35 protein-coding genes are annotated in these 45,012 nt (G+C 61.2%); 18 read left to right on the top strand and 17 right to left on the bottom strand.

Features of this window, described 5'->3' with window-relative positions; genetic code table 11:
- A partial coding sequence (locus IVB32_RS12660) for an autotransporter outer membrane beta-barrel domain-containing protein (protein WP_247410462.1) occupies positions 1 to 678 on the top strand: 678 nt, incomplete at its 5' end.
- Between the two features lie 36 nt (positions 679 to 714).
- Here IVB32_RS12660 and IVB32_RS12655 read toward each other — a convergent pair.
- The 4 genes from IVB32_RS12655 to pgm form a co-directional block, all read right to left on the bottom strand.
- Positions 715 to 1,695 (bottom strand): PDR/VanB family oxidoreductase, encoded by a 981-nt coding sequence (locus tag IVB32_RS12655; RefSeq protein ID WP_247371206.1) that lies wholly within the window; start codon positions 1,693 to 1,695, stop codon positions 715 to 717.
- A 10-nt stretch (positions 1,696 to 1,705) separates the two neighbouring features.
- Entirely contained in the window at positions 1,706 to 2,458 is a 753-nt protein-coding gene (locus IVB32_RS12650) for a GntR family transcriptional regulator (RefSeq protein ID WP_204513794.1), read from the bottom strand.
- Positions 2,459 to 2,464: 6 nt separating this feature from the next.
- Positions 2,465 to 3,514: an aromatic ring-hydroxylating dioxygenase subunit alpha gene (locus IVB32_RS12645; RefSeq protein WP_198957655.1), complete on the bottom strand. Its 1,050-nt coding sequence runs from the start codon at positions 3,512 to 3,514 to the stop codon at positions 2,465 to 2,467.
- Between the two features lie 294 nt (positions 3,515 to 3,808).
- Positions 3,809 to 5,455 (bottom strand): phosphoglucomutase (alpha-D-glucose-1,6-bisphosphate-dependent), encoded by a 1,647-nt coding sequence (gene pgm, locus IVB32_RS12640; protein WP_247371208.1) that lies wholly within the window; start codon positions 5,453 to 5,455, stop codon positions 3,809 to 3,811.
- Between the two features lie 141 nt (positions 5,456 to 5,596).
- On the opposite strand from pgm, the gene IVB32_RS12635 reads away from it, so the two are divergent.
- Both IVB32_RS12635 and IVB32_RS12630 read left to right on the top strand, forming a co-directional pair.
- The gene (locus tag IVB32_RS12635) at positions 5,597 to 6,739 is read left to right on the top strand and encodes an alpha/beta hydrolase (protein WP_247410460.1); all 1,143 of its coding nucleotides are present in this window, start codon (positions 5,597 to 5,599) and stop codon (positions 6,737 to 6,739) included.
- Between the two features lie 85 nt (positions 6,740 to 6,824).
- Entirely contained in the window at positions 6,825 to 7,643 is an 819-nt protein-coding gene (locus IVB32_RS12630; protein ID WP_247338864.1) for a transglycosylase SLT domain-containing protein, read from the top strand.
- 233 nt (positions 7,644 to 7,876) lie between these two features.
- On the opposite strand, the gene IVB32_RS12625 is transcribed toward IVB32_RS12630, so the two are convergent.
- On the bottom strand, positions 7,877 to 8,689 hold the full coding sequence (locus IVB32_RS12625; protein ID WP_018455028.1) for a response regulator transcription factor: 813 nt from the start codon (positions 8,687 to 8,689) through the stop codon (positions 7,877 to 7,879).
- Positions 8,690 to 8,935: 246 nt separating this feature from the next.
- Here IVB32_RS12625 and IVB32_RS12620 point away from each other — a divergent pair, with 246 nt between their 5' ends.
- Positions 8,936 to 9,784 carry an MBL fold metallo-hydrolase gene (locus IVB32_RS12620; RefSeq protein WP_247371210.1) on the top strand — a complete coding sequence of 283 codons (849 nt, stop codon included), beginning with the start codon at positions 8,936 to 8,938 and terminating at the stop codon, positions 9,782 to 9,784.
- A 30-nt stretch (positions 9,785 to 9,814) separates the two neighbouring features.
- Here the strand turns inward: IVB32_RS12620 and IVB32_RS12615 are convergent, their stop codons facing one another.
- The 3 genes from IVB32_RS12615 to IVB32_RS12605 all read right to left on the bottom strand — a co-directional run bounded on the left by IVB32_RS12615 (position 9,815) and on the right by IVB32_RS12605 (position 13,224).
- Positions 9,815 to 10,705, bottom strand: coding sequence for an aldose 1-epimerase family protein (locus IVB32_RS12615; protein WP_247371212.1), 891 nt, complete (start codon positions 10,703 to 10,705; stop codon positions 9,815 to 9,817).
- A 74-nt stretch (positions 10,706 to 10,779) separates the two neighbouring features.
- Positions 10,780 to 12,192 carry a mannose-1-phosphate guanylyltransferase/mannose-6-phosphate isomerase gene (locus IVB32_RS12610; RefSeq protein ID WP_247390430.1) on the bottom strand — a complete coding sequence of 471 codons (1,413 nt, stop codon included), beginning with the start codon at positions 12,190 to 12,192 and terminating at the stop codon, positions 10,780 to 10,782.
- A 24-nt stretch (positions 12,193 to 12,216) separates the two neighbouring features.
- Positions 12,217 to 13,224 carry an NAD-dependent epimerase gene (locus IVB32_RS12605; protein WP_247371293.1) on the bottom strand — a complete coding sequence of 336 codons (1,008 nt, stop codon included), beginning with the start codon at positions 13,222 to 13,224 and terminating at the stop codon, positions 12,217 to 12,219.
- Positions 13,225 to 13,607: 383 nt separating this feature from the next.
- On the opposite strand from IVB32_RS12605, the gene IVB32_RS12600 reads away from it, so the two are divergent.
- The 7 genes from IVB32_RS12600 to IVB32_RS12570 all read left to right on the top strand — a co-directional run bounded on the left by IVB32_RS12600 (position 13,608) and on the right by IVB32_RS12570 (position 25,874).
- On the top strand, positions 13,608 to 14,693 hold the full coding sequence (locus IVB32_RS12600; RefSeq protein ID WP_247371296.1) for a glycosyltransferase family 1 protein: 1,086 nt from the start codon (positions 13,608 to 13,610) through the stop codon (positions 14,691 to 14,693).
- A 162-nt stretch (positions 14,694 to 14,855) separates the two neighbouring features.
- Positions 14,856 to 16,037 carry a glycosyltransferase gene (locus IVB32_RS12595; protein ID WP_210350951.1) on the top strand — a complete coding sequence of 394 codons (1,182 nt, stop codon included), beginning with the start codon at positions 14,856 to 14,858 and terminating at the stop codon, positions 16,035 to 16,037.
- Between the two features lie 34 nt (positions 16,038 to 16,071).
- The gene (locus IVB32_RS12590; protein WP_231188823.1) at positions 16,072 to 17,418 is read left to right on the top strand and encodes a glycoside hydrolase family 5 protein; all 1,347 of its coding nucleotides are present in this window, start codon (positions 16,072 to 16,074) and stop codon (positions 17,416 to 17,418) included.
- A gap of 27 nt (positions 17,419 to 17,445) precedes the next feature.
- On the top strand, positions 17,446 to 18,720 hold the full coding sequence (locus IVB32_RS12585; RefSeq protein ID WP_247371299.1) for a glycosyltransferase family 4 protein: 1,275 nt from the start codon (positions 17,446 to 17,448) through the stop codon (positions 18,718 to 18,720).
- Positions 18,717 to 20,108 carry a hypothetical protein gene (locus tag IVB32_RS12580; RefSeq protein ID WP_247371302.1) on the top strand — a complete coding sequence of 464 codons (1,392 nt, stop codon included), beginning with the start codon at positions 18,717 to 18,719 and terminating at the stop codon, positions 20,106 to 20,108. The genes IVB32_RS12585 and IVB32_RS12580 overlap by 4 nt, the downstream gene beginning before the upstream one ends.
- Before the next feature lie 481 nt (positions 20,109 to 20,589).
- Positions 20,590 to 24,501, top strand: a complete 3,912-nt coding sequence (locus tag IVB32_RS12575) for an RHS repeat protein (protein WP_247371305.1) — start codon at positions 20,590 to 20,592, stop codon at positions 24,499 to 24,501.
- A 215-nt stretch (positions 24,502 to 24,716) separates the two neighbouring features.
- Entirely contained in the window at positions 24,717 to 25,874 is a 1,158-nt protein-coding gene (locus IVB32_RS12570) for an acyltransferase (RefSeq protein WP_247299642.1), read from the top strand.
- 16 nt (positions 25,875 to 25,890) lie between these two features.
- Here IVB32_RS12570 and IVB32_RS12565 read toward each other — a convergent pair whose 3' ends face one another.
- Positions 25,891 to 27,252: a polysaccharide pyruvyl transferase family protein gene (locus tag IVB32_RS12565; RefSeq protein ID WP_247371311.1), complete on the bottom strand. Its 1,362-nt coding sequence runs from the start codon at positions 27,250 to 27,252 to the stop codon at positions 25,891 to 25,893.
- Between the two features lie 19 nt (positions 27,253 to 27,271).
- Entirely contained in the window at positions 27,272 to 28,729 is a 1,458-nt protein-coding gene (locus IVB32_RS12560; RefSeq protein ID WP_018458851.1) for a lipopolysaccharide biosynthesis protein, read from the bottom strand.
- A gap of 247 nt (positions 28,730 to 28,976) precedes the next feature.
- On the opposite strand from IVB32_RS12560, the gene IVB32_RS12555 reads away from it, so the two are divergent.
- Positions 28,977 to 30,122 carry a glycosyltransferase family 4 protein gene (locus tag IVB32_RS12555; RefSeq protein WP_247371314.1) on the top strand — a complete coding sequence of 382 codons (1,146 nt, stop codon included), beginning with the start codon at positions 28,977 to 28,979 and terminating at the stop codon, positions 30,120 to 30,122.
- Positions 30,123 to 30,144: 22 nt separating this feature from the next.
- Here IVB32_RS12555 and IVB32_RS12550 read toward each other — a convergent pair whose 3' ends face one another.
- Genes IVB32_RS12550 through IVB32_RS12535 form a run of 4 tightly spaced genes read right to left on the bottom strand, consistent with a single transcriptional unit; the run spans position 30,145 to position 34,913 of the window.
- Complete coding sequence (locus tag IVB32_RS12550) at positions 30,145 to 31,239, bottom strand: acyltransferase (RefSeq protein ID WP_247371316.1); 1,095 nt, start codon at positions 31,237 to 31,239, stop codon at positions 30,145 to 30,147.
- Complete coding sequence (locus IVB32_RS12545) at positions 31,236 to 32,342, bottom strand: acyltransferase (RefSeq protein WP_018458855.1); 1,107 nt, start codon at positions 32,340 to 32,342, stop codon at positions 31,236 to 31,238. The genes IVB32_RS12550 and IVB32_RS12545 overlap by 4 nt, the downstream gene beginning before the upstream one ends.
- Before the next feature lie 8 nt (positions 32,343 to 32,350).
- A complete protein-coding gene (locus tag IVB32_RS12540; RefSeq protein WP_204513785.1) occupies positions 32,351 to 33,694 on the bottom strand; it encodes a hypothetical protein in 1,344 nt (447 codons plus the stop codon).
- A gap of 7 nt (positions 33,695 to 33,701) precedes the next feature.
- Positions 33,702 to 34,913 (bottom strand): acyltransferase, encoded by a 1,212-nt coding sequence (locus tag IVB32_RS12535; RefSeq protein ID WP_247371318.1) that lies wholly within the window; start codon positions 34,911 to 34,913, stop codon positions 33,702 to 33,704.
- A gap of 324 nt (positions 34,914 to 35,237) precedes the next feature.
- On the opposite strand from IVB32_RS12535, the gene IVB32_RS12530 reads away from it, so the two are divergent.
- The 4 genes from IVB32_RS12530 (at position 35,238) to IVB32_RS12515 (ending at position 39,140) form a co-directional block, all read left to right on the top strand.
- Complete coding sequence (locus IVB32_RS12530; protein ID WP_247371321.1) at positions 35,238 to 35,435, top strand: hypothetical protein; 198 nt, start codon at positions 35,238 to 35,240, stop codon at positions 35,433 to 35,435.
- A 58-nt stretch (positions 35,436 to 35,493) separates the two neighbouring features.
- The gene (locus tag IVB32_RS12525) at positions 35,494 to 36,054 is read left to right on the top strand and encodes a hypothetical protein (protein WP_247371325.1); all 561 of its coding nucleotides are present in this window, start codon (positions 35,494 to 35,496) and stop codon (positions 36,052 to 36,054) included.
- A 28-nt stretch (positions 36,055 to 36,082) separates the two neighbouring features.
- Positions 36,083 to 38,314, top strand: a complete 2,232-nt coding sequence (locus IVB32_RS12520; protein ID WP_018458860.1) for an AAA family ATPase — start codon at positions 36,083 to 36,085, stop codon at positions 38,312 to 38,314.
- Positions 38,315 to 38,846: 532 nt separating this feature from the next.
- Entirely contained in the window at positions 38,847 to 39,140 is a 294-nt protein-coding gene (locus tag IVB32_RS12515; RefSeq protein ID WP_018458861.1) for a hypothetical protein, read from the top strand.
- 37 nt (positions 39,141 to 39,177) lie between these two features.
- Here the strand turns inward: IVB32_RS12515 and IVB32_RS12510 are convergent, their stop codons facing one another.
- Entirely contained in the window at positions 39,178 to 40,608 is a 1,431-nt protein-coding gene (locus tag IVB32_RS12510) for an undecaprenyl-phosphate glucose phosphotransferase (protein WP_018458862.1), read from the bottom strand.
- A gap of 592 nt (positions 40,609 to 41,200) precedes the next feature.
- Here IVB32_RS12510 and IVB32_RS12505 point away from each other — a divergent pair.
- Positions 41,201 to 41,938 (top strand): metallophosphoesterase family protein, encoded by a 738-nt coding sequence (locus tag IVB32_RS12505; protein WP_026233678.1) that lies wholly within the window; start codon positions 41,201 to 41,203, stop codon positions 41,936 to 41,938.
- A gap of 102 nt (positions 41,939 to 42,040) precedes the next feature.
- Here IVB32_RS12505 and IVB32_RS12500 read toward each other — a convergent pair whose 3' ends face one another.
- The gene (locus tag IVB32_RS12500) at positions 42,041 to 42,304 is read right to left on the bottom strand and encodes a hypothetical protein (RefSeq protein WP_018458864.1); all 264 of its coding nucleotides are present in this window, start codon (positions 42,302 to 42,304) and stop codon (positions 42,041 to 42,043) included.
- Between the two features lie 941 nt (positions 42,305 to 43,245).
- Here IVB32_RS12500 and IVB32_RS12495 point away from each other — a divergent pair.
- A complete protein-coding gene (locus IVB32_RS12495; protein ID WP_143274130.1) occupies positions 43,246 to 43,629 on the top strand; it encodes a hypothetical protein in 384 nt (127 codons plus the stop codon).
- Positions 43,630 to 43,808: 179 nt separating this feature from the next.
- Here the strand turns inward: IVB32_RS12495 and IVB32_RS12490 are convergent, their stop codons facing one another.
- Positions 43,809 to 44,024 (bottom strand): hypothetical protein, encoded by a 216-nt coding sequence (locus tag IVB32_RS12490; RefSeq protein WP_018458866.1) that lies wholly within the window; start codon positions 44,022 to 44,024, stop codon positions 43,809 to 43,811.
- Positions 44,025 to 45,012: the final 988 nt, after the last annotated feature.

The raw sequence follows: 45,012 nt of genomic DNA, 5'->3' as shown, positions 1-45,012 counted from the left end.
AATTTCAGCGTCGTCAACGGCGGCGGCGGACGCTCCGACCTGTTCCAGGCCGGCGCCTTCGTGCGTCACACTATCGGCGCCGCTCATGTCTCCGGCGCGCTCGCCTATGGCTGGCAGGACATCACCACCGACCGCACCGTGACGATTGCAGGCGCCGATCGCCTGCGCGCGCAGTTCAACGCCAACGCGTTCTCCGGTCGCGCCGAGGGCGGCTACCGGTTTCTGACGGCGTGGGCCGGTGGCCTCGGCCTTACGCCCTATGCCGCCGCCCAATTCACCACGTTCGACCTGCCTGCCTATGCGGAAACTGTCGTTTCCGGCGCCAACACCTTTGCATTGGCTTACAGCTCCAAGAGCGTCACCGCGACCCGCAGCGAGCTCGGCGTCCGCGCCGACAAATCCTGGGCAATCCCGAACGCGATCCTCACGCTGCGCGGCCGTGCAGCCTGGGCGCACGACTTCAACCCGGACCGCGCCATCAACTCCACCTTCCAGACGCTGCCTGGCGCCAGCTTCACCGTTAACGGCGCGCGGCAGGCCAGCGAGGCCGCGCTGACGACGGCGTCCGTCGAAATGAAATGGATGAACGGCTGGTCTGCGGCGGGCACCTTCGAGGGCGAGTTCTCAGACGTCACGCGCTCTTATGCCGGTAAAGGTGTGGTGCGGTACGCTTGGTAGGCCGCTGATCGCAAGAGCGCACCTGCTGAACCCCTGTCAGACCGGATCCGCCCGCAGCAGCGTGTCCACGGTGATGGTGCCGCGGGCGCGCGAAACGCAGGCGCAGATCTTCTGGTTGCTTTGCTTCTGATGGTCGCTGAAGAAGACGTCGCGATGGTCGATCTCGCCGTCGATGGCGACCACGTCGATGGCGCACAGGCCGCATTCGCCGCGCTTGCAGTCGTACATCACGTCGTGGCCGCTGGCGTTGAGGACATCAAGCATCGAGCGCTCGCGCGGGATCTCCAGCTCGACATCGGAGCCCTTCAGGCGCACGCGAAATGTCTCGGTCGGCAGCGTGCCGCTCGAACCGAACGTCTCGTAGCGGAGATCGGGAAGCGGATGGCCGGCGCCGATCCAGGCGTGGCGCGCGGCATCCAGCATCCGCATCGGGCCGCAGAACAGCGCCAGCGTGTCTTTGGGCACCGAGGCGAACAGGGCGTCGGGATCGAGCCGCTTGCCCTCATCGCTGGCGTGAACGACCAGGCGATCGCCCAGCGTTGCGGCGAGATCGTCAAGATAGGCGGCCTCGCTGCGCGAGCGCACCGCGTAATGCAGCGTGACATCGGTGCCGCGCCGGGCCAGCGCCTGCGCGGCACCGAGGATCGGGGTGATGCCGATGCCGCCGGCGATCAGGCAGTAGTTTTGGCGTGCCCAATCGACGGCGAGCAGCGAGGCGGGCGTCGTGATGTCGAGCCGCGCGCCCGGCCGTAACGACCACATATAGCGCGAGCCGCCACGCGAGTCCTGGGCGCGGCGCACGGCGATCCTTAGACCCTGGGACGAGGCTTCCCCGACCAGCGAATAGGACCGCGTCTCGGGCTGCCCGTCGATGGCAACGCTGATATTGATGTGGCTGCCGACCGGATAGGCCGTGCCGTCGAACTGGTCGGGCCGGATCAGGAATTCGCGGATGCCGGGTGCGAGATCGCGCATCGAGACGAGCGTCGCCGGAATCCAGGTTTCGATGAAGCGCATGGCACTCCCCTCAATCGGTTGCGGACCTGATCAGCGCGAGCGCCGGCAAGAGGTCGAGATGGGTCCGGTTGCGCAGTGCGAGCCGCAAATTGCGCACCGCGAGCCGCGCATGCTCGCGCATGACCGCTTCGGCGCGGGCGCCTTCGCGGTTCTCGATGGCGTCGATCACGACGCGGTGGTGCTCCTGCCCGATGATCAGGATTTGCTGTGCCTCGGGCAGCGCCGACTGCGCCATCACGAAACCGCTCGGGGACGCAAACGGCAGCGACGAGGCGCGGTCGATCTGCCGGATCAGCGGCGGGCTTCGCGACAATTCGGTGAGCAGGGCGTGGAAGCGCGCGTTCAAAGTGACATAGGACGAGAACGCATCCACCGAGATCGGGACCTGGCGCAACAACTCGTCGATCGCGGCGAGGCACTCCTTCAGCGGCTCGAGCTCGCGCGCGGAGACGCCGCGCTCGGCGGCAAAGCGCGCGGCGAGCCCTTCGAGCGTTCCGCGCAGCTCGATGGAGTCGGAGATGTCGCGCTCGGAGAACGCCTTCACCATGAAGCCGCCGGAGGGAATCGCCTCCAAGAGGCCCTCCTCCTCCAGCCGCACCAGCGCCATGCGCACCGGGGTGCGCGAGGCGCCGGTGGTCTCCACCGCCTGGAGCTCGGAGATGCGCTCGCCCGGGCGCAACGAGCCCGACAGGAGCTGGTCGCGCAGCGCGAGCTGCGCCTTCACGGTCTGCGAGACGGAGCGGTCGACCTCACGCTCGGCCATGTCGGCTTACTCCGCGGCCTGGAGGTGCTGCGGCGGGTTTTCCTTCGCCACCATCTTGTCGATCAGCTTGCGCGTCCACATCGCGCCGGCGTCGATGTTGAGATTGTAGAAGATGCGATCCGGGTTCTCGTCCATCGCGCGCTGCTGCGCCTCGAGGATCAGCTCGTCCTCGTGGAAAATGCCGGAGACGCCCTCGCGGATCTCGGTGGTGATGCGCTGCTCACCGAGCTGATAATTGCGCACGAAGGCCCAGAAATAGTGGCAGGTCTTCTCGGTCTCCGGCGTGATGGTGTTGAGCACGAAGCCGTTGACGCCTTGCGAGCGGTCGCCTTCGGGCGCGCCGGTGCCGGTCGGCGCCACGCCGACGTCGATGGCAATGGTGCACGGCGCCTCGAAGCGGATGATCTGCCAGCGATCGACGAGCCCGGACTTGCCGAGCTGCTTGGCCCAGAACGGCGGCGCCTCGATGCCGCGCATCCAGCGCGTCACCGTCACCGTCTTCTCGCCATGGGTGACGTCGAACGGCGCCTCCGCAACCGCCTCGTTGCCGATGGACGAGCCGTGCACGAACGTCTCGTGGGTGAGGTCCATGAGGTTGTCGAGCACGAGGCGATAGTCGCAATTGACGTGGATGGTCTTGCCGTCGCCGGCCCAGGCGGGGTCGTGATTCCAGTGCAGGTCGGGCACCAGCGCAGGATCCGCCAGCGCGGGATCGCCCATCCAGAGCCAGATGTAGCGGTGACGCTCGACCACGGGATAGGCGCGCACGCAGGCAGACGGGTTGATGGTCTCCTGCGACGGCATGAAGGTGCAGCGCCCTTGCGCATTGTACTTCAGGCCGTGATAGCCGCAGACGACGGTGTCGCCTTCGAGCCTACCCTTGGACAGCGGCACCAGGCGGTGCCAGCAGGCATCCTCGAGCGCGGCCACCGAGCCATCGGCCTTGCGGTACATCACGACGTGCTTGCCGCAGATCGTCCGCGGCAGCAGTGCCGGCTTCACGTCGGCGTCCCAGGCGGCGGCATACCAGGCGTTCATCGGGAAGGGTTTTGTCACCGGTTCACTCCCAAGGCTTGTGGATACGTTATGTATACAATAGCGGAGGAATGGAATCGTTCAAGGGCGGATGGGAGCGTATTATAATACCTTTATCTCGCATCGTGTATACAAATCTGTTCCGCTGTCATTCCCCGCGAAAGCGGGGAATCCAGTACTCCGCGGCGGGTTGTTGGTTTACTCAACTGGCGCCACGGCGTACTGGATCACCCGCTTTCGCGGGTGATGACACCTGTTGATGCGGCGAGTCTCCCCCCCCGGGGGAGCAGTGGCAGCGGCGCTTTGGCTCGACGACTACGCCCCGAACACCTTCGCCAACCCTGTCTGAGCCTCCTGCTGAATCGCCTTCAGGTGCTCGGGGCTGCGAAAACTCTCCGCGTAGATCTTGTAGACGTCCTCGGTGCCTGACGGCCTTGCGGCGAACCAGCCGAAATCGGTCTCGACCTTGATGCCGCCGAACGGCTGGCCGTTGCCGGACGCCTTGCTCAGGGTGGCGCGGACGGGATCGCCGGCGAGATCCTTCAGGCCGAGCTGCTCGGGCGTGACGGACTTCAGGATGTTTTTCTGCGGCGTGGTGGCGGCGACGTCGATGCGCGCGTAATGGGGCACGCCGAACTCGGCAGTGAGGTCGTTGAAGAGCTGGCTCGGATCGCGGCCGGTCTTGGCCATGATCTCGGCCGCGAGCAGGCCGAGGATGATGCCGTCCTTGTCGGTCGTCCACACCGTGCCGTCGCGGCGCAGGAACGAGGCGCCTGCACTCTCCTCGCCGCCAAAGCCGAAGCCGCCCGTGAGCAGGCCATCGACGAACCATTTGAAGCCGACCGGCGTCTCAACGAGCTTGCGGCCGAGTTTTTTCGCGACGCGGTCGATGATCGAGCTCGACACCACCGTCTTGCCGATCGCGGCGCCCTTGCCCCAGTTCGGGCGGTGCGCGAACAGATAGAAGATCGCGGTCGCGAGATAATGGTTCGGATTCATCAGGCCGCCGGTGCGCGTCACGATGCCGTGGCGGTCGGCGTCGGTGTCGTTGGCGAAGGCGACGTCGAAGCGGTCGCGCATCGCGATCAGGCTCGCCATCGCGTAAGGCGAGGAACAGTCCATGCGGATCTTGCCGTCCCAGTCCACCGTCATAAAACGGAACGTCGGGTCGATCGCCTCGTTCACCACGGTCGCTTTCAGGCCGTAGCGCTCGATGATCGGATGCCAGTAATGCACGGCGGCGCCGCCGAGCGGATCGATGCCGATATTCACGCCGGCGGATTTGACCAGGTCGAGATCGACCACGTTGCCGAGATCGGCGACATAGGGTGTGACGAAGTCATAAACGTGGACGTTCGCGGCTTTGCGTGCCCTGGCGTAGTCGATGCGGTTCACGCCTTTGAGGCCGTCGGCGAGATAGGCATTGGCGCGCTTCTCGATCACGGAGGTCGCGTCGGTGTCGGCCGGTCCACCATGCGGCGGATTGTATTTGTAGCCGCCGTCCTCGGGCGGATTGTGCGAAGGCGTGACGACGACGCCGTCGGCAAGGCCGGAGGTGCGGCCCTTGTTGTAGGTCAGGATCGCATGCGAGATCACCGGCGTCGGCGTGTAGCCGCCGTCCTTGTCGATCATGATGTCGACGCCGTTGGCCGCGAACACCTCGACGGCGCTGACCAGCGCCGGCTCGGCCAGCGCATGGGTGTCGATGCCGATAAAGAGCGGACCGGTCAGCCCCTTTTCACGTCGGTAATCACAGATTGCCTGCGTCGTCGCGAGGATATGGCCCTCGTTGAAGCTGGTTTTGAACGAGGTGCCGCGATGGCCGGAGGTGCCGAACGCCACCCGCTGCGCGGGATCGGCGACATCAGGCTTGCCGGCGAAATAGGCCGTCACCAGCCGCGGAACGTTGGTGAGCGCGTCCGGCGAGGCCTGCTTGCCCGCCGCGGGATGAACATCAACCACTGGATATACCTCGTCCTGTCGTAGAATTGCGCGATACCATAGCATCGGCCAAGCCCCCGCCAAGAGCACAACACCCGCGATGGGGCGGCCGTTCCTGAGATCATGCTATGGTCTTTTGATCGGGGCTTTTCGAGTCGGGGCATGACGCTGTTTCAGAGGCTCTTGGTTGTTCTGATGGCCTGGTTTGCGACGGCTGGCATCGTGCCCGATGCAATGGCCGCGGAGTTCTACACCGAGGACTTGCGTATCCCGATGGCCGAGGCCGGACTGCAGGGGCTGGAGGCGTTCCTGGTCCGGCCGGCCGGGACCAGGCGCTATCCGCTCGCGCTGCTCAGCCACGGCTCGCCGCGCAGTTTCGACGATCGCGCGACGATGTCCGCGCACAAATATTACGGCATCGCTCTCGAATATGCCCGGCGCGGCTTTGCGGCGCTGATCGTGATGCGGCGCGGCTACGGCACCTCGCCCGGCGGGCGCGTCGACAGCGTCGGGGGCTGCGCCAATGCCGCTTACCTGCCGGCGGCGGCGGTCGCGGTTGCGGATTTGCGCGCGGCGATCGAGGCGATGGCGCGCAGGGCCGACGTCACCACATCAGGCATGATCGCAGCCGGTCATTCCGCCGGCGGGTTCGCCACCGTCGCGTTGACCGCGCAGGCGCCAGCGGGTCTCGTCGCCGCGATCAGCTTTGCCGGCGGGCGCGGCTCGCGCGACGACGACGACGTCTGCAATCCCAACGGGCTGGTGCAGGCCTTCGCCACGTTCGGCAAAACCTCGCGTGCGCCGATGCTGTGGGTCTACGCCGCCAACGATTCGTACTTCGGTCCCGAGCTCGCGCGCCGCCTCCATGACGGATTTCGTGCCAATGGCGGCAACGCGAAATTCGTCGCAGCGCCGCCTTACGGCGACGACGGCCACTATCTCTATTCGGTGGTCAGCCGTCCGCAATGGACGCCATATCTCGACGCCTTCCTGCGCGAGCGAGGTCTCGGCCACGATATCCTGAGCCCGCCTGATCCGCTCGCGCCGCCGGGCCAGCTCAGCGAGGCCGCGCGTGCCGAGTTCGCGCGCTATCTCGCCAGCACGGTGCCGCACAAGGCTTTTGCGGTGTCGCCGAACGGCGGTTACGGCTGGCGCTCGGGGCGGGCAACCGTCGACGACGCCCAGCGCGATTCACTTGGCGCCTGCACAAAATGGTCGCCCGCCTGCACGCTCTATGCGGTCGACGACAAATTGGCCGGGGCTGCGCCAAGCACATCAACCGACCAGAGCTCGCGGTCGCGATAGCTTCATTGCGCCGCTGGCCGGTCGCGCCGTCCGAGCCAGGCCGCCAGAAAATCGGTTGTTAACTCGAAAGATATAATACATGTCCATGCTGCGGGATCGAACACACATCAATGCCCGCGCGGCGTGGACACACGTTGCGATCGCTGTGCTTTGGTTGGCATCCACCTCCGTGCACGCTCAGGGCAGCGCTCTGAACGCCGCGGAACCGGCGTTGGCGGCTGGCGGTCACGATGCAGATCTCGGCGCTGGAGAGACGCCGGCCTCGCGGGCGGCGATTCGAAAAATTATCGAAAGAGAAACGGCCAGGACCGATCTGCCCGCCGACATCGCGGAGGCCGTCGTCTTCGTTGAAAGCGGATACAATCCGGGCACCATTGGCGCCGTCGGCGAGATCGGCCTCATGCAAATTCGACCCGAAACGGCAGCGATGCTCGGATTTCGGGGACATAACGCAGAGCTCGCAGAGCCCGATATCAACATCCACTATGGCGTTCTCTATCTGAGCCGCGCATGGCGCCTGGCAGGCGGGGACCTTTGCCGCGCCCTGATGAAATATCGAGCCGGTCATGACGAGGAGTCCATGACGCCGCGCTCCCAGGTCTACTGTAATCGCGCCCGCAATCGTCTTGTCGCCATGAACTCGACGAATGTGGGAAACCAGGCTGCCGCCGTCCCAGATGTGGCACCGGCGCCAACTCCGGCGCCCACCGTCTCGAAGTCGGCGCACAATCAGAAATCAGCGCACAATCAAAACAGACCGGCACAGCCGAAGGACGTTTACGCACGTTACCGTCAAGGCACGGCGGTCGCGAGCAGGGCATACTGGGCAGCACAGGAAGCCCGGGTCCGCATCATCAAGGCTCGCGTCGAAGCCAAGTGGAAACGGGTCGCATCACGCCAATAGAATTAGAGTCGCCTGCCTTGAGACGAGCAGCGATTGGACGAACGACATTTTTGAAACCGGACTTTGAAACCGAACCTGAATAGAGATCATGCACAATAGTTTGAGAGTTTTGTTTGCAATCTTCGCGACCGGCGCCGTGGCGCTGTCGGCCTTTCTCGCCATTCGGTTCCTGGTCGGCTTCAGTGGCTGAACCCGACGGCTCAGCCGGCACCGTTTCGTGCTGCGCCCGGCTTCTAGAGCCGCTCGCTCAGCGCGAGCTTGTAGCCGACGCCGGTGACCGTGGTGATGACGGGCGTGCCGCTGCCGACGAGCTTGCGGCGCAGCCTCGCCACCAAGGCATCGACGGTGCGGATGTCGACCTCGGCCTGGCGATTGCTGACGACCTCGATCAGATAGTCGCGGCTAAGCGGCCTGCCGTCGGCACCGACGAGCGCCGCGAGCAGGTCGAATTCGGCGCGCGTCAGCGCCACCGGCTTGCCGTCGCTGCCGAGCAGCTCGCGCCGCGTCAGGTCGATGATCCAGTCGCCGAAGGCGATCGAATTGTGGTTGCGCGCCGCCTTGCGGTCGATCGAGCGCCGCCGCAGCACGCTTCGCGCGCGCGCGAGCAGATCGCGCAGATCGATCGGCTTGGTGACGTAGTGGTCGCCCGCGACCTCGAGGCCGAGGATGCGATCGACGTCGGTGTCGCGGCGGGTCACGAAGATGATGCCCGCGTTGCTGGTCGCCTGGATCTCCTTGGCGAGATCGAAACCGTCGCCGTCGGGCAGCTGCACGTCGAGGAAGACGAGATCGGTCCGCGTCCGCAGCGCCTGGCGGCATTCCGCGCAGGAGCCGGCGCCGACCACGTCGAAATTGTTCTCGCTGAAATAGCCGACCAGCATCGTCCGCGTCACCGGATCGTCCTCGACGACGATCAGCCGCTCGCGGCCAGCGACACGCAATTCCTGAACTGCGGAATCAGCCACGATGTTGGATGTCCTGTGTGCTTGCGAACTGGCCTGGATGCTCAGGTCGCCGAGCGCGCCGTCCTGTGAACGTACATTCACGACTGTTCGAGCCCCCTCGAATTGCCTGCTGCAACACTAGGCGCGTTATCGCGCCCAAACAACATTGGTCACGATCTGGCCGAATTAAGTATGAATTGGCCCACACTTCTCGTCCCGCGCATCGTGTTCGGGGGCCCCGCACAAGCGGTTGTTGTGGGGGCTGACGGCCGTCCCACGGCCGCTTGCCTCGCCAAACGCTTCAAATCTACTGTAACGCCCGAAAAGTCTGCCCCAGGAGGTGGCGCCATGGAAGTCATCCTGCTCGGCACCGGCGGCCCGCGCCCGGACCCGCGCCGCATGGCGACGACAACGCTGATCAGGCTCGGCGGAGAAAATATCCTGATCGACGCAGGCCGCGGCGTCATGGTGCAGCTCAGCAAGGCCGGCGTGCCGCTCGGCTCCATCAACACGGTCTTTCTCACCCATCACCATTTCGACCACATTGGCGACCTCTACGACGTGATGCTCAATTCATGGATGCACGGGCGCAAGGACGATCTGCGCATCTATGGACCGCCGGATACCGAACGGCTCGTCAATACGCTGGTCACGCAGGTCTACGACAAGGACATCACCTGGCGCGATCAGGGCGAGCCGAGCTTCGGCGGCTGGAAACCTGTCGTCGCGACCGACATTATACCGGGCCCAGTTCGCGACACCGGGCGCTGGAAGATCAGTGCAGAACTCGTCTCGCATGGCGACGGCCTCGACATGTCGCCGGCCTTTCTCGCACGCTGGATGTGTCTCGGCTATCGCTTCGAGGCCGAAGGCAAGGTCATCGCAATTTCCGGCGATACGGTGCCCTGCCCCGGTCTCGAACGACTGGCTGAGGGCGCCGATCTGCTGGTCCAGTGCTGCTTTCTCGCCACGCCGGAGATCGACAACGAGCACCTGCGCCGGCTTGCGAAATTCACGATCGCCTGCGGCGATACAGTCGGCAAGGTCGCGGCCAAGGCCGGCGTCAAGAAGCTCGCGCTGACCCATCACCGGCCTCGCACCGATGAGTCCATGCTGAATGCGCTGCTCGCGGATGTCAGGCGGGACTACGCGGGTCCTGTCGTGCTCGGCGAGGACCTCACGCGGATCGAGGTCTGAGAACTCGAGATGCGCGAAGGCCGTGCGGCCTCAGGCCGATCCGACCTCAACCCGAAACGACAACTGCTCTTCCGCTCCGGGCGCGATGTGCATCAGGCCCGGCTTGTCAGTGAATTCGCCGTCGAAGCCGGCGGGACTGGCATAGCCGCGCCAGGGCTCGATGCAGAGGAACGGCGCGCCCGACGGTTTCGACCAGACGCCAAGCTCGCGAAAGCCGCGCCATGACATTTTCAACCGCGGCCCGGTGGACGCGCCCTGCTCCGCGGCATAGCGGACCGAAGTGCTCGCGATCCGATCGAAGATGATTGCGTCGTCGACGAACAGGGATTCTGACAAGGGCAACACGGAGCCCTGGACCGGGCTCGGCTCCGTTGCCGGACGCAGCAAGCCGCCGTCGAGACGGCGGACCGGAGATGGCTCTGCGTTCGCGAAGCTCAGCGCGTAACTCTCCTTTGCCAGTCCTGGTTGCAGCGGCCAGTTGAAAGCGGGATGGCCGCCGAGCGAGGCCGGCAACATCTCCTTGCCGGTGTTCGCGACCACGAGTGAAAGATCGAGACCGGATTCGTCGAGCGCATAGGTTGCCGTCAGGCGGAACGCAAAGGGGTAGAGCGCGCGCGTCGTCTCGCTGTCTTCGAGCACCAGGATACAGCGACTTTCGCCACGTTCCACCCACGCAAAGCGGCTGTCACGCGCGAAGCCGTGCTGGGTCATCCGGTAGGTCGTGCCCCGGTGCCGCAATTCGTCATTGACGAGACGCCCGACGATCGGAAACAACAGCGGCGCATGGCGCGGCCAGGCCGCCCCCGCCTGCCAAACGAACTCGATGCCGGCATCGCTCGCCAGCGAACACATCTCCGCGCCTTGCGCCTTGATGGTCGCGGCGAGCCCGCCGCAGCGGATTGTGTGCGTGTCGTCGGTCATAGTAGCCTGCTCCGATCATCGCAATTCGCAGGACAATTTCTAAATGTTCGCGGAATGTTGGAGCGACATTCTGCTCAAGAGCGCTGATAGTCGTCTTCAATCCGGATGATGTCGTCTTCCCCGAGATAGCTTCCAGTCTGGACCTCGATCAGCTCCAGCATGATTTTACCGGGGTTCTCCATCCGGTGCACCGCGCCCATCGGGATGTAGATGGACTCGTTCTCGTGCACGCTTTTGACGGTCTCGTTGACGGTGACGCGGGCTGTGCCGCGGACCACGATCCAGTGCTCGGCGCGATGATGGTGCTTCTGCAGCGACAGACGCCCGCCCGGCTTCACCACGATGCGCTTGACCTGGTGGCGCTCGCCGTTGTCGACCGACTGGTAGCTGCCCCAGGGCCGATGCACCTTGAGGTGCTCCTCGGTGACCTTCGGTGCGACCGCCTTGAGTTTTGTGACCAGCCGCTTCAGCCCGTTGGCATCCTTCTGACGCGAGACCAGCACCGCGTCCGCGGTCGCGACCACGATGAGATCGTCAACGCCTTCGAGTGCGACCAGCGCGGCATCGGTGGTGACGTTGCAGTTGCGGCTATCTTCGAACACGGCGGCGCCGTGCGCGGCATTGCCTTGCGCGTCCTTGTCCGACAATTCCCACACCGCGTGCCAGGAGCCGACGTCGGACCAGCCGCAGGACACCGGCACGACCGCGGCGCGCGCGGTCTTCTCCATCACCGCATAGTCGATCGAGATCGCCTTGGCCGCGCCGAACGCCTCGGGCTCCAGCGTCACGAAGCCGAGATCTCGGCCGGCATTGGTCACGGCATTGGAAATCGCCTCCACGCTCGCCGCATCGACCTTGCGGTATTCGTCCAGCAATACGCTGGCCGGAAACATGAAATTGCCGCTGTTCCAGAGATAGCCGGAATTGACATAGTCGGCCGCCTTCACCGCATCCGGCTTCTCGACGAAGCGCGCGACCGCGTGCACCTCACCGGAGATGACCTCGCCCGGGCTGATATAGCCGTATTCGGTCGCCGGCCGCTCCGGCTTGACGCCGAACGTGACGATTCGCCCGGCGCTCGCGGCGGTGAGGCCCTGGCGGCACGCCGCGACGAACGCGGCATTGTCCTGCACCACGTGGTCGGCGGCGAGCGCGAGCACGATCGCCTCACTCGAGCGGTTCTGCGCAAACACCGCGCCGGCTGCGATCGCAGGACCGGAATCGCGCCGCATCGGCTCGAGGATCACGTCAGCCTCGATGCCGATTTCGGCGAGCTGCTCCAGCACCATGAAGCGGTAGGAGGCATTGGTAATGACGATCGGGCGATCGAACAGCGAGGCCTCGGAGACGCGGAGCAGCGTGTCCTGGAAGGTCGAGCGCGTGCCGAACAGCGGCAGGAACTGCTTGGGGCGCACCTCGCGCGAAGCCGGCCACAGCCGCGTTCCGGCACCGCCGCACATGATCAGGGGGATAATTTTTTGAGACACGTGTGAGCTACTCAAGAGAGGGGTTTATACGCGGTGAAAATTTCGGTACCATTCGACAAAGCGGCCCAAGCCATCCGCCAGCGGCGTCGAGGGCGTGAAGCCGACGTCGCGTTGCAGGGCCGAAATGTCGGCGCGCGTCTCGAGGACGTCGCCTGCCTGCATCGGCAAAAGCGTGCGGATCGCGGGCTTGCCGATGATCTTCTCCAGTGTCTCGACGAACTCGATCAAATCGACCGAGCAATTGTTGCCGATGTTATAGACGCGATACGGCGCATAGCTCGACGAGTTTTCCGGCTGCTCGGCGTTCCACGCGGGATTCGGCGTCGCGGGACGATCAAGGGTGCGGATCACGCCCTCGACGATGTCGTCGACATAGGTGAAATCGCGCCACATATTTCCATTATTGAAAAGCTTGATCGGCTCACCCGCAAAGATCGCGCGCGTGAAGAGCCAGGCGGCCATGTCGGGCCGGCCCCATGGACCATAGACAGTGAAGAAGCGAAGTCCGGTCACCGGCAGCTTGTGAACATGTGCGAACGTGTGCGCCATCAGCTCGTTGGCCTTCTTGCTCGCGGCATAGAGGCTGACCGGATGATTGACCGAATGCTCGGTCGAATACGGCAAGGTGCGATTGGCGCCATACACGGAGCTCGACGAGGCGTAGACGAGATGCGCCAGGCCGTGGCGCCGGCCCGCTTCGAGCACGGTGACGAAGCCATCACAATTGGCGCGGATGCTGGTGATGGGATCGTCGATCGATGCGCGCACGCCGGGCTGCGCCGCAAGGTGCACCACGCGGTCGGGCGAGACCTCGTCGAACACACGCGTCACCGCAGCGAAATCCGCAAGATCGATCTCGTGGAATGTGAAAGCCTCATGCTTGAGCGTCTCGAGGCGAGCGCGCTTGAGCGCGGGATCATAGTAAGGGGTCACTGCGTCGATGCCGACAACTCGTTCCCCGCGCGCAAGCAAGCGCTCACAGACATGCATGCCGATGAAGCCGGCAGCGCCGGTAACCACCACGGGGGCCAAAATAAACTCCGTTGTCCGTCCTCATATACCGCATTGCCAGACTGAACCGGTAGAGGCAAGGGTTCAGCATTGGAGAACAGCCCCCTAGCATCGGCAAGCTTAATGCCGGGCGCTTCGGATGTCAGCCTTCCCCAAGTTAACCAGACGGGAGCGCCCTCTGCCTGCCGACGCAACATCAGGCGCGCGTCCATAAAAGGCTCCCGGCTGCCCGGCAAGACTTTCAACAAGTGTTCCCGGGGAGCACCGAACGAACAGCGCGATCACGCGGCCGATGCCGTCATAATTCCGTGCCTTCGGGCTGCTTCTTTCCGTGCTCACATTTGGTTCGAAAGCACACATCGCGACCCACGCGTTGTGGCATCGACAACCCGAACGGCACAAAATTGAAGCTTTTCATCAACGGCCGCTTTCTCTCGCAAAAGCTGACCGGCGTTCAGCGTTATGCCGCCGAACTGGTCAAAGCGATCGATGCCCTGCTTGCGTCCGACCAATCGCCCGCTGCCCTCAGAGGAGCCGAGTGGCAATTGCTCGTGCCGAGCGAGACGTGCGAAGCGATCAATCTCGCCCACATCAAGGTACGCAAGATAGGACGGCTGAGCGGACATGCCTGGGATCAGATTGAACTTGCGCGCGCCGCCGCTGGAGGTCGCCTGATCAGTCTGGCCAATGCCGGACCTGTGTTTCATGGCGATCATATCGTCGTCATCCACGACGCACAGGTCTTCCGCCGGCCCGATTTCTTCAATTGGCGCTATTTGGCCGTCCACCGCACGATGGGCCGCCTGCTTGCACGCCGGGCCACGATCGCGACCGTATCGGCCTTTTCTCGCAATGAACTGGCTGCAATGCTTGGCCTTTCGAAAACGGACATTCCGATATTCCCCAACAGCGCGGAGCATTTCGCGTCCACAACGCCTGATCACGGTATTCTCGAACGATTAGGGCTTCAGCCGGGAAAATATTTTCTCTTTGTCGGCTCCAGAACCAAGAACAAGAATCTCGCCGTTGCAATCGAGGCGGCGCGGCTGCTCGAACGAAAGGACGTTCCCCTCGTCATTGTCGGCGGAGATAACAGCAAGGTATTTCAAGACAATCTGGGCGAGAGCGAATCGGGCCTGCTTCTGGCAGGACGCCTGGCGGATGGCGAGATTGCAGCTCTGTATGCGCACGCTCTGGCGTTTGTTTTTCCCTCTCTATACGAGGGCTTCGGTGTACCGCCACTTGAAGCCATGATCTTCGGCTGTCCGGTCATAGCCTCGACGGCTGACGCGGTGATGGAAACGTGTGGCGAAGCAGCTGCTTATTTTTGCGCCAACGATGCTCAAGGGCTGCAACAGCTTATGCTCGAAAGGTTGGCAATCGGCGCAATATCTGATCAGGAGCGCCGAAAGCAACAAGATCGTCTTGCATTATATTCGTGGCAAGAGTCGGCGCGAACACTATTGAATTTTCTCGCGTCGCGCGCATAGCGACCTCAGCGCTCAGCATCCAACGAGTTCCATGCGCACGTTCGACTTCGACGGACGCGAGCTTCAGCATCGCGGCGCAACAACAACACACCGCTGCCCAAATCTCGCTATGGATTGGATGGATTGTGATCGCATCCGTTGATGCTCAATTAAGGATGCGCCATGTCGATCTTCCCAACTCAATCTTCCGCAAGGCAGGCGGTGAAGGTGCTGCATGTCGCGGAAACCATCCGGGGTGGGATAGCGAGCTACCTGAACGAATTGCATCCGCAGCAGCAAGCGAGCTTCGGCGCGGAGAACGTGCACTATGTTGTGCCATCGGATCATCGCCACGACCTCGTTGGAATCGATGACAGCCAGATCACGACCTTCGACAGATCGGGCCGCAGCATCGCCGGATTATTTCAGATGCTGCGGGCGAGCATGCAGGCGCTCGACGCCTTCAAGCCCGACGTAATGCATCTCCATTCGTCGTTTGCCGGACTCGTTCTCAGGCCCGCGTTGGCGGCTCGTTCCGAAGGTCCTCGCGTCGTCTATTGCCCGCATGGCTGGGCGTTCTCGCGAGAGACCGGCCGCCTGAGCCATCTGGCGGCAAAAGCTGCAGAGACTCTTCTGGCCCGCACGTCGGATCGTATCATCTGCATTTCCGGCGATGAATTCAATGAAGCGGTCCGGGCGGGAATTCCGACCGACCGTCTGACCCTGGTGCACAATGGCATCTCCAAGAGCCGCCCACTGCCGTACGGCGCTGCGACAGATTGGACTTCAAAGAAGGCCAAGGTCCTTTTCATTGGCCGTCTTGATCGACAAAAGGGCTTCGACCTCCTGATCGAGGCCGCACGATCCCTCGAAGATGTCTTGGATGTTCGCATTGTCGGCGCCTCCGTGGTCAACAAGTTCGACGGAGCTGCGGTTCCCGCCAACGTCTCGCTGCTAGGCTGGCTGGATCGTCAGCAGATCGAGGCTCAGCTGGAGGCGGCCGATCTCGTCGTCATCCCGTCACGATGGGAGGCCTTCGGCCTCGTCGCTCTGGAAGCGATGCGCGCGGCCAAGCCCATCCTGGCCTTCCACAGCGGAGCGCTGCCTGAAATCGTCGTTGACGGCGTCACCGGCGTGCTTTGCGAACCTGTTGCGGTTCAACCTCTCATCGACGGCTTCCGACGGATGCTCGATCTGGATCTCAAGGTCCTGGGGCAACGCGGCTACGATCGCTTCAAGCAGTTTTATGACGTCCAGAAGACACACCGCCAATTGCATCAGGTCTATGTCGAACTCCTCGACGACAACAAGAGCGGAGTCGAGCAGAACGTGGCACTGCAATCGGACCTCTCGAAGCCTTTTTGAGGTGAGTTGCGGCAGGCGAGAAATGATGACGGGTATGATCCAGGCGATGGCAGGCCACCGCACCTTGGGTCGCAACAGGCTGCTCTGGATGGCGAGCCTCATCGCGTCTGTTTCTCTGTCTGTCCCGGCATGCGCTCAACAGGCTCAGACGCTTGAAAGCAGATTCCTGTTGGGTATCGGCACCCATCAGGGACTGGGAGGGCCGGTCAGTTCGCGAGGCTACGTGCCCTCCGTGAACGTCAGCCAGATCAAGCAACTGGGCTTTAACGCCTTCCGCGACGATTTTCCCTGGTCTGATTTCGAATTGCCGGGACGTCGGATGGGCTTCACGCCGCGGTTGGGCAGGCTCGACGCGCAGGTTCAGTCCGGCATCGCCCGGCCGCTCCTCATCCTTGCATTTGGTCATCACCTCGTGCCGAACTCGTCGCCTCCGACGACGGACGAAGCCCGGCAGCGGTTCGCGGACTATGCGGCAGCGGCCGCGCGATCGGTCGCGCCGCAGCGCCCGATCTTCGAACTCTGGAACGAGTGGAATCTGGCAGCCAAGAAGGACCCTTCATTCTCAGCCGACAACTACCTGGCCCTCGCGAAGGTAGCACGGCCCGCGGTCAAGCAGGCGGTGCCGAATGCACCTTTCGTCGTCGGCGCGATCGGCGACGATCCCGGTTGGACGTGGACGGAGAAGATGCTGCAAACCGGCATCCTTCAATACGCCGATGGCGCCTCGATTCATCTCTACAATTTCTGCATGGCGCCGGCGAAGCGCAATTCGGCCGAGATTATCGACCGGCTCACGGCGTTCCATCGACTGGTCGGCCAAGCGAGCGGCAATCCCGACTTCCCCATTTACGTGACCGAGACTGGCTGGACCACGGCTGCGAACAAATGTGGTGTCAGCGAGCAGGCTCAGGCCGATAACACGGCACAGCTCATCCTGTGGGCCTCGACAGCGGCGCGCTGGCTCAAGGGGATGTGGATCTATGAGCTCAAAAATAGTGGTCAGAATCCAGCCGAGCTGGAGGACAATTTTGGCCTCTACGGTTTCGACAATTCGCCCAAACCCGTAGCCTGCGCGGCGCGTGGCGCCTGGGCATTCGTCCGTTCCACTCTAACCGCCGAACGAAGAAGCCTTGCCAACGGGGTGATGTCGATCGGAGCATCCTCGACCACCGGCGGCAAAATCGCGGTCTGGTCCGAGGATCCGGATCGACGCTACGAGGTCCGGATCAGAGGCGATCTGCCGGGGGCGACTTTCGCGGCCCCCTGCGATGCAACTGCAAGGCCAGCCTCCGGGATCTGGCTGCCGGTTTCGAGCACGCCGGTCCTGATCGCCGCCAATAATGACGCCATTCCCGCACTGGATATACGGCCGGCACGGTAATCGGATCGGCACAAAGAGGTTGACGCGATGAAGATCCTTTTGACATCCACGCTTTATCCGACCCCGCAGGCACCAAAGATCGTCGGCGGAGCAGAGATCTTCGCGCGGAGATTTGCCGAGGGCCTGGCTCAGCGCGGCGACGAGGTCGAGGTGGTGCGCGCCGCATCCGCACCCGAGCAGGGCCGTGAACTATGCAACGGTATCAACGTCTATTCCGCACCGGTGCAAAACGTCTATGCGCCGTTCACGGAGCAAAAGAACGTCGTGAAACGAAGCATCTGGCATGCGATCGACGATTGGCAGATCCAGGCCCCGATGATCGCGGAGCGCATTCGCGCTTTCAAGCCGGACGTTCTGCATTCCAATAATTTATCGGGCCTGACCACGGCGATCTGGCGGGCAGCCGCCAAGCTCGGAGTTCCGGTCCTGCATACGCTTCATGATTATTATTTGACGTGTCCACGCTGTTCCCGCTTCGACAAGGGCCGCTCCTGCGAACACACCTGTACGAGCTGTGGGATCCTGACGTACCACCGCAAACGGGCGACGCATTGGCTCGATGCCGTGGTCGGCGTCAGCGAGCGCGTCCTCTCCATTCACACCGATATGGGCATGTTTGCCGAGACCCCAATCCGCACCGTCATCCGCAATGCCTCGACCGAGCCGCCGCGCTCACCCTACCCGCGGCCTGTCTGCACGACGGAAGTGACATTCGGCTTCATCGGACGGATCACCGAGGAGAAGGGCATCGACAATCTCATGCGAGCGCTGGCCATGCTGCCGCCCGATCGGATCCGGATGATGATTGCCGGCCGCTTGGGCGATCAGGAACAACAGCGCCTGAGAGCACTGGCGCCGCATGCACGGGTCGAGTTCATGGGATTCGTGTCTCCCGATGAATTCTACAGGCAAGTCGACGTCGTGGTCGCTCCGTCCATCTGGCACGATCCCGGCCCGCTCGTCGTCGCCGATGCTAAGGCGGCGGGCAGACCGCTGCTCGGTACGCACTTTGGCGGCATGCCGGAGGCGATCGAGCATGGCGTAACCGGGTGGTTGACCGAAGCAGATCCACAATCCCTGGCCACGAGCATGCGCGAAATCGCCGCGGACCCGCACAAGATCGACGAGATCAGCCGTCGGCTTATCGCCGACACGAACAAGTGGATCTTTTCCGACGTATTGTCGTCGTACAAGAACCTGTATGAACAACTGCGTCAGCGACGGATGTCGTCCGTGCGCCCGGCAATAGCCGAGGTACCACAAGCGCATGCGGTGGCAAAGAGTAGCTTCATTCCGAGATGACACGTCTCTTCGCGATCGCCGGCTACGTTTACCAAAGCGCAGCAGCGATCATCCTGATCTTTGTGATCAGTCACCTGCTGCCTGCCGCCGACTACACCAATTATTCTCTCGCAATGGCCTCGAGCCAGTTGCTCTGCGTCCTCATGTTCGAGTGGCTGCAGCTCGCGGGGCTGCGCTTTCTGGCGGCCGCCAAGGAGAGCGAGGCTGCTCGACTGAGATCGTCGCTCTTTGCGGCGGCCCTCATGAGCGCCGGCGCGCTCGTTGCCGTCGGGAGCTGCGCCTCCTTGATCAGCGGCCTCACGCCACGGCTGGTCGTCCTCGGCCTGAGCGTGGCCGTGCTTCAGGGCTCGACCGATTTGTACTTCTTGTCGGTACGACTGTCGAACCGGCTGGGAACCGCCTCCTGCCTTCTTGCCTTGCGTGCGACGGCGCTTTTGGGCGGGGCCGTCTCGGGCGGAATGATCTCAGGCACGGCCCAAGCAACGCTGCTCGGCATCGCATTGGGTCACCTGCTTGGGCTCCTTGCCGGTCTCATCGCATATCGCACGCCGCTGGATCGCGTGTCGCTGCGAACAATGCTGGCTGACTGGAAGGACTTCTCGCGTTACGGCATGCTTGCAGCCGGCGCGTCCGTGATCCATTTGTCCGTGCCGGTTCTGCTTCGTATCATCGTCGTCGGGCGACTCGGCGCCACAGGAGCCGGTGCAGGATTTTCCATTGCGCTCGACCTGCTGCAACGTCCCTTCTGGGTCCTCAATGCGGCGATCCACACCGTGAGTTATCCTGAAGTGGTCAATGATTTCGAGCACGGGAGCGCCACGACGTCGAGACAATCGGCGCGGCACATGTTCGAGTTCATGATCTGCACAACCCTCGTCCTGCTGGGCGGGCTTGTCGCCTTCATTCCGGACGCGGCCCGCATCCTGGTCCCGCGGGAGAGCGTCGAGGGCTTCCTGGCGACAGGGCCGGCGGTCGCTGCTTTCTACTTCCTCCATACCCACCTGCAGGCGACGATCGCGGTCGTTCCCCACCTGGAAAAGCTCGCAACCAGGCTCGTCCTCGTCGCTGCCGGGCAGCTTGCAATGGTTGCGGCGTTCTCCCTGGTTGCCGTCTGGGCCGGCCTGTCACCCCAAGCGGCAGTCACCTGCGCCTCGATCGCCACGCTCGCAGCGATCTTGGCCGGGCTTGGCCCTACCCTCAGGTTCGATGCGTTCCCGCGCTGGCCCTTGGTGCTTCAGGCGCTCGCAGCCGCCATTCTGATCGGATCGCTCAGTCATGCGCCGAGCGAACCGGCGGCGTGGCTTGCTGGAAAGATCGTCATCGCCGCAATCGCCACGGCTGCGGTCGGCTGGCGCGGAAACTTTCTCCTCCTGGCCCGCCCGAGCTGATCTGTCGACCGGTCTCTTCCAAACCTTCTTTGGAGCTAGATGCGCCCTTGACGCTCTGCCCGCGTCCACGAAGTTCCTACCGTGGAACTCTCTACTTCGCTTCAAAATGCGGCGAAGTGACTGACAACCAGTACGAGAATATTGAGTGATTTGCTCGTGCCGGCAAAATTCGACCAGCGCATCGGGTCGGCCTGACAGTTTCACCGCTCCGCGCCCCAAGTCACATGCATCATTGAAGCGCGACATGCGCATAGATTCAGCAGTGAAACCTTGCGAATTCTTGGAAGCGCCATGTTGAGGTCATGCTGCGTCGGCACGACATCGTTATTGTCTTGAATCAGAGTCGAGCTGTTCCCTGCGAGGAACTGCTGATCGCTCTCGATTTGTAGCTCCGATTTTTATCTGAAATTCACACTCGATCGAGAAGGTTGAACGCAAATCCCTGCGAGCAATTTCGTTCGCGTAGAAATTCGAGTGTGAAATGTCGTCAGATCAAACCGTCCTCTCCGCAAGCGGCTTCATCAACTCCATCGGCGTCAACACGCATGCCGGCTTCGGGTGGACCGACTACAATAACCTCGCGTTGATGGTCGATGACCTGAAGTATCTCGGTGTCACCCATCTCCGCGACGCAATGGGAACCAGCCCCGCCGCACAACCGGTCGTTGAGGGGCTGGCGGCTGCCGGCTACAAGTTCGACTTCCTGGTATCCTCCGCCCTGCCCCAGCTGGGTGCGGCCGGCCTTCAGAAGTATATCGTGTCGCTCGAGAAGTTCGTGGCGAGCCATCCGGGCAGCATCAGCGCCATCGAGGGGCTCAACGAGGCCAATCACCAGCCCTTCAGCTACAATGGCAGTTCGAGCCTTGGCGCCGCGGCCCAGTTCCAAAGCGCGCTCTATCAGGCGGTCAAGGCAGACGGCACGCTTTCCAGCATTCCCGTCTTCAATCTGTCGCTCGCCTACAACGATCCCCAGGGCTACAGCCAGCTCGGCAACATGTCGGGCTCGGCCGATTTCGCCAATGCGCATGCCTATGTCAGCACCAGCTTAACGACCAGCAGCTCACTTGCTGCCACCTTGAGCGCCGTCTCGACCGCGGCGCCGGGAAAGCCCGTCGTGATTACGGAGACCGGCTACACCACCCAGGCCAACACCCAATATCTCGGAGTCGACGAGACGGTGCAAGCCAAGTCGGTCTTGAACACCCTGGTCGATGCCTACAAGGCTGGCGTGAGTGCGACCTATCTCTACGAGATGTTCGACCGCGACTCGTCCGCCAGCAACACCAATCCCGAAGCCAACTTCGGCTTGTTCAACTCCGACGGAACGCCAAAGCTCGCCGCGACGGCAATTCACAACCTGACGAGCATTCTGGCCGATGACGGCAAGGGCGGCCTGCAGCCGACTAATCCATTGAACTACACGCTGAGCAACATGCCGGCCTTGGGCAACAGCATGGTGCTGGGCAAGAGCAATGGCGCCTACGAGCTTGTCGTTTGGGCGGAGCCGAAGCTCTGGAATGATGCGGCCGATGCCGAGATCTCCAATCCGGCCCAGACGGTCACGGTGAAACTTGGCGGCATGCATCATTCGGTCAAGGTGTACGACACGCTGACGGGAACTACCGCGATCGCGAGCTACACCGACGTCAGCACGATTACGATTCCGGTCAGCGATCACCCGCTGATCATCGAGATCGACGCGCCCGCGACCACCCCGATTCCGCCTGACACCCGAACCAGTGTCAGCGGTACGGCTGCCGAGATCGTGCCGCAACTGTCCGACCTGAGCACGTCGACGGCGCTTCAAACCATCACGCTAACCGACTCGCATGTCCTGCCCGTCGCTTCGAAAGCGACGATGGACTATATGATCGCGCATTACGGCAGCGCACTGTCCAAGATCCAGGGCGGCCATTCCTTCTCCGTCACGAACTCGGCCGCGACCTGGAGCAGCACGAAAACCTATGACGCCAGCGGCAACCTCCTGTCGAAAGCGGACACCGGCCTGAACGCAAGCGGACTGCCTATTTCGACCACGATCGGCTACACCGACGGGTCCAAAGACGCGATCGGCTACACCGGTGGCATAAAGACCACCTCCGTCCATTTCGCTACCGACGGCACCAAGACCACCGATACATACAACACCACCGGCACGCTTCTCAGCGAGGTCGTGCAAAAGTCAGACGGCTATTATTCGACGACCATCTACACCAACGGCGTGAAGACCACGGTCTATGTCAAGAACGCCGACCACACCCAGGACAACTATACCTACAACATCAAGGGGCAGAGCTACACGAGCCAGGTCCAGCACCTCGATTCGACCGGCAAGGTCACGTCTGTGGTCCGCAGCCATGCCGACGGCTCGCTCGATTCGACACAGGTCTACAACGGCGATGGCAGCAGCGTGATCACCACCTATAGCGCCACGGGGGTCAAGCTGGTCGAGACCGACTACCATGCCGATCGCAGCAAGGACGTCTGGACCTACAACATCAAGGGCCAGAACTATGCGACCGAGCACGACGTTTACGATACGACCGGCTTTCTCACGACCCTGACGCGCCTCCACACCGATGGCAGCCTGGCGTTCAAGCTGACGCAAACGACCGACGGCACCAAGACGACCGATTGGTACAATGCCGCCGGCGGCCTCACCAGCGAAGTCGTGCAAAAGGCCAACGGTTTCAGTTCGACGACGCTCTACAGCAACGGCGTCAAGACCAACGCCTATGTCAAGAATGCCGACGGCAGTCAGGACAATTACGCCTATGGCATCACCGGCCAGAGCTACAGCACGCTGATCCAGCACGTCGATCCCTCCGGCAAGGTCACGGCCGTGACCCGCAAGCATGCCGACGGCACGCTCGACTATACGCAAATCATCAACAACGACGGCAGCAGCGTCGTCACCAACTACAACGCAGCCGGAACGAGGACGAAGGAAACCGACTACAACGCCGATGGCAGCAAGGATATCTGGCTTCTCAACATAACCGGCCAGACCTACACGACCGAGCACGACATCTACGATGCGGCGGGCTTCCTCACCTCGCTGGTTCGCACGCACGCCGATGGCAGCCTGGCTTTCAAACTGCAGCAGGGCAGCGACGGCACCAAGGTCTCGGACTGGTACGACGCCAGCGGCATCCTCACCAGTGAGGTCCTGGAGAAGACGAGCGGCTACAGCGCAACGACGATCTACACCAACGGCGTCAAGACCGCGGCCTACATCACCAATGCGGACCAGAGCCACGACAATTACAGCTACAATATAACAGGTCAGAGCTATACCACGCAGTACCAGCACCTCGACCCCTCCGGTGTCACGACCGAAGTGGTCCGCACGCATGCCGACGGGTCGCTCGACTACAGCCAAGTCGTCAATAGCGACGGCAGCAGCGTGGTGAGCAACTACAATGCCTCCGGCGTCAAGATGACGGAGACCGATTACCACGCCAACGGTTCGAAGGACGTCTTCCAGTTCAATATCGTGGGCCAGACCTACACGACCGAGCACGACAGCTACGATCCGACCGGCTTCCTCACTAACATCGTGCGCACCCACGCCGATAGCAACCTCGCCTTCACGCTTGTCCAGAGCTCAGACGGGACCAAAACCTCGGACTGGTACGACGCCAAGGGCGTTCTGACCAGCGAGGTGACGACGAAGATCGACGGCTATAGCTCCACGACCGCCTACACCAACGGCGTCAAGACTGCCGCGTACATTACCAACGCCGATGGCACGTCGGACAATTGGAGCTACAACATCAAGGGGCAGTCCTACACCACGCAGCATCAGCACCTCGATGCCTCCGGGCATATCGTTGAGCTTACCCGGACCCACGCCGATGGCACGCTGGACTATACCCAGGTCATCAACAACGACGGCAGCAAGCTGACCGGCATCTACGACGGCTCCGGTTCCAAGACCCAGGAGATCGCCAACAACGCCGACGGTTCGAAGGACGTGTTCCTGTTCAACTTCAACGGACAGGCCGGCACGACGCAGCACGAAAACTACAATTCAGCCAATGCACTCCAGTTCTTCGACGACACCAAAACCGACGGCACACACAACGTCACGGCGGTTGCGAGCGGCGTGACGATCCAGGGCGGGGCCGGCAACGACCTGTTCTCGGCGGCGCCGAGCTCGACCACAATCGTCTACGATCACGGCCAAGACCAGATCGTCAACTTCCAGGCCGGCGACGCCGCCACTCACGACGTGATCCAGATCTCGAAGCTCCTCGCCGCGGACTACGGCCATCTGCAAATCACGCAGTCGGGCGCGAACGCCCTGGTCACGCTTTCGGCCAGCGACTCGATCCTCCTGAAGAACGTCAACGTCGCCAGCCTGACGAGCCACGATTTCCTGTTCGTCTGACCACGGCGAATTGTCCGCAGGATCGCATCAATATCTCAGGCGCCGGGACCAGCTCAGGCAAGTCCCGGCGCCGTTCAATAATTAGGCGGTTGCCTTGTCGCGAGGCAGGAGCTGCATAACGGCTATTCGCCTGCCGTCGAACGCCGGCCCAGCGAACTTGCGTCACAATTGACCGCTAAGCAGACGGTAGCGTCAGGCAAGGAATTCGACACGCGATGGAAGCCAATGAAGCAAGACGGTTCGTCGTTCTCGACTTCTATCGTTTCGTTGCCGCTCTCGGCGTTTTCATTTTCCATCTGAAGACCATCGACAGCGGTATCGCGCCGATCTGGAACGGATCTTATGGCCTTTTCGTGGACATGTTCTTCATCTTGTCCGGGTTCGTGATCTCCTATTCCTATCCGTCTGACGCGCGTGGTCTCAAGGCATATTCCCGGTTCATGATCCGCCGCATTGCGCGGATCTATCCGCTGCATTTTCTGACTTTACTCGTGTTCGTATTGCTGATCGGGTTCGGTCTGGACCGATCGGCGAGGTCGACGCCGCTGGACTTCCTGTACAACCTCGTGCTGCTTCAGGCCTGGGGCGTTACCGATCATTTGAGCTTCAACTCTCCGTCCTGGTCGATCAGCGCGGAATTCTTCTGCTATCTGATCTTTCCCCTGCTTATGCTGCTTGCACGCAAGGTCCATCCGCTGGTGCTGGCCGCCATCGTCGCTGCGCTCTATCTGGTCCTGGCCCACGGCCATTTGCCGATCTGGCAAGAACGATCGCAGATGTATGGAGCCAATTATGACTACGGGATGCTCCGTGCGCTGCCGAGCTTCTTGAATGGAATCCTGCTCGCCATATTGTTCAGGTTGTCGCACCCGTATCGGCACAAGCCGGTCGTCTTCGCCGGCATCGCCCTGTTCGGGATCTCCGTGCTTGTCCTGAACATCTTCGCCAAGCCGGATCTGGCCATCATTCTGTTCTCCTGCGCGATCCTGCTCACCGCCGTCGGGGAGAGCGCTTTCGTGCAAATTCCGGGCAGCCGCCTCCTCGGGCGGCTCGGCAACACTTCATATTCGATCTACATGCTGCACGACGCCGTCCTCATCGCCGTATTCAAGCCGTTGTGGGCGTCGCTTGGTCTGCGTCCGGATCAATTTGGCCTCTTTGCTCTCGCGTGCTGCGCGATCCTGACCATCATCGCCGATCGCACCTATGCCTATTTCGAGAACCCGGCGCGGCGGCTGATCAATCGTGGGGCCGACATCGGATTTGGATCGCCGCGCAAAGTGCAATCGTCCGCCAAGACGCCTGCCACCAACAAGACGTCTGGCACCAAGACGTCCGTGCGTTTCGACGAGACGGAGCAGGCCGCCAACTGACGTCCGCCCGCTTCCCTCAGGCGACCTTACCGTCGGACACCGCGTCAACCGACATCAAACCATCGCCCCGCAGCGGAGCGATGTTGGCGCGCGACAGCTCCATGACTGCCGGCAGCATATTGCGGACCTGCGCGCCAGCCGTCTTGTAGGCGCCGAGGAACCTCAGCAGAAACTTCTCGAGATTGTCTCCCGCGAGCAGTTGCTCAGGTGAGAGAAGAAGCGATTCGCTCACACCGAAATGAGCGAACAGGCCCTGGAACTTGTCCTGGTATGTGATCGCCGCAACCGGCGTTCCCTGTCCGAGAGCCGCAATCGCAAGATGCATGCGGCCGGTGACGACGCCGTCCACCAGACCGACGACTGCCTTGATCTCGCTCGCTGACAGCACGTGCTCGACATGATGAACATGGTTGCCCAGCGCTGCGCTCAGGCGACCGGCCAGCGGTCGAAGGCAATTGTCGTCGGCGATCTCCGGACGATAGTCGTGCGCGAGCAACATCCAGCTCGCGTTATGCTCTCGAGACATGCGCTCGATTGCGCTCGCCGCGAGTTCGATCATTCGCCGTAGCTTGGCCGGCTCGGATTTCCTGAACAACATCGGGTGGATATTGAAGACAAAGACGTCGCGTCCCTGCCTGCGCTGCTCCGCAATCGCGGCCGCAATCTGCTTCACAGCCGCGGTCTCCGCCTGTGGCACCAGCATGAATGCGGAATCAGCGACGAGGTACGCACGATTCGGGGCGAACTCTTTGAAGCGCTGAAGAGATAGTGCATCGCGCAAATTCAAGACCACGCCGGGATCGAGCAGCCGAAACACCTCGCGCAATGCCTTGGCCGGACGGGAGTTGAAGCTGAATCCGAGCACGCTGACCTTGGCGCCGCACGCTGCCATGAGATCGGCGACGAGCAGCATGCGAGCGGCGTCCACGGGGGAATAGTAGCCGTCCAGCACGTCTGCCCCCAGAACCATTCCGAAATCCGGCCTGGTGAGAGAAAGCTCCTGCGCCACCGTCATATAGGAAAACGGCTGCCTCCAAAATTCGAGCGGCTTGAACCCCATTGCGCGCACTTCCGCGCTTGCCGCTTTGGTGGCGGTGACAATGTAGACCTCGATGTTCGGATGGGCCTGCTTCATCTCGCCGACGGCCGCCTCGATCATGGCCTCATCGCCGCGCGACTGATGAATGCTCCAGGGGTCGGACGGGAGCAGGACGAGCCGGCGCGGGTTGTTGCGCGGCGCGGCACTGCCGCCGATAGCCTTCCTGGCGATCTGCCACCTGCGCAACTCGAGCAGATCGACCGCAAAGGGCGTGTTCTTCGCGCTGTTGAGCCAGCCTCGGAGATGCTTGCGAACGGGTACCGGAATCAATTGCTTCACGACGTCTTCCTCGTCTTCATCAAGCGGTCGCACCACGCTTCACGACGAAAGCGATCAGGGAGAACAGCTGCTTTCGCCAGAACAGCAAGATGCTCATCAGATAGGTCGCCCCGAAACATGACGAGAGCAGTCCTATCCGCAAATAGGGATTCATGTCCGGGGTCGCTTCGCGGCATAGCGCAACTGCGCCATAAGCCAGAAGGATGGCGCAAAGACAGCCTGCGACGGGCCGCAGAAACTGGTTCCAGCTCAGGCCCAGCAGCCTGAGCGCCAGCGCGAACGTCACGGGCGTCACCACGAGCTGCGCGACAGCGAAGATGGTGGCCAGCTGACCAATGTCGTGCGACGGCAGCAGGAACATTGCGGGTACCACCGTGGCGAATTTGAGAATGTTCAGCAGGAAGACGTAGTTGGGCTTGCCCATGGCGCCAAAATAGGCGCTGTTCACGAACTGCACCGTCTGAATCGCGCCGATGAGCATCAGCGGCCTCATCACGGCTTCGCTGCCGGCCCATTTTGAGCCGAACAGCAGCAGGGAGAACTCCGGCGCGATCGCCGCCAGGAGCACAAAGACCGGAGAGCCAATCAATGCTCCGAGGCTCACGCTTCGCAGATAGGCGTCGGCAATACGGTGACGCTCATGCGCGATCTTGGACAGTGCGCTCAGCGCGACGTCCATGACCGCCTGTGTCAGCAACTGCATCAGGATAATGTAGACCCGCGCGCCCACCGTGTAGATGCCCAAGGCCGCGACGCCATAAAGCGACAGGATGATCATGTCGATCGTACGCACGATGGCGAAGTCCAGCAGCCTGTTCGACACGACGTGGATGCTGTAGCCGGAGAGTTCGCGCAAGCTCTTCAGATCGTAGCCGCGCATCGGGAGCCATCTGGGCTGGCTCCAGAGCCACAGGCCGCTGACCGCGCTCTGAACGACCACCTGGATCACGAGACTGAGGGCACCGAACCCGGCATAGGCACAGGCGATCCCGACCACTCCGGAGATCGCGGTCGCCACCATGGTCCTGAGCGCAAGCACACGAAAATCCATCTGGCGCTTGTAGAGCGCCTCCTGGAACAGCGTGGCGGTACCGATCGGAAGCGAGAGGCTCGCAGCCGTCAAGAGCGGCGCAAGTCCCTTCACGTCGAGCCAACGCTCGATATCGGTCGCCAGCAGGGCGATGAGAACGGCAAGGAGGACCGATGCCGCCAGTGAGCAGAAAAATGGCAGTGTCACGTCCGCAGGCTCGAGCGTGCGTCGCTGGATCAACGCGTCACCGAACCCGAATTCGGAAATGGAGCTCAGGAGCAGCAGGATGAAGCCAACCAGCGCGGCAAGACCGAAATCCGCAGGATTGAGCAGCCGCGCCAATATCAAGAACAGAACAAATGACAGCGCACGGCCGCCCCAGTTCTGCGCCAGCGACCACAACAACGCGACCACGACCTGATGTTGTTTGCCCGGAGTGACGTTCATCAAAAAATCGACCCAATTCCGACAGATCCAATCACAATCGCCCGCTAGACAAACAGGGAATCGATGACCGCGCGTGACGTCGCCCTTTTCCACTCCGTCCCGATGGCGGCAGCAATCGCGCAGCAGTACGACGACGTTATGGCAATCAGATGAGCACCATCTATCATCCGATTTAGCGTGGAAGTGAGTTCAAATCGTGGACTACACTCCAACCGGCTCAGCGATGTGATGCAAAATGGATGCCTTGATGAATTCGCCTACCACCGCCTTCAATCGCAACTCCAGGCGCTTGCGCGTGGCGATCTACGCGCCGCATTTTGCAGAATATTCCTACCGGCTCGCGTCGGGCTTGGCGCGCCATTGCGATGTTCGCCTCGTCCTCAACCGCAAGGATGCGAACCAGCAGTGGGAACTGGCCGATATCGCGGTGACGACACCCTTCAACACAAGGATCCGCGATTTGAGCCTGCGCCGCGCCGGCGCCATCGGCATTCCAGCTTCATTCATGGACATAATTTCGTTTCGTCCAGACGTGGTTCATTGTCACGAAGTTCCGGAAGTCTACACATCCAAGCTGATCCAGTTCCTGCGTCCGCTTGGAATCCCGCTGGTGCTGACCGTTCACGACGCAATTCCTCATTCGGAAGGCGGCTCGGGCACCTCTCCGCGCGAGGACGGCTGGCGCGCGCGCATGCGCGCGGCAGCGTCAGTCGTCACGACGCACGGCGAGAGCTGCATTGCAGATTTCCGCCATGCGACGCCGGACTTTAATGGAGAAATCGTCTCCAGCATGCACGGCGTGCTCATGGTGCCCCCGACGCGCGCCGCGGCCATCGAACCCGAATCTGCACGAATCCTGTTTTTTGGGCGGATGTGGGCTTACAAGGGGTTGGACATCTTCATCGATGCGATCGACCTGCTGGACCGGCGCGGCGTGGCGCACGAAGCGATCGTCGCGGGCCGCGGTCCCGAGATGACGCGGCTCGGCGCGCGCATGGAGGCCATGCCGACGGTCAAAACGATCGATGCCTATATCTCGCCCGAAGATACGGGACAATTATTTCAGTCTGCGACCGTGGTCGCCCTGCCCTATAAGGATGCGACGCAGAGCGGCGTGCTGGCGTCTGCTTACGGGAATTCCCGTCCCGTCGTCGCCAGCGCCACCGGTGGCATTCCTGACGTCGTGACAGACGGCGTGAACGGGCTTCTGGTCCCGCCTGGTAATGCTGCCGCCTTGGCCGATGCGCTCGAACGCGTCCTGACCTCGAAATCGCTTACCGCGACATTGACCGACGGTGCACGGCAGACAGCGGCGGGCCAGTTGAACTGGGATCGCATCGCCGATGGCCTGTTGCCATCCTACCGCAAGCTTGCCGGCCGTACCGTGAGCTGATCGTGACTTATATTGCGATCTTCTAGGCGGACTGTTCCATCTTGCTCAATGACCGAAAGAACATGCCGCGGACCGCGCCATCCAACAATCGTCTCAGCCTCACCTCGATCAGCTCGTAGGTGATCGCGCTTGCAACCAGCGACATCAACGATCCCAGCAGGATGAATGCTGCCCACAGCAGCCAGCGGTCGACACCGACAGCGACGAGCTTGAGCCCGATCACCTGTAACGGAAACAGGACGAACGGGTGCACGAGATAAAGGCTGTAACTTATCTTGCCGACATACTGCAGGGCCGGCGTGCTGAGCGCCCTGGCGAGACCGGAGTCCGGGGCCAGCACCATGGCGAACAGCAAAAGGCCCGGAATAAGACCTACGAACGGGTGAAACAGCACCAGGCTCGCGTACATGGCGACCCCGCACGTCAGGCCCGCCATCAAGCCAAGAGGTCCCGGAATGGAGATGCGCCAACCCGTGGCGCTGAGAAGCATGCCAATGCAGAAGAACGCCGTGATCGGCCAATGCAGGAGACAGGCCACGCCCAGCAAGATCAGGGGCGCCGCCAGCATTCTCCCTCCGATGCGCCACACCGAGAATGTCAGCCCGAACCAGATGTAGAACGCCCATTCGTAAGTCAAGGTCCAGGCATTCTGCTGAGCGATGGGCAAGCCGAGAGCGTCCTGCACGAAGAACAGATTGGCCGTGAAGATCGCGAGATAACCGGTCAGATCGATCCCGCGGAAGAATTTGTAGCCCACGATCGGGCCAATCACGAACAGCGCGAGATGCAGCACGACGAACACCGGCATGATGCGCAGGACACGGTCGAAGAAGAACCTTGGCAGCGAGCCGTGCCGCACCAGACTGGCCGGGATCAGGAAGCCGCTGATCATGAAAAACAGCTCGACACCGTGGCCGCCGACATTGATCACCGATTGCAACCAGAGCCAGAGCGGCGGCAGGAAGCCCGGATCCGGAATGTCGTACACGCCTCCCTTTGGCATGTCGTAGAAATGATCCATCAGCACGCTCAGCGCCGCAATGCCACGAAGTCCCTGGACGGAGGGAACGAAAGATCCGTCGTATCCGGCATTCGGCTGGCGCGTTTTTTCGATCACTCAGCTGCCCCTTGCGCGCTGAGCGCCGGCTCGAGAACGACCGCCCTCCTGCGCTTCGACCGGAACCTCTGGCCGAACGAGATGCTGGGCTTCTCGACGAACGCATATGTCGACCAGCTGACCAGAATTGACAATGCTGCGACCAGCGCGGCGAAAGCGGCCCATCCCAGCGGTCCATCACCGAGCCAGACGAGGCGATGGATCCAGACGATCACGAACGGCGACATCAAATAGACGGAATAGCTGATGGTTCCCACGAACGCCATCGAGCGCCAGGCCATCCTCTCACCGAACGCCGCAAACGCGATGAAGACGAGCGCTGCGCAGACATAAGCCGACCCGATCGAATAGCTGTAGAAGAAGTTCTCCTGATAGACGCCGCCGAACCGCCTCTCCGCCAGCGTGATGGCGAAGATCGCATAGAACACCGTACAAACGGCGACGTGCGGCCATCGCAGCTTTCCGCCGATGACGGTGTCGCGGATGACCTTGCCCAGGAACATCGCCGAAAGGTTCAGCCCAACCTCCATCAGCGACGACACCGTCCTGCTTTCGATCAGAAGTGCTGCGGCGGTCCCGACCAGCGCCGCAGCAATGACAATCGCAACTGCAGTAAAGCGCCGGTTCAGCAATCCCATCGCGAAAAGAATGGTGCATCCGACATAGAACAGGAGCTCGATCGCCAACGTCCAGTAGAAGATCCAGAGGTTCGGGATGTTCACGAAAGTCTGCAGCATCGTCACGTTCGCGATGACCTGCGACAACGGGTAGGCATTGGCCTCCAGCACCTGCATCGTGACGAGCCCGATCACCATCGACGTCCAGTACGCCGGGTAGAGCCGAAAGAAGCGGCTGATCGTGAAATCGCGCACAGGAGTAGCACTGTCCGGAAAACTGAACGGGATGACGAATCCGCTGACGAAGAAGAACAGCACGACTCCGAACCGGCCGAAGTTCATGTAGTAGCCGATCGCATCGTGGAAGACCCAGTAATACGCGCCGGTGGGGTGCTTCTGGACGATCACCTCGAACACGTGCTGGAACAGCACCGCCAACACGGCAATGCCGCGCAGCGTATCGATGAATGCAAGCCGTCTATGCATCGTTTGTCTCATCTGCTCCCACGCGCTGCCGTCCCTGGCATATCTACGCCGAGACCCTCCAATGAGCGGATCGGCCGCGGCAATTCTATCGGAACGGTATCGGCTGCCCGTGCGGAGGTCGCCCGCCGGGAGAATACTTCGCTGAAGCTCAATGCGATGATCAGGAGCCCTGATGCTGGACCGTAGTTCAGGACGGTGATGGTAAACAGGTTGACCACGAAGAGCAGCGTCAGCTTGTAGACGTCGGTCGCTCCGAAGTTGGCGCGGAACACCATCACCATGAATGCGACGAACGGAAGCCCGAACATCAGGTATGTTCCGATGTAGAAGTTGTCGACCGGTACCCAGTACGCCGCGAGCGGCGAGAAAAGCTTCTGCGGATAGTTGAAGCAACCCGCGCCGCAGCCGGTTACCAGACCGATCGGCATCAGCTGGCTCATGTAGACGAACGGCAGCTGCCAGCTGTTATTGATGCGGTCGAGAATGCTGAACAAGGTCGAGTGCGGCACTGCTGCGGTGCCCGATGCGACCACGATCATGAAGAACGGAACGAGGATCGCAGCGAACGACCACAACGCGATCGCGCGGATCGCGGGGAAACGCGACTTCTCCGGCAGCATTCGCACGATCACCAGCAGCACCAGGTACAGCACGAGAACGATCATGGTCGTCTTGCTGGTGGTCAGACGAATGACGTAAACCGCCAGGGAGCCGTACAAAAGGCACCACAGCGTGCTCTTGCGGATCGACGTGATCGCAAACGACACGAGGATGAAGAATGCGGCCATGGTATTGTCGGCGGCAAAGCCCATCAGGCGCTGATCGTCACCGCCATAGGCCCACCATAGCCGGCCCGCCTCACGCACGGCGCCAAAGGATTCATATTTGTAGCCGACCCAGGGCATGAGGTAGAACTTGGTCAACAACACGCCGATGACGGAGAGATAGAAGGTCACGGCGATGATCGACAGCAGCTTTCGGTAGGAACCCAGGCTCGAATCGCAGAAACAGAATCCGACAAACACCGGCAGCATCATCTTGAAAGCCGAGATCGCGGCGGTCGCAGTGCCCATCATGAAGTAGCCGAGCACCAGCGACAGCATGATCTGCGCGAACACCAGGAGCGCCAGGGTGCTGCGATTGCCCAAAATGCAATGCACGAAGAACTGGGCCAGACACAGCAGCGCGACGCCGTCGGGCAGGTACCAGAGCGTGTCCAGATGAAAGATGCTGGTGTAGTAGCGGATCACGCCGCCGAAGGCGTCTCGGACCAGATAAACCCCGAGCGCGATCGCCTCGATGTTGAGGCTGACCAGCGTGATCTGCGGGCGCTGCAGCGCAAGGGCCGTCATGCTCGCCTCAATTCGTCAGCCGCGCCGATGCCGCCGGAGATGGCGAAAAATCGGGCCGGCTTCCAAGGGCATTCCGAAGCAGCTTACCGCCAAGACTCTCGATGTAGAGATAGCTGAAGTTCGAAACTACCAGTACAGCGGCCAGGGAGATCACGAGATTCAGCGTCGCCGGCAGCCCCGTCCAGATCGAATCGAGCGCCGCGATCGGCCGTGGCCCAAGTGCCCGCACGAAGTACTCCGCGAAGAGCACCACGAGCGCATGCACCATATAGATGGAGTAGGATCTGCGCCCCAGCCACACCAGCGGCCGCGCCACCAGAATCTTCGGCACCAGCAACGCATCCGGAAACGCCAGCAGCGTGCCAAGGAAGGCTGCGAAAACAAGCGGCGCCAGGAAGGTGGTCGCCGGATTGGTCTCTGCGAGGCTGACCAGGACGATACTGGCAATCATGGCGATCAACTGCAGCCCTCCCTGCACGGCAGGGCTCGGCTTGCCTGGCAGCCGACGAACGATCCTGACGGTCAAGACACCGAGGAAGAAGCTCACAAAGCAGCGAAGAATGCCGAAATCGGTCTGGAGTCCCAGACTCCTCTTGTCGAGCACGAAGACGATCACGACAAGACTTGCGACCGCGACGAGCCCGGAGACGGCGTAGAACCACGACAGCGAACGCATGCGCTGGGCCAGCAGGACGATCAGGCCGAACACCAGGTAGGTGTAGAATTCGACACTTATGCTCCAGCTCGGAGCGTTCCAGCTGAGATAGTCGATCAGTCCCACCGAATGCAGGAGAAAGACGTTGAGCAGGAAGGAATAGGTATTGTTCACCTCAAAGGCGGTCGGCGCGGCAACCACGACGCCTGCGGCGACCAAGCCGATACGCAGGAGGCGGAACAGCAGGTTTGCGATCAGCATGACGATGTGAAGCGGATAGACCCGCGCCAAACGCCGCACCACGAATTCGCGCAGCGAGAAGCGTCCGAAGTCGCCCTCGACGTAGCTCAACGACATCACGATGCCACTGAGAACGAAGAACAAGTCGACCAATAGCCACGCGCTTCTGAAGAACGAGCAATTGATCCACGCATTGTGTGGGAATGCCGCGAGAAAGGTCGGCATCAGCAGGAGATGGTGGATCACCACAGATGTCGCGGCGATACCCCGGATGCTGTCGAGCGGCAGGACATGCGCTTTCTCACGATGAACCAACTCCGTCACATCGACATTCCGTAGCTGTTGCACCGCAGCAGTCTGTATCAGGTCTTTGCGTGCTTTCAATCATCACGATCGGGGATTCGCGTATGACGCATGACGACCGGCGATAAATTCAACGCTCTCTGTCATTCGAACATGCGCGCGACAACTTTGCGCCATTTTTGCTGATCGAGGAGCATCGGGACGAACGAACTGACTCGCCGGGGCATGGTCGCGAGCATTTGCGAACAAAGTATGCGCGAAACCCGGCGGTGTTGCGATTTAGCCTGTACAGAAGATGTTTCTTGATCCAGGCGCTATCCACGCGCTGCTCGCTGGAAAATTTTCGTGTGTCAATTTCGCGACAAGATTTTTTGCGACCGCCTCATAAATCTTCAAACTGCAAAAATCGCAGGCGCCATTGTGCCGATCTCGCAGGCATTGCAAATCGTACTTGCACAACCGACGAAAGGTAAAGCACCTGATGTAGCAATCGATGGCAAGCGCGACCGAATGAAACCCGCTTTTGCATCGCACAAAAATTGACACAGTTGGCTGCCACTCTTCGCGTGTACTGGTTTGCAGCAACGACGAAGGGACACGGATGAGCTGCGAAGTGACGCGTCGTACGAAGCCGAGATGGCAACCCATCATCTTGACGGGATTTGCTCTGATCGCATCGGGCGTCGGTCCGACCCGCGCTCAATGCGTCGGATTCTCGGACCGCGCCTCACAAACCGAACTCGACGCCTTCGTGAAGGCGCCGTCTTCGCTTCTGGAACGGCTACGCAACGACAAAGAGAAGCTGAGGGCTCGCCTTTCTTCATATATCGCGACCAATCCATCGGTGTTGCCGTCGGTGCAGACGCTCATTTCCGAATCGGCTTCCCCCGACCGCTCGACCATCGGCGCGGCGCTGCGGCTCGCAGAAGCGCTGTGCACGTCAACGAAACCGGACGCTGCGCGCAAGATTAGGGATTTCACGCAGCGAGTCGGTGACCTCGCCGTGCAGGCGGGCTATTCCGCGGCGGGAGAAGATGGCTCCAGCGCCCACTTGCAGCCGAGAGACAACAAGCCGACGCAGCCTCGGGGCGGAGCGCTGTTGGAAGGCGAATGGAAGACCAAACTGGCCAATCCATTCAAACCTGTTCCCCTCCCGAATTGATCCTGACCATTAAGGCAGCGAATTTCAGATGTATCAGCCTAGAGAACACTTCCAATCGGGACACCGGTTTGGCATCGAGTTTGGCGGCGCGGTCCTCAGCTTTGACCGTGTCACTGATGTCCTTCGTCGGCAATGGCCGCTGATCGCTGCGGCAGTTGGCGCGTCGCTGGCTCTGGTCATCGTCTATCTGGTTCTGGCAAAGCCGATGTATACGGCAAACGCCCGTATCATGATGGACACCCGGCAAACCCAGGTTCTGGACAAGGACAGCGGGACCAACAGCGCTCTGATCGACACTGGCTATGTCGACAGCCAGGTCGAAGTCATCAATTCTGACGATCTTATCCTGTCAATCGTTCGCCGCCTGCGGCTCACCGAGGATCCGGAATTCAACGGATCCAATCCAGGACTTCTCGCCGTCGTTACCGGCAAGATCATGTCAGTGTTCGAATCCGGCGAACCGCCTACACAGGAGCGGATCGAACATGCCGTGGTCGAATCGATTCAAAAGAGTCTGAGGGTTGAGCGCGTCCTGACCACATACGTCTTGTCGCTCAATTATCGCGCACACAGCCCGGACAAGGCAGTCAAGATCGTAAATGCGATCGCCGATGCCTACATCGTGGGTGCACTGGAAGCAAAATACCAGTCCACTAAACGGGCGACCGAATGGCTCCAGCAGCGGAGCGTCGAGCTCAGCGAGCAGGCGACGGCCAGCGACCGCGCGGTGCAAACCTTCAAGGCAGAGCACAATATCGTCGGAACCAGCCGCGGCCTCATGTCCGAGCAGCAATTGTCGGACTTGAATACACAGCTGGTTCAGGCGCGGGCGGCCACGGCCGAAGCCAAGGCGCGCCTCGATCGGATCGAAGCGATTTCCGACCAAGACCTCGCCCAACCCACCGTGACGGACGCCCTTAACAACTCGGTCATTACGCGCCTGCGCGCCCAGTACCTCGATTTACAGGCCCAATATGCCGATTGGTCAAGGCGTTACGGCAAGACCCATCTTGCAGCGGTCAATTTGGCCAACAAGATGGAGGAACTGCGCAAGAATATCGCCGATGAGCTTCATCGGATTGGCGACGCTTATCGCAGCGACTACGAGATCGCAAAAAGCCGAGAGGCTTCTCTCGATAAGAACGTGAAAGAGCTGGTCGCCCAGGCGGGTCACACCGGCCAGGCAGAAGTCAAGCTGCGCGATCTCGAAAGCGCGGCCGACACCTATCGCAATCTCTACAACAACTTCCTGGAGAAGCTGCAAAGCGCCACCCAAAATCAGAGCTTCCCGCTCAGCGAGGCACGCCTGATCAGCACCGCGACCAAGCCTGATCGCAAAAGCTCGCCGCGGACGGTTTTGGCCCTGGTGGGAGGCTTGGTCGGCGGCCTCTGCCTCGGCTTCGGCGCCGCCTTTGCGCGCGAGCTCCTCAACGACGTCTTGCGGACCCCCGGAGAGGTCGAGGACGAACTCGGCGTGAAGTGTCTTGGCGTTCTCCCAGATATTCGCCCGCCGACAAAGACGCGCGCGTTGCTTTCGGCATCCGCGAAAGCCGACGAAGCGGGACTATCCCGCTATGTCGTCGATCATCCGTTCTCGCGGTTTGCGGAAACGTTGCGCAACATCAAGGTCTCAATCGACGTTGCGCGCATGACCCGAGAGATCAAGGTCATCGGCATTGTATCGTCGCTGCCAAAGGAAGGAAAAACGACAGTCGCGGCCAATTTCGCTCAGTTGATTGCCATGACAGGTCACCGCACCATCCTCATCGACGGCGACCTGCATACGCGCTCACTCACACGGGAACTCGCGCCGAACGCCAACAGCGGACTGGTCGAGGCCCTCAGTGATCCCACGGGCTTCAGCTATCACGTGCAACGAAGCAAGGAGACCGGTCTCGATTTCCTGCCGTCCATCGTTGCTTCGCGCATGGTCAATTCGGCCGACGTCATCGCATCGAGGCCAATGGCCGACCTGCTCGCGATGCTCCGGGAACACTACGAATATATCATTATCGATCTTGCGCCTGTGATGCCGGTGGCGGACTCAAAAGCGTTCAGCGTCCTCATCGATGCAATGGTCTATGTGATCGAATGGGGAGCAACCACGCGAGCTGCGCTTCAAGAATCAATTTCGGGGTCGGAGATCCTTCAGAAGAAGCTGCTGGGTGCTGTCCTCAATCGCGCCAACCCGAAGATGCTTGGACGCATCGAGGCGTATAAGGGTAAGCACCGCAACAGCTATTACGTCGAACATTCCTAGAGCGAGGGGCGCAGCAAGCCGCACAGTCCGCGGCTGCGCCCCTAGCGCAGGCCCCGACCTGCTGACGGCCGCCGCGGAGCCTTCCGAAGAGACTGCAGGGACCCACTTTTCGGTCCCATCGTCTGCAGGAGCCGACCGAAACGGGCCGTCGGAAATTCGCAGCCGTGGGGCGGGACGCCAGGCGGGGCGAAGATGCGTCAGCGGGGCTCTATTTGAGTTCCGGGGCCGCGACGACGTCGGAACCAACCGGCCAAGTGACCCCATCGTCGGGCTCCGATACGCGCCCAATCCCCGTATTCATCCGGAATCCACAAATGCCGATCTCTGCCATAGCCCAAGGCATGGATTGACGACGGCGATCCGGACGAAAGATAGTAGATAGTGACGTGTTGCCTGCACAAACCTGCCCCCGGCACGAAGGGCTGTTGATCGTGACCGCAACCTGGACTGCCGAATCTTTGAGCACCTTTCCTTCCGAGGTTCAGGGGGCTAACGTGCGCTCATACTCTTCGCATTTTTTCGGCAGGTTCGGATGGTGATTGCTCTTATTGTCCTGAGCATCTGGGTGTTGCTCAATATTCTTTTCGTGTTGATCGTGGTTCCCCCGCGTAAGGCCCGCCGGGGATCCCGACCGCTGGCGACCACTCTCGCGCCTGCCCCGCTCGATCCGAATCGCCGAGAGCTCGAGCATGACGAGCCTTTTTCGCTTCGTCACGTCGTTGCCTCAGTCGCCATGGGAGCGTTCTTCGTCCTTGTGCCGCCAATGCTTGCGCTGCGGGACGCCGTCCTTCGTCTCTTCAAGAAGACCCCCGGCAACGGAAGCTGACGGCCGATAAGTGCCGCCGCCACCTAGGCGGCTCCTACTAATAGGCTTCCTGGAACAGGACCGTCGAGGCCGTACGCGCCATGATCTTCAGATCCAGCCAGATACTCCAATTGCTGACGTACCAGACGTCATATTCCACCCTTTTTTCCATCAAGTCGATCGTCGGGGTTTCTCCCCGGAAGCCGTTGACCTGAGCCCAGCCTGTCAGGCCCGGCTTCATGTGGTGGCGGTAGACGTATTTGCTGATGAGTTCATCGTAGTAATTGTCATGGGCGAGCGCATGCGGGCGCGGCCCGACCAGGGACATGTCGCCGCGCAAGACATTCCAAAGCTGCGGCAACTCGTCGATGCTTGTCATGCGAAGGAAACGCCCGATCTTGGTGACCCGAGCATCCCGTTTGGTGGCCTGGGTAATCGTCTGGCCGTCCTCGCAGACCGTCATGGTCCGAAATTTCCATATCTCGAACGGCTTGCCGTTGAACCCTCGGCGCGACTGGCGGAAGATGGCAGCTCCCGGCGATCCGAGCTTGATCAGAACGGCGACTGTCAGCAGCAGCGGTGCAAGTATGACGAGCGCCAACAAGGCCACCCCTACATCAAGACAGCGCTTTTGGAAACGCTCGAAAACACTGAGCGGCGGCCGCTGAATCTCGACCGCTACGGTCCCGCTGACTGGCAGGAATGGGCGCGACACGAGGTCGGCGATTGAATCATCCGGCAGAAGGCGTACCGGTTGGGGCACCGCGCGCAGGAAGGGCCCGATCTTTCGGAGCATCGGCAATTCGTTCCAATCGATCGCTAGAAGATATTCATCGACGTCCGCCTGGCGCGATTGCCGAATGACATCGCGAATCTGTCGCTCCCAATGGCCGTCGCCGCTGTCGATCCCAAGCACGAAATGACGCATGACGTCGAAACCGTTTCTGCGCAAATCCTTGAAGCGGCTTGAGGTGAAATCGAGCGGCTTCAGGCTCAACAGGATCACCTTGCGATCGACCAAGCGGCTTCTGGCATAGTTTGTCGCGAGTACGAACTGCCAGACAAAGCGCAGACTGATCAATCCGGCGCCTCCGATTGCAGCAAAAATGATCACTGTGCCGCGAGACAGATTGTCCGTGGATTTGAGCAGAAATGCCGCCATAGCGAGGATCGTCAGCGACGCCAACCAGATGAAGACGGCCTTGCGCAGCTGCCAGACCAGATTCAGCAAGCGGTGCGTGGCGTAGACGTCCTGGGAATATGCGACCGCGACGAACACAACGCCGACAATCAATCCTGCCCCCATCGACGCGCCGTCGCCAGTGGAGGCAAGCGCAACATTGTAGAGCGCCGCCCCTGCACCATAACTGAGCAGGATCAGCAGCAGGTCGGCAGCGATGATGACGATCTGAAAAGGCCGCTGAAGAGCCGTGCCGCGCGTTGACGACAGTGCACCAGCGCCTTCAGAACCATAAGTTGCAACAGCCATTCGAACCTCTGCTATCGAGAATGCTTGACGCTGATCCGTGATGCTGAAGATCCGTCACTTCCCCGAACGCAAACTGTGAAGTGATCACAGCGATATTGTGGCGCTGCACGCGAAACTTTTGCGATGCATGAATGCATCGCGTTTTGTTGAGAGGTCATGGGCGCGGAAGACCTACGTCACAGTGCTGACACACGATCGAAACTCGCTGCCCTATTTTGAATCAGGTTCCGCGTCGAATTCGCTGGGGCGCCTGCGTGAAGCGATAGCAGCTCATCTTTGATGCGCCTGTTGCCCACATTGAGTGACTCCGCAACCGATGTGATTCGATTAGTAGAAGTCCGATGAATTACGATCTAGAGCTGTATCCGCCCAGCTGTCTTCAGCGAGGCAGGCATCTTCCCGCTGCCGGGCGCGATGCAGCCCACGGCAGAGTTGCCTGATTTGCTCAGCGCGCGCCGACAAGCTAAGCAAGCGAATACCCTCCTTTCCTTCGGCGCAATCGGGCTGTCTGAGAGGCGACACCCTTCAATAAGGTCCGGCCGCGGACCGACTTGGCGAAACTGTCCCCACCACCTCACCGAGTGTGCGCGCCATGACATCTTTTGCCCAATCACACCCGCCGATTCATAGGCCGCAACTGCCGGATGGCGTCCGAATTTACGCGATCTCGGATATTCATGGCTGCTCGCATTTGCTGCAGCCCATGCTGCGGGTCATCGACGCCGACTTGGCCCACAGTCGGCCACGCTATGCGATCGAGGTGTTCATGGGCGACTATGTCGATCGCGGCCCGGACACGCGCGCCACGCTTGACCTCTTGGTCGAACGAAGCCGGCGGGGAAACTCGATTTTTCTCAAGGGAAACCACGAGGCATTTTTAGTGAGGGTTTTCGAAGACCCTTCGTTGTTTGAAGATTGGCTTCGCATCGGTGGCGCCCAGACACTCATGTCCTATGGACTCGCGCCGCCAGACCTGAAGCGCGACGACCCAGCGTCGATCATGCGCGATTTGATCCGCGCAATGCCGGGTGAGCATCTGGAGTTCCTGGACGAACTACGGCTTAGCTTTACCTGTGGAGATTTTTTCTTCGTCCACGCCGGCGTTCGCCCGGGTGTCCCCTTGGCCGAGCAAAGCGAAAGCGACCTGCTTTGGATTCGCGAAGAGTTCCTTCAGAGTGAGGAGCAGTTCGGCAAATATATCGTTCATGGTCACACGCCGGTGCGCACCGCCGAAGTTCTGGCAAACCGGGTCAACATCGATACGGGCGCCTACGCGACGGGCAATCTAACTCTCATGAGCATACAAGGCAGCCGGATGCTCGCGGTATGACTGCCCAGGATATGACTAGCCTGGGAATGTCTCCCGATTCGTCGGGAAGATTGTTCCTGAAGCCAATGGAATGCCTCGGCGGTCACGAGCTAAGAGCATCACCTAGTTGAGCACGAGTGGCATTTCCCCTCCAGCCCGCGTGTCGGCCATCCAGTTGCGCCAGGCCCGCTCATGCTTGGCGTAGAGCTCCAGCCATCGTTGTCCCGGCTTGTTCTGATCGAAGCGAAGGCCAGGGCCGAGGGGCGCGTCGGGCTTGTCCAACGTCTCGAACTCGATGGTTTCCGCGATCGTCAAACCGAAAAGGACACGCTGTCCTGTACCGTCCACGATGTACCGTCGCGGTGCGTCCCTCATCGGCTGGGTCATGTTCTGTGTCGCCTATGGTCGTGAGAACAAAGGTGTCGCTCGCACGCTGGACGAGGCCTAAAAGGCACGTCGGACGCGCCCGAATGCCGAGCTGGGAGTCGATCGGGCTGTTCTGCGCGAGGTACCGGAGGGTTCGTTCGTCGTCGTTCGTTGCGACCGCCGGGGACGCAGCGCATAGACCGACATGACGCCGGCGCAGAAGATCAAGGCGAAGACAAATGCAGAAGCCATAGGAGTCGTCCCTGAATAGTGCAGTGCTCGTCAAGAGTGAGCAGTGTGTCGACATCATGATTCCTGATGATCTTGGTGGCTCTCCTGCTGCCAAAAGATTGCCCACGCGTGATCGTGTCCTGAGCAGCAGCATCTGAGTTGTCTGATAGCGCGATCTTTTGGCCGGACGCACCGACACGGATGGTCACCTTCAAATCTGTTCTGTCCCGTCCAGGTGGATTCGCGCACCTGAAGAGCTGGATTTCGCAGCCATTCTATGGAACGATGCGCTTGCAACCTTTTAGAGGCCGTCGCATTATTTCTCGCCCATTTCGAGAGGGATTGATCCAATGAACTTCCGCACCCTTGCTCCATCCATTGCTCTTTCTGTTCTTGGCCTTGCTTTGATAACGACCGCAGCTTCAGCCGCGGAGCTCGCGCTTGCTCCTGCGCATCATCGGTCGGCCCACCTCCGAACCGGTTACGTGTTTTGGGATGATGTCTACCCGCCTGCGATCTATGGCCCCAACCTTCGCTCTGTCGAGGAAGTCGCCGCGCTCAAGGCGGAGGCCCGGCCTGTGTCGCAACGCTGGTGGGGGTATTGGTACGCTCGGTGAACGGCATAGCGTTTAGCGACCAGCCGCGTTCACCCATGAATCGCCGCAACACCGGGCAGCCGGTGGCGGCGATTTTGTTTGAGCTTGCCTGGCCGATCCAACCATGATCACCGCATGGGCGGCAGCATGAGGCCCAAAACAGCGGCGGCAAGCCTATGTTTTATCGCGGGATACTGGCTGCAAGCGCATGCTGCGGCCGCAGGTGAATGCGCCTTGCGGCCCGAGCGCTTCGTACTGCTTTCCGACACCGTGTATTGGGTTGTTTCAATCCCAGCCGGCACGGAATGCCTGCAAGGCCTGCGCGGCAGAACTCAGCTTCTGGATGAAGTTAAACTGGCAGAGGCGCCCAGTGCCGGTCATGTGACGATCGTCGGCCCGTCATTTCGCTACCAAGCCCCCTCACGTCCAGGGACTGACCGGTTTCGAATTGCGGTGTCAGGCGAAAACCGCAGGCAGCGCGGATCCTCGATCATCGCTGTGGAAGTGACCGTCAGATAGGGCCGTGCCGACTGGCGAGGAAGCGGAGCCGGAGCGCTGTCGCTGCACTGGACGGCTCGATGGAGAAATTGAGGCAGCCCCAGCCCGTGCCGCCTAAACTCAGTTCCGTCGCGGAAGGATCCTCACGGAAGGCTGCTGCCGATTGCCGGCAAGCTTTCGAGGTCCCGTCGGGAACGCTGCTACTTCGCCTGCGCACCCCGGTCCCAGGGCCGCTTGCCATCCGCGCCCCTGTCCCACGGCCGCGCGGTCGGGGCGTCCTTCTCCTGCGTGGCGGCCTGCGCACGATCGGCCTGAACCCGTTCGCGATCGGTCAATGGGGCCTTCGGGGCTAGCGGTTCGGGCTGCGCCAAGGCCGGCGTCGCGATGAGCAGCATCGCCAAAATCAATTTTTTCATCCCCGGCCTTAACACACTGGCCGCAGGCTGTCCGATCTATTCGGAGCCATAGCTCGAAGGAAAAGGCCCACAACGGTGGGCCTTTCGGTGAGAGCTGATGAATAGATCGCCCTATTTCTGATCTTCGTTGCTGGTGCCTGATCCGGGGCTTCCGATCGGCAAACCATTAGCTGAATGACCAACCCCGGAGTTACGCTCGGCTTGCGCGGCGGCCGGCGTCTTTCCGTTCGCGGTTGGGGGTTGGACGTTCGGATTGTTCTGGCTGGGGTTGGGGCTGCTCGTGTTCACGTTAGCGCCGGTGGTGGTGCCTTGAGTCCCTATGCCGGAAGGAGCCGAGGGGCCCGAGGTCGCGCTGCTCGACGAGGTGCCTGTCCCAGCACCAGAGCTTGCCGCCGAACACGCGCCGCCGCCGGCTCCCCCACCCGAGCCGCCACCGTCGCCTTGGGCGAACGCTGTCGACGAGAATGCTATGCAGGCAAGGACAACGAACAGAGGTTTGCGGATCATGGATGCGTCTCCCTGCGCTTGAACAGCAATCACGACAGACGCAGGAAGATCCTTCGCTGCCGCGGTCCGAATTCCCTGCGAACAGGGAATTTTACAGGGAAAGCGCGCCTGCGGTGAGGCCGCTATCCCATGAAAATGCGAACATTTGCCTCGAAATTCAGTGCATCCGGGGCGCGATCCGCCAAATCCGAACAGGGAATTTATCGCTAGCGAACAGGGAATTTGCGTGCATACGGCTGGACGAAACAGGCGATGTGCGGGCTACGGATCCGTGCCGCATGCCGTGGCGCGAATAGCGCAAGCATCGCCTGTGGATCACCGCCAGTGCAGGGGCGGCGTCTGCGCACGGCGAGGAATCCCGAACAGTCGCCGAATTTAACTGGCAGCAGGGCCCTAGCCTAGCACTACTTTGGCAGATTGTTGATTTTGCCGCGATTTATAGGATTCCCGAATCAATTGTTCAATGATTCATGGGTGGTCG

The organism is Bradyrhizobium sp. 23 (assembly GCF_023073295.1).
GTDB lineage: Bacteria > Pseudomonadota > Alphaproteobacteria > Rhizobiales > Xanthobacteraceae > Bradyrhizobium > Bradyrhizobium canariense_D.
The sequence above is the reverse complement of the archived record's forward strand: the minus strand, read 5'-3'. Positions and strand labels throughout refer to the sequence as shown.

Excerpts from the sequence above, each read along its gene's own strand:
- IVB32_RS12655 (WP_247371206.1), bottom strand. The coding sequence starts at position 1,695 with ATGCGCTTCATCGAAACCTGGATTCCGGCGACGCTCGTCTCGATGCGC.
- IVB32_RS12650 (WP_204513794.1), bottom strand. The coding sequence starts at position 2,458 with ATGGCCGAGCGTGAGGTCGACCGCTCCGTCTCGCAGACCGTGAAGGCG.
- IVB32_RS12635 (WP_247410460.1), top strand. The coding sequence starts at position 5,597 with ATGACGCTGTTTCAGAGGCTCTTGGTTGTTCTGATGGCCTGGTTTGCG.
- IVB32_RS12630 (WP_247338864.1), top strand. The coding sequence starts at position 6,825 with ATGCTGCGGGATCGAACACACATCAATGCCCGCGCGGCGTGGACACAC.
- IVB32_RS12620 (WP_247371210.1), top strand. The coding sequence starts at position 8,936 with ATGGAAGTCATCCTGCTCGGCACCGGCGGCCCGCGCCCGGACCCGCGC.
- IVB32_RS12615 (WP_247371212.1), bottom strand. The coding sequence starts at position 10,705 with ATGACCGACGACACGCACACAATCCGCTGCGGCGGGCTCGCCGCGACC.
- IVB32_RS12595 (WP_210350951.1), top strand. The coding sequence starts at position 14,856 with ATGTCGATCTTCCCAACTCAATCTTCCGCAAGGCAGGCGGTGAAGGTG.
- IVB32_RS12590 (WP_231188823.1), top strand. The coding sequence starts at position 16,072 with ATGATCCAGGCGATGGCAGGCCACCGCACCTTGGGTCGCAACAGGCTG.
- IVB32_RS12585 (WP_247371299.1), top strand. The coding sequence starts at position 17,446 with ATGAAGATCCTTTTGACATCCACGCTTTATCCGACCCCGCAGGCACCA.
- IVB32_RS12580 (WP_247371302.1), top strand. The coding sequence starts at position 18,717 with ATGACACGTCTCTTCGCGATCGCCGGCTACGTTTACCAAAGCGCAGCA.
- IVB32_RS12575 (WP_247371305.1), top strand. The coding sequence starts at position 20,590 with ATGTCGTCAGATCAAACCGTCCTCTCCGCAAGCGGCTTCATCAACTCC.
- IVB32_RS12570 (WP_247299642.1), top strand. The coding sequence starts at position 24,717 with ATGGAAGCCAATGAAGCAAGACGGTTCGTCGTTCTCGACTTCTATCGT.
- IVB32_RS12560 (WP_018458851.1), bottom strand. The coding sequence starts at position 28,729 with ATGAACGTCACTCCGGGCAAACAACATCAGGTCGTGGTCGCGTTGTTG.
- IVB32_RS12555 (WP_247371314.1), top strand. The coding sequence starts at position 28,977 with ATGAATTCGCCTACCACCGCCTTCAATCGCAACTCCAGGCGCTTGCGC.
- IVB32_RS12545 (WP_018458855.1), bottom strand. The coding sequence starts at position 32,342 with ATGCATAGACGGCTTGCATTCATCGATACGCTGCGCGGCATTGCCGTG.
- IVB32_RS12540 (WP_204513785.1), bottom strand. The coding sequence starts at position 33,694 with ATGACGGCCCTTGCGCTGCAGCGCCCGCAGATCACGCTGGTCAGCCTC.
- IVB32_RS12525 (WP_247371325.1), top strand. The coding sequence starts at position 35,494 with ATGAGCTGCGAAGTGACGCGTCGTACGAAGCCGAGATGGCAACCCATC.
- IVB32_RS12520 (WP_018458860.1), top strand. The coding sequence starts at position 36,083 with ATGTATCAGCCTAGAGAACACTTCCAATCGGGACACCGGTTTGGCATC.
- IVB32_RS12515 (WP_018458861.1), top strand. The coding sequence starts at position 38,847 with ATGGTGATTGCTCTTATTGTCCTGAGCATCTGGGTGTTGCTCAATATT.
- IVB32_RS12510 (WP_018458862.1), bottom strand. The coding sequence starts at position 40,608 with ATGGCTGTTGCAACTTATGGTTCTGAAGGCGCTGGTGCACTGTCGTCA.
- IVB32_RS12505 (WP_026233678.1), top strand. The coding sequence starts at position 41,201 with ATGACATCTTTTGCCCAATCACACCCGCCGATTCATAGGCCGCAACTG.
- IVB32_RS12500 (WP_018458864.1), bottom strand. The coding sequence starts at position 42,304 with ATGACCCAGCCGATGAGGGACGCACCGCGACGGTACATCGTGGACGGT.
- IVB32_RS12495 (WP_143274130.1), top strand. The coding sequence starts at position 43,246 with ATGGGCGGCAGCATGAGGCCCAAAACAGCGGCGGCAAGCCTATGTTTT.
- IVB32_RS12490 (WP_018458866.1), bottom strand. The coding sequence starts at position 44,024 with ATGAAAAAATTGATTTTGGCGATGCTGCTCATCGCGACGCCGGCCTTG.